Source organism: Variovorax saccharolyticus (assembly GCF_030316765.1).
GTDB lineage: Bacteria > Pseudomonadota > Gammaproteobacteria > Burkholderiales > Burkholderiaceae_C > Variovorax > Variovorax saccharolyticus.
Genome location: NZ_JASZYT010000017.1, coordinates 1 through 57457, shown reverse-complemented (window position 1 = coordinate 57457; position 57457 = coordinate 1). Strand labels below are relative to the sequence as shown.

Annotated in this window: 48 protein-coding genes and 2 pseudogenes; 24 read left to right on the top strand and 26 right to left on the bottom strand. The window is 67.0% G+C overall.

Annotated elements, in window-relative coordinates; genetic code table 11:
- Positions 1 to 423: 423 nt before the first annotated feature.
- Positions 424 to 1053: a hypothetical protein gene (locus tag QTI45_RS33205; RefSeq protein WP_286372403.1), complete on the bottom strand. Its 630-nt coding sequence runs from the start codon at positions 1051 to 1053 to the stop codon at positions 424 to 426.
- 1000 nt (positions 1054 to 2053) lie between these two features.
- Between QTI45_RS33205 and QTI45_RS33200 the strand changes: the two genes are divergently transcribed.
- From QTI45_RS33200 to QTI45_RS33175, 6 genes and pseudogenes are all read left to right on the top strand, one after another.
- Positions 2054 to 2908: an arylamine N-acetyltransferase family protein gene (locus QTI45_RS33200; protein ID WP_286372402.1), complete on the top strand. Its 855-nt coding sequence runs from the start codon at positions 2054 to 2056 to the stop codon at positions 2906 to 2908.
- A gap of 117 nt (positions 2909 to 3025) precedes the next feature.
- Positions 3026 to 3190, top strand: a pseudogene (locus QTI45_RS33195) (integrase); the annotation flags it as partial.
- Between the two features lie 695 nt (positions 3191 to 3885).
- Positions 3886 to 5043, top strand: a complete 1158-nt coding sequence (locus tag QTI45_RS33190) for an HD-GYP domain-containing protein (RefSeq protein ID WP_444813197.1) — start codon at positions 3886 to 3888, stop codon at positions 5041 to 5043.
- 10 nt (positions 5044 to 5053) lie between these two features.
- Positions 5054 to 7753: a PAS domain-containing hybrid sensor histidine kinase/response regulator gene (locus QTI45_RS33185; protein WP_286372400.1), complete on the top strand. Its 2700-nt coding sequence runs from the start codon at positions 5054 to 5056 to the stop codon at positions 7751 to 7753.
- A gap of 403 nt (positions 7754 to 8156) precedes the next feature.
- Positions 8157 to 8468, top strand: a complete 312-nt coding sequence (locus QTI45_RS33180; protein WP_286372399.1) for a hypothetical protein — start codon at positions 8157 to 8159, stop codon at positions 8466 to 8468.
- 282 nt (positions 8469 to 8750) lie between these two features.
- Complete coding sequence (locus tag QTI45_RS33175; protein ID WP_286372398.1) at positions 8751 to 9053, top strand: HupE/UreJ family protein; 303 nt, start codon at positions 8751 to 8753, stop codon at positions 9051 to 9053.
- 32 nt (positions 9054 to 9085) lie between these two features.
- Here QTI45_RS33175 and QTI45_RS33170 read toward each other — a convergent pair whose 3' ends face one another.
- From QTI45_RS33170 to phaP, 8 genes are all read right to left on the bottom strand, one after another.
- Positions 9086 to 9358, bottom strand: coding sequence for a hypothetical protein (locus QTI45_RS33170; protein ID WP_286372397.1), 273 nt, complete (start codon positions 9356 to 9358; stop codon positions 9086 to 9088).
- 108 nt (positions 9359 to 9466) lie between these two features.
- The gene (locus QTI45_RS33165; RefSeq protein ID WP_286372396.1) at positions 9467 to 9709 is read right to left on the bottom strand and encodes a hypothetical protein; all 243 of its coding nucleotides are present in this window, start codon (positions 9707 to 9709) and stop codon (positions 9467 to 9469) included.
- A gap of 252 nt (positions 9710 to 9961) precedes the next feature.
- Positions 9962 to 10342 carry a RidA family protein gene (locus QTI45_RS33160; RefSeq protein WP_286372395.1) on the bottom strand — a complete coding sequence of 127 codons (381 nt, stop codon included), beginning with the start codon at positions 10340 to 10342 and terminating at the stop codon, positions 9962 to 9964.
- Between the two features lie 1073 nt (positions 10343 to 11415).
- A complete protein-coding gene (locus tag QTI45_RS33155) occupies positions 11416 to 11676 on the bottom strand; it encodes an NAD(P)H-dependent oxidoreductase (RefSeq protein WP_286372394.1) in 261 nt (86 codons plus the stop codon).
- A 353-nt stretch (positions 11677 to 12029) separates the two neighbouring features.
- Positions 12030 to 13988 carry an acyl CoA:acetate/3-ketoacid CoA transferase gene (locus QTI45_RS33150; RefSeq protein WP_286372393.1) on the bottom strand — a complete coding sequence of 653 codons (1959 nt, stop codon included), beginning with the start codon at positions 13986 to 13988 and terminating at the stop codon, positions 12030 to 12032.
- A gap of 8 nt (positions 13989 to 13996) precedes the next feature.
- Positions 13997 to 15124, bottom strand: a complete 1128-nt coding sequence (locus tag QTI45_RS33145; protein WP_286657381.1) for a zinc-dependent alcohol dehydrogenase family protein — start codon at positions 15122 to 15124, stop codon at positions 13997 to 13999.
- Positions 15121 to 16806 (bottom strand): acetolactate synthase large subunit, encoded by a 1686-nt coding sequence (locus QTI45_RS33140; RefSeq protein ID WP_286372391.1) that lies wholly within the window; start codon positions 16804 to 16806, stop codon positions 15121 to 15123. Before QTI45_RS33140 ends, QTI45_RS33145 begins: the two co-directional genes overlap by 4 nt.
- Positions 16807 to 16870: 64 nt before the next feature.
- Complete coding sequence (gene phaP, locus QTI45_RS33135) at positions 16871 to 17407, bottom strand: TIGR01841 family phasin (protein ID WP_286372390.1); 537 nt, start codon at positions 17405 to 17407, stop codon at positions 16871 to 16873.
- A gap of 504 nt (positions 17408 to 17911) precedes the next feature.
- On the opposite strand from phaP, the gene QTI45_RS33130 reads away from it, so the two are divergent.
- Positions 17912 to 18082: a hypothetical protein gene (locus QTI45_RS33130; RefSeq protein WP_286657380.1), complete on the top strand. Its 171-nt coding sequence runs from the start codon at positions 17912 to 17914 to the stop codon at positions 18080 to 18082.
- Complete coding sequence (locus tag QTI45_RS33125) at positions 18079 to 18663, top strand: hypothetical protein (RefSeq protein ID WP_286657379.1); 585 nt, start codon at positions 18079 to 18081, stop codon at positions 18661 to 18663. Before QTI45_RS33130 ends, QTI45_RS33125 begins: the two co-directional genes overlap by 4 nt.
- A 774-nt stretch (positions 18664 to 19437) precedes the next feature.
- Here QTI45_RS33125 and QTI45_RS35570 read toward each other — a convergent pair.
- The 11 genes and pseudogenes from QTI45_RS35570 to QTI45_RS33070 all read right to left on the bottom strand — a co-directional run bounded on the left by QTI45_RS35570 (position 19438) and on the right by QTI45_RS33070 (position 32695).
- Positions 19438 to 20138 (bottom strand): annotated as a pseudogene (locus QTI45_RS35570) (nitroreductase).
- A 2-nt stretch (positions 20139 to 20140) separates the two neighbouring features.
- A complete protein-coding gene (locus QTI45_RS33115) occupies positions 20141 to 21694 on the bottom strand; it encodes a class I adenylate-forming enzyme family protein (RefSeq protein ID WP_286372387.1) in 1554 nt (517 codons plus the stop codon).
- Positions 21695 to 21735: 41 nt separating this feature from the next.
- Positions 21736 to 22512: an SDR family NAD(P)-dependent oxidoreductase gene (locus QTI45_RS33110; protein ID WP_286657378.1), complete on the bottom strand. Its 777-nt coding sequence runs from the start codon at positions 22510 to 22512 to the stop codon at positions 21736 to 21738.
- A 22-nt stretch (positions 22513 to 22534) separates the two neighbouring features.
- Entirely contained in the window at positions 22535 to 23692 is a 1158-nt protein-coding gene (locus QTI45_RS33105; RefSeq protein WP_286372385.1) for an acyl-CoA dehydrogenase family protein, read from the bottom strand.
- Positions 23693 to 23710: 18 nt separating this feature from the next.
- Complete coding sequence (locus QTI45_RS33100) at positions 23711 to 24952, bottom strand: thiolase family protein (RefSeq protein ID WP_286657377.1); 1242 nt, start codon at positions 24950 to 24952, stop codon at positions 23711 to 23713.
- A 33-nt stretch (positions 24953 to 24985) separates the two neighbouring features.
- Positions 24986 to 25771 (bottom strand): enoyl-CoA hydratase/isomerase family protein, encoded by a 786-nt coding sequence (locus QTI45_RS33095; RefSeq protein WP_286657376.1) that lies wholly within the window; start codon positions 25769 to 25771, stop codon positions 24986 to 24988.
- Positions 25772 to 25880: 109 nt separating this feature from the next.
- Complete coding sequence (locus QTI45_RS33090; protein ID WP_286657375.1) at positions 25881 to 26351, bottom strand: MFS transporter; 471 nt, start codon at positions 26349 to 26351, stop codon at positions 25881 to 25883.
- Positions 26351 to 27151, bottom strand: a complete 801-nt coding sequence (locus tag QTI45_RS33085) for an MFS transporter (protein WP_286657374.1) — start codon at positions 27149 to 27151, stop codon at positions 26351 to 26353. The genes QTI45_RS33090 and QTI45_RS33085 overlap by 1 nt, the downstream gene beginning before the upstream one ends.
- 5 nt (positions 27152 to 27156) lie before the next feature.
- Positions 27157 to 28656, bottom strand: a complete 1500-nt coding sequence (locus tag QTI45_RS33080) for a coniferyl aldehyde dehydrogenase (RefSeq protein ID WP_286657373.1) — start codon at positions 28654 to 28656, stop codon at positions 27157 to 27159.
- A complete protein-coding gene (locus QTI45_RS33075) occupies positions 28653 to 30392 on the bottom strand; it encodes a GMC family oxidoreductase (RefSeq protein WP_286372380.1) in 1740 nt (579 codons plus the stop codon). Before QTI45_RS33075 ends, QTI45_RS33080 begins: the two co-directional genes overlap by 4 nt.
- A complete protein-coding gene (locus tag QTI45_RS33070) occupies positions 30389 to 32695 on the bottom strand; it encodes an arylsulfatase (RefSeq protein WP_286657372.1) in 2307 nt (768 codons plus the stop codon). The genes QTI45_RS33075 and QTI45_RS33070 overlap by 4 nt, the downstream gene beginning before the upstream one ends.
- A 150-nt stretch (positions 32696 to 32845) precedes the next feature.
- Here QTI45_RS33070 and QTI45_RS33065 point away from each other — a divergent pair, with 150 nt between their 5' ends.
- The gene (locus tag QTI45_RS33065; protein WP_286657371.1) at positions 32846 to 33889 is read left to right on the top strand and encodes an AraC family transcriptional regulator; all 1044 of its coding nucleotides are present in this window, start codon (positions 32846 to 32848) and stop codon (positions 33887 to 33889) included.
- Here the strand turns inward: QTI45_RS33065 and QTI45_RS33060 are convergent.
- From QTI45_RS33060 to QTI45_RS33045, 4 genes are read right to left on the bottom strand one after another with little or no spacing between them, the layout of a single operon-like run.
- The gene (locus QTI45_RS33060; protein WP_286372377.1) at positions 33825 to 36311 is read right to left on the bottom strand and encodes an efflux RND transporter permease subunit; all 2487 of its coding nucleotides are present in this window, start codon (positions 36309 to 36311) and stop codon (positions 33825 to 33827) included. The genes QTI45_RS33065 and QTI45_RS33060 overlap by 65 nt on opposite strands.
- Positions 36311 to 37375: a WD40/YVTN/BNR-like repeat-containing protein gene (locus QTI45_RS33055; RefSeq protein WP_286657370.1), complete on the bottom strand. Its 1065-nt coding sequence runs from the start codon at positions 37373 to 37375 to the stop codon at positions 36311 to 36313. Before QTI45_RS33055 ends, QTI45_RS33060 begins: the two co-directional genes overlap by 1 nt.
- 12 nt (positions 37376 to 37387) lie before the next feature.
- Complete coding sequence (locus QTI45_RS33050; RefSeq protein WP_286372375.1) at positions 37388 to 38749, bottom strand: DUF1329 domain-containing protein; 1362 nt, start codon at positions 38747 to 38749, stop codon at positions 37388 to 37390.
- A 41-nt stretch (positions 38750 to 38790) separates the two neighbouring features.
- On the bottom strand, positions 38791 to 40626 hold the full coding sequence (locus QTI45_RS33045; protein ID WP_353621371.1) for a DUF1302 domain-containing protein: 1836 nt from the start codon (positions 40624 to 40626) through the stop codon (positions 38791 to 38793).
- 861 nt (positions 40627 to 41487) lie between these two features.
- On the opposite strand from QTI45_RS33045, the gene QTI45_RS33040 reads away from it, so the two are divergent.
- A complete protein-coding gene (locus tag QTI45_RS33040) occupies positions 41488 to 41820 on the top strand; it encodes a hypothetical protein (RefSeq protein ID WP_286372373.1) in 333 nt (110 codons plus the stop codon).
- Here the strand turns inward: QTI45_RS33040 and QTI45_RS33035 are convergent.
- The gene (locus QTI45_RS33035; RefSeq protein ID WP_286372372.1) at positions 41795 to 42931 is read right to left on the bottom strand and encodes an AraC family transcriptional regulator; all 1137 of its coding nucleotides are present in this window, start codon (positions 42929 to 42931) and stop codon (positions 41795 to 41797) included. The two genes, QTI45_RS33040 and QTI45_RS33035, sit on opposite strands and share 26 nt — an antisense overlap.
- Positions 42932 to 42983: 52 nt before the next feature.
- On the opposite strand from QTI45_RS33035, the gene QTI45_RS33030 reads away from it, so the two are divergent.
- The 3 genes from QTI45_RS33030 to QTI45_RS33020 all read left to right on the top strand — a co-directional run bounded on the left by QTI45_RS33030 (position 42984) and on the right by QTI45_RS33020 (position 46142).
- The gene (locus QTI45_RS33030) at positions 42984 to 44951 is read left to right on the top strand and encodes a sensor histidine kinase (RefSeq protein ID WP_286372371.1); all 1968 of its coding nucleotides are present in this window, start codon (positions 42984 to 42986) and stop codon (positions 44949 to 44951) included.
- Positions 44942 to 45598 (top strand): response regulator transcription factor, encoded by a 657-nt coding sequence (locus QTI45_RS33025; RefSeq protein WP_286657369.1) that lies wholly within the window; start codon positions 44942 to 44944, stop codon positions 45596 to 45598. Before QTI45_RS33030 ends, QTI45_RS33025 begins: the two co-directional genes overlap by 10 nt.
- A gap of 205 nt (positions 45599 to 45803) precedes the next feature.
- Positions 45804 to 46142 (top strand): DUF2092 domain-containing protein, encoded by a 339-nt coding sequence (locus QTI45_RS33020; protein WP_286657368.1) that lies wholly within the window; start codon positions 45804 to 45806, stop codon positions 46140 to 46142.
- On the opposite strand, the gene QTI45_RS33015 is transcribed toward QTI45_RS33020, so the two are convergent.
- Positions 46139 to 47602: a patatin-like phospholipase family protein gene (locus tag QTI45_RS33015; RefSeq protein ID WP_286372368.1), complete on the bottom strand. Its 1464-nt coding sequence runs from the start codon at positions 47600 to 47602 to the stop codon at positions 46139 to 46141. The genes QTI45_RS33020 and QTI45_RS33015 overlap by 4 nt on opposite strands.
- Before the next feature lie 204 nt (positions 47603 to 47806).
- On the opposite strand from QTI45_RS33015, the gene QTI45_RS33010 reads away from it, so the two are divergent.
- The 11 genes from QTI45_RS33010 to QTI45_RS32960 all read left to right on the top strand — a co-directional run.
- Positions 47807 to 48652, top strand: coding sequence for a DUF2092 domain-containing protein (locus tag QTI45_RS33010; protein ID WP_286657367.1), 846 nt, complete (start codon positions 47807 to 47809; stop codon positions 48650 to 48652).
- Positions 48653 to 48664: 12 nt separating this feature from the next.
- The gene (locus tag QTI45_RS33005; RefSeq protein WP_286657366.1) at positions 48665 to 49261 is read left to right on the top strand and encodes a hypothetical protein; all 597 of its coding nucleotides are present in this window, start codon (positions 48665 to 48667) and stop codon (positions 49259 to 49261) included.
- A gap of 32 nt (positions 49262 to 49293) precedes the next feature.
- Positions 49294 to 50094, top strand: coding sequence for a DUF3313 domain-containing protein (locus tag QTI45_RS33000; RefSeq protein WP_286372365.1), 801 nt, complete (start codon positions 49294 to 49296; stop codon positions 50092 to 50094).
- A complete protein-coding gene (locus tag QTI45_RS32995) occupies positions 50091 to 50852 on the top strand; it encodes a YfaZ family protein (protein WP_286657365.1) in 762 nt (253 codons plus the stop codon). The genes QTI45_RS33000 and QTI45_RS32995 overlap by 4 nt, the downstream gene beginning before the upstream one ends.
- A gap of 8 nt (positions 50853 to 50860) precedes the next feature.
- The gene (locus QTI45_RS32990; RefSeq protein WP_286657364.1) at positions 50861 to 51844 is read left to right on the top strand and encodes a formylglycine-generating enzyme family protein; all 984 of its coding nucleotides are present in this window, start codon (positions 50861 to 50863) and stop codon (positions 51842 to 51844) included.
- A complete protein-coding gene (locus tag QTI45_RS32985) occupies positions 51841 to 52230 on the top strand; it encodes a hypothetical protein (protein ID WP_286372362.1) in 390 nt (129 codons plus the stop codon). The genes QTI45_RS32990 and QTI45_RS32985 overlap by 4 nt, the downstream gene beginning before the upstream one ends.
- Positions 52231 to 52357: 127 nt before the next feature.
- Positions 52358 to 53416, top strand: a complete 1059-nt coding sequence (locus tag QTI45_RS32980) for an HAD family hydrolase (protein WP_286657363.1) — start codon at positions 52358 to 52360, stop codon at positions 53414 to 53416.
- A 38-nt stretch (positions 53417 to 53454) separates the two neighbouring features.
- A complete protein-coding gene (locus QTI45_RS32975) occupies positions 53455 to 53841 on the top strand; it encodes a response regulator transcription factor (RefSeq protein WP_286657362.1) in 387 nt (128 codons plus the stop codon).
- A 69-nt stretch (positions 53842 to 53910) separates the two neighbouring features.
- Positions 53911 to 56382, top strand: coding sequence for an arylsulfatase (locus QTI45_RS32970; RefSeq protein WP_286657361.1), 2472 nt, complete (start codon positions 53911 to 53913; stop codon positions 56380 to 56382).
- Complete coding sequence (locus QTI45_RS32965) at positions 56382 to 56819, top strand: hypothetical protein (protein ID WP_286372358.1); 438 nt, start codon at positions 56382 to 56384, stop codon at positions 56817 to 56819. The genes QTI45_RS32970 and QTI45_RS32965 overlap by 1 nt, the downstream gene beginning before the upstream one ends.
- Positions 56820 to 56863: 44 nt before the next feature.
- Positions 56864 to 57457, top strand: a 594-nt coding sequence (locus tag QTI45_RS32960; protein WP_286657360.1) for a DUF2092 domain-containing protein, incomplete at its 3' end; no start/stop codon positions are given.

Genomic DNA, 57457 nt, shown 5'->3' with positions numbered 1-57457 from the left:
CGGCGGGACGTCCGGACCTCATGCATCACGCGATGGCGGCCTACCCTGCAAAATGCCCGCCGCGGGGCCGTCAAGCATGCGCTGGAAGAGCTGCGTTCGCACCCCTGCGGCCTGGGCCTGCGTTTCCACGGCGGCCAGCCACTCCCCGGCTGACGGCCGACGGGTGTCCTTCCCACCTTGCGAGGTCAATGAAATCGGTCCGACGGTTCATGGATGATTTCAGTTTTTTTCACTGCCGTTTGGCGTCGGTCTTTGTCAACGACCGGGCCGGAAACGAACCAACAACGCTGCGCTGGCACGCCGCTCGCGCAACTGCAGAGCACGTTGAGGCTCTGGCGTTGGCCCCGGCGTCCTGCTCGACCTCTGCGCGCGGGTTCAGCCGGGCCGCCGCGCTTGGGGGCTCCGCATCGATACGCACCGGATTCACCACCAGGGGTTCGATGGACCCGCTGCGGTCCGCGCAACGGCTTCGGCCACCCGGCCCATGCAGGTGCGAAACAGGTCCGGATCCAGATACTGAAAGCCTTCCATCCCTGCCGTGGAGACAAAGACATGGCTCGGAAGAGTGGTCAACGCAGCGAGGCTGGTCGGGCCCCAGGCGGCAAGGCCGAGCGGCGAATCGCCGATGGCCCCGCGGATCATGCCGAGCTTTCGGTACGGCACCGGCCCCTTTTCAGCGCCGGTCGTCGGGATCATCCCGAGATCCTGCGCGCGCACCGCAGCCACGCCGGGCCGCGGATCCTCCAGATGGTCAGGCAGCCCGATCGATGCAAACACGCGGTGGTCGCGATGGCCGCGGAGGATCTTCGATGCTTCCACCGCATCGGACGATGCCGCCTCACTGGTGATATCCCTGCGAGCGGTCCAGGTGGCATCGAGGTGGTCACGCAGGCTGCGCTGCAAGGCCGCGGCCGGTCCCAGCGTCGCATACCCGGCCCCCAGCAACCTGTCGCCCCAGCAGGCTCGCAGTTCTTTCGTGACCGCCTGGAGCACGCCGTCGTCGTCATCCGAGTTCATGAAGAAAATGCCGTCCGCACCCAAGGCGAAGGCCATCTCGGCACTCCTGACGGCTTGAGCCCGGTCCAGCACGTCGATGATGGGGAAAACGCAGGGGCGGCGGCGTGTCATAGATGTGCTGTGTGATTAGCGAAGGATACCCAGCATGGCCGGAACCCTGACGAGTCTCTGTCAGCGAGGAGCGCGTGTTCGGGCACCGCATGCCGCGATGGCTTCGGCCGCCCCTGCGGGCGGCAGCCGCCGGCGCGGCCTGTACACCCAACGGCCACTTACGGGTTCCATCACCGTCCGCGAAAGCGCAGTGCGGGCCCATGGGAGTCGATGAGCGTCGCGCCGCCAAGGCGCCGCGGCCTAGCGCTTGCAGTCATCCCGGTATAGTCGCCAGCTCTTGGGCGCAAAGCCGAAGGCAAAGAGCCGGATCTGACCGAGGAGCGGGTCCGGAAATTCCTTTGTGCACTTGTGGCCCCATGCTCCTTCGCAAGTGCGTTCGAAAGTGGGAGCAAACGTCCCTTTCGTTCACGCGGCCGGGAGGCAAGGCTTTGGCAAGGGTGCAATCGTCGGCGGAGGTCGGCACAGCGAGCCCGATGCGGGTGGTGGGGCTCTACGTGCGCTCGCAATAGGCCGAGATCCGTGCGGTCGGGTCTTGACTCCACATGTTCCGGTCAAGCTCGCCAGGGATCAGCTTTACAGCGCTTGAGGTCCCCCCCTGCCGCCAGACCAACTTGCGCTGTGATCCCGAGTGCGGTCATTCAGGTGCCGCGAAATCCCAGGACATTCGGCCGGTCCCAAGGCATTGCGGACATCGCCTGAAGTGCATCCCCTCGCCGACTGCCCCAACCCGATTTCGAAGCCAGATCGAGCCACCGCAATTCACGTCGCTTGAGTGGTGGTCAAGGCCCAAAGCAGACCTTCCGGAGGACTTTTCCAGGCGTCGGAAGCTGCCGTTCGGGCTTCAACGGCCGTCGCAGTTGACTCCAGAAGCCGTGCGCTGCAGCATTGCGAACCGCCCAAACGAAGGATGCCACAGGAAAGTGCGATGACAGGGAATGGTTTCGATCGCGATGCATGGTTGATGCGCATCTTGTACGCTGGCCCGCTAGCGCCTACGCTCGAAACGCTTCGCGGCCTCGTCTTCTCGCAGGCGCACGCCATTGCCTACGAAAGCTTGGACATCACGCTAGGCCGCGTGCCGAAACTCGGCGTGCCTGAACTTCAACGCAAGATGGTCGACCACCAGCGCGGGGGCTACTGCTTCGAACTGAACATGCTCTTTCGCGCTGGCTTGCGTAGCCTGGGCTATCGGGTGACGAGCCTGCAGGGACGTGTCGTTCGCGGCATGGCCATCGACGCACCCCGCCCGGCCATCCACATGCTGCTCCAGGTCGAATTGCCGCAGGGCCCCTACCTCGCGGACGTTGGCTTCGGCAACTTGGCGCCTACGGCTCCGCTGGTGCTTGCGCCTCATGTCGAACAGCCCACGCCGCATGGTCTCATGCGATTCATCGAAGTCAACGGAGAGTTGACGCTCCAGCAGTTGCTGGGGCAGCGATGGGAGCACATCTATCGAGTGATTCCGTACCCGCGGTACGACGCTGAATATGAGGTCGCGAACTGGTACACCGCCACACATCCGGACGCGCCCTATCCGAACAACATGATCGCTGCGCGTCCTTTGCCTGATGGCAGCCGATTGACCATGTTCAATGATCGGGTCACCCTGCGCGCCTCGAGTGGCGAAAGCCATCGGCGCAACCTTGAAACGCCGGAAGCGTTCGCCGCCGTGTTGCGCGAGGAATTCGCTCTGGCGGTGCCGGATCGCGATCTGTATCGGATGCTCCAGGTCGTGGAGCAGCGGGGAACCCGAGGAGCACCCCACCCGTTCTTTGCATGACTCTATTCGAGCGAGCATGCAGTTCTGGACCAGGGCTTCTTTAATGCCTTCTGCCCGACGATCGTTCCCCGTGTTCCACGGCTCGCGATGAGGGACACTGAGATTGGATGCCATGATGTCCAAATGGAAAGCCGAGTGCGTGAGCTTGCCCTGTTCAATCTCGGAATCGATAGGAAGTTGCGGGGCTGTGACCTCGTCAGTCCTAAGGTTCGGGACGTCTGCGACGGCGACCAGGTAGCAACTCGCGCCGTAGTGATGCAACACAAGACCCAGCGTCCGGTTGGGTGGCGAAAGCGCCTTGGCGGCCCCCGCGAGATGGCGGGACTTGTATCACTCGAAGGCAGCGAAAAAGCGGCTCCTTACCGCCAAAGGCGTGTGCGCGCTTCGTACCGGAGGGCGATTGCCCGTTTGAACTCTGCGAGGTGGCGGTCCGCTTTGCACTTGCGGGCCGGGCGGTCCAACTCAGAATGGTGAGAACGAGCGATAGCGCCCCCAGGCCAAGACGTCTGGCGCAGGCCGTAGTTCAGGAGCACGGGGATCGGCGATCCCGAAGCAGCGACGCCCCAGGCCCAGCCCGATGAAGATGGCGCCGCCGGCCAATCCCTTCCGTGCGGGGGGTACGAGCGGCAGCACTGTGGAGGCGACCAATACCACAGTCACGTCCCCGGAAATGTCCGACAGAAGGCGCCGGAAGAGGAACCAGCCCACCCCACTCGAGCAGCGCAGGCAGGAAAGGCCCCGAGGTGAAGGAACTTGCGTTTTCCATTCCAAGCCAGACCGCACCAGGCGGGCTAGCCAGGCCGCCACTCGCGGGAGCCATCAAGGCGCTCGGCGAATGCCGGCCGGCGTGTCGCTGATCGCTGGCATGCGAACGTGACCAATTGGAACGGCCGCCACTACGGCGCCGACGACTGTCCGATTGGTCAGGTCAGCGTCCTCGGCGTATAAGCAGGGCCTGCACTCCAGAAGGGTGAGCTATGAACCTGGATCACGACCCGGCTCGGCGACCGTCCATGCTGATCGTGGACGACACGCCCGACAACCTCGTACTCATGAGCGATCTGCTCAAGGACGCGTACCTTATCAAGGTTGCCAACAGTGGCGAGAAGGCCTTGAAGATCGTGCGGCGCGGCGCCCCACCTGACCTCATCCTGCTCGACGTCATGATGCCCGGCCTGTCGGGCCACGAGGTCGCGCGCGAACTCAAGGACGATGCGCAGACGCGCGACATTCCGATCATCTTCCTGACGTCTTTGTCCTCGGAGCAGGACGAGGCACTCGGGCTCGGACTCGGCGCGGCGGATTACATCACCAAGCCGATCCGGCCACCGGTGCTGCTGGCGCGGGTGGAGATGCAGCTCAAAGTCAAGGCCGCGGCCGACATCTTGCGCGACCACAACGCCCGTCTCGAACAGGAGGTGGCACGCCGCACGCAGGAGTTGATGGCGGTCCAGGACGCCACGATCAGTGCCATGACCTGGCTGTGCGAGATGCGCGATAACGAGACAGGCAACCACATCCGCCGCACGCAGCGTTACATCGAGGTGCTTGCCAATCACCTGCGCCACCATCCGCGCTTCGCTCATTTCCTCGACGATGCGACGATCATGCTCTTGTTCAAATCGGCGCCGCTGCATGACATCGGAAAGATCGGCATTCCCGATCGCATCCTCCTCAAGCCGGGCCGGTTGACCCCCGAAGAATTCGAGATCATGAAGACCCACACCACGCTGGGACGCGACGCGATCGCACAGGCCGAGAAGCACCTCGGCATCGACGTGCCGTTTCTGCGCCTGGCTAGGGAGATCGCCCACGGCCATCAGGAAAAGTGGGACGGCAGCGGTTATCCCGAAGGCCGGTCCGGCGACGACATTCCGATCTCGGCGCGCCTGATGGCCGTGGCCGATGTGTACGACGCACTGATATCCCGCCGCGTCTACAAGCCAGGCATGCCGCACGCGCAGGCGGTGAAAACCATCCAGGAAGGCCGCGGCTCCCACTTCGACCCGGACATCGTCGATGCGTTCCTTGCGCGCGCGGACGGCTTCCGCGAGATCGCCGAGCGCTTTGCCGACACCGAGGCGGACATGGCCAGGCAGATCGATGCGCTCGCCTTCATCGCCGATCCGCCCTGAGGGATGCGCGATGGGCACGCCGGTGGAAGCCACGCAGCCCTCGCTTGAGGCGACACGGGCTTGGTACCAGGGCATCGTCGAGGCGGCGCCCGATGGCCTCCTCGTCGTCGATGCCGAGGGCCGCATTCTGCTCACCAACCAGAGGCTCAACGAGTTTTTCGGCTATTTGCCAGGTGAGCTGGTCGGTCAAGCGCTGGAAACACTGGTTCCGCTCGACAGCCGATCACGCCATCCCGACCTGCGCGCCCGCTTCATGGCGCAAGGGCTGACGCGCCAAATGGGCGGCACACAGGCCGACTTGCAAGGCCTGCGCAAGGATGGCAGCCGGTTTTCGGTCGAGATCGGCCTGTCACAGTTGCCGGCGATCGACGGACGCGGCGCATGCATCTGCGCCTCCGTGCGCGACATCACGCAGCGCCGCACCGCCGAGGCCGAAGTGATGCGCGCCCGCGAGATCGCCGAGGAGGCATCCCGCGCGAAGAGCGATTTCCTGGCGAACATGAGCCACGAGATTCGCACGCCGATGAACGCGATCATCGGAATGAGCCACCTGGCGCTCAAGACGGCGCTCGACAAGCGACAGCGCAACTACGTCGAGAAGGTGCACCGCTCTGCCGAGAACCTGCTGGGCATCATCAACGACATCCTCGATTTCTCGAAGATCGAGGCCGGAAAGATGGGCCTCGAACGGGTGCCATTCCGGCTCGAAGACGTCCTGGCCGATTTTGCGAGCATGGTGGCCCTGAAGGTCGAGGACAAGGGCCTCGAGTTGTTATTCACCTCGCCGGCCGACCTGCCGACGGCCCTGGTCGGCGACCCTTTGCGCCTGGGGCAGGTGCTGGTGAACTTGGGCAACAACGCCGTCAAATTCACCGACGCGGGCGAGGTCATCGTCGCAGTCCAGGCGAACGAGCGGCACGGTGACGAAGTGGAGCTGCATTTCCGGGTCAGCGATAGCGGCATCGGCATGACGCCCGAGCAGATCGAACGCATGTTCCAGGCCTTCAGCCAGGCCGACACCTCTGTCACGCGTCGCTACGGCGGTACCGGTCTGGGCCTGACCATCTCGAAGAATCTGGTCGATATGATGGGCGGCCGCATCTGGGTCGACAGCCAGGCTGGGAAGGGATCTACCTTTCATTTCACGGCGCGCCTGGGCCTGCAGGCGCAACCGCAACCGCGCCGCATGTTCAAGGCCGAAGAACTCCTGGGCCTGCGCGCGCTGGTGGTCGATGACAACGCAAGCGCGCGCGAGATCCTTTCGACGATGGCCAAGGGTTTCGGGCTCGAGGTGGATGTGGCCCGTAGCGGGCAGGAAGCGCTGGCTTGCGTGGCTGCATCCGGGCGCATCGGCCGGCCGCACGATCTGGTGCTGCTGGACTGGAAGATGCCGGGCATGGACGGCGTCGAGGTGGCGCGGCAGATCCATGTGCAGGCGCCCGCGCGGCCCCCTGCGGTCATCATGGTCACTGCCTTCAGCCGGGACGAAGCGCTGGAGGCGGCCGAGCGGCAGGGCATCGGCCTGCCCGTGGTGTTGACCAAGCCGGTGACCCCCTCCACTTTGCTCGAAGCGATTGGTCGGGTGCTCGGCATGGGACAACTGGTTGAGCAGCGGGCGCCGGAGCTTGGCGGTCGCGCCGATGCCGCCGTGGTGCAGATCGCCGGCGCACGGGTCCTCCTGGTCGACGACAACGACATGAACCTGGAGCTTGCGCGGGAACTGCTGGAGAGCGCCGGGGTCACGGTGGCGGTCGCGTCCGATGGCGCGCAGGCGATCGCGCTGCTTGAGCGGGATGGCGCGTTCGACGGGGTGTTGATGGATTGCCAGATGCCGGTGCTGGACGGCTATTCGGCCACCCGCGGGCTGCGCGCCCAGGAGCGCTTTCGCGAACTGCCGATCATCGCGATGACGGCCAATGCCTTGGCTGGTGATCGAGAGAAGGCGCTGGCCTGCGGCATGAACGACCACATCGCCAAGCCGCTGGTCGAGGCCACGATGTTCGCGACAATGGCGAAGTGGATCCATGCACGGCCGGCGACGGCTCGACCGCATGCGGTCGGCCGGCGCGAAGTTGCGTTGGAGCCGGACGACTTGCGTCTTCCTTCCCTGCCGGGCATCGATCAAGTCGCGGGTCTGGCGACGTGCCAGGGGCGTGCCGACCTGTATCGGCGAATGCTGATCAGGTTTCGCGACTCCCAGGCCGACTTCGAGAGCGCCTACGCGATGGCCGTTGACAGCGGCGACGCTTCGGCGCCGGTGCGCATGGCCCACACGCTGCGCGGCACGGCGGGCCACATCGGAGCCGTATCGCTCGCGCAGGCCGCCGCAGCGCTCGAAGCGGCATGTCAAGCGGGGTTGCAGCAACCTGCCTTGACCGAGCCGCTGAGCGCGGTGTGCCGCGATCTGGCTGTCGTGCTGGGTGGCTTGCAAGGACTCGAAGCGGCCGGCAGTGAGGAGGCGGCGGCGCTGCCGGTCGCCCGAGCGCCGGACCGGTTCGGAGCTGTCGTCAGGGACCTGAAACAGCGACTCCTGGACAGCGACCCGGCGGCGCTGGAGCTTGCCGCCGAACTGGAGCAGTTCGTGGCCGAACGCCCCGCGAGCGAAAACGCGATCCGGGGAATCTCCCGGAGGATCAACGCCTTTGAGTTCGAGGATGCACTGGCTCTGGTGCAAACGCTGGAAGCCGAACACCTCCAGCGCAAGGGCTGAAAGGCGCGTCAACCTTCTCGGGCGCCATGCTGCTATGGCAGTCGATTCATCGCTTTCACTTTATCCAGCTCGCAAGCGGCCCGCGAAAGTCGCTGTTTGTCGAGGATCACGGCTGCTCCAGCCCGAGTGCGGCCGTCAAGCCCGGCGACGACCGGTTTCACCTGAGGCGGACATACTTGGAGGGAGCGACGACCGCGTTTCTGATCGGGCCAGCTTGTCAAGCGCAGAGTTCTGGCGATCGCGGCCCTTGCCGCTTTGCAGCACTCGTTGCATGGATCGCACAGCACATGTAAGTGTCAGCACCCCTGTAGGGGGCGTAGATGCATCTTGTTAATAATCACTTGAACGGTAGCCAAATTGAGCTCCGCCCGCCGGCTGGGGCAGCAAAATGCTGCATTGCAACATGAATGCGCGCACTGAAAACCTGATGCTCGGCCTCGACGATCTCGTGGCAGAAGTGGCCCATGCCAGGCGGCACGAAACACTCGGGCGTCTTGCGCTTCTCTGTTACTGCGAATTGAAGCCGTGGGCACGCCATGCGGAGGAAGAACGCTTGGCGCAGCTCGCGTGGGCGTTGAGCACGCGTGGCGTCCCCGAAAGCCGCAAACTGTTCCTACAACGCATCGACGTTGTCATCCAGGAACTTGAGGAAGTTTGTCGCCGTTCGGCACGCACAGAGGCGGCTGATTTGCTGCTCGCTGCACGAAGCCACTGAACAGTTGATTTCCATCCAGAAGTGACCCACCGGGGATGCGGACGAAGACTGGAACTACCAGGAGTAGTTCGTGCATTCGTACGACGACAGAATCCGAGCCGTTGAGCTTTACATCAAGCTTGGCAAAAGGGTTAGGCCCACCCCAAGACAGATGGTTTACCCAACCAAGAATGCTTTGAAGGGCTGGTACACGCGAGTAGCAGCAGCGCCTCGACCTGCCGGTGCGCTATGCAGGCCAGGGACCGAAGTTCTCGCAGGCGGGTGATCGCCTGAAGCTTCGGATTGCTTCACGGCTTCGGATTCGCCGCGCTCTGCGAAATCGGCTTGCCGCGCGGGGCCATTCCGCTGGCGCTGTTGGCTTTCAATGTCGGCGTCGAGTTCGGCCAGCTCGCCTTCATCGGCGCAGTCCTGGGGACGTTGTGGAGTGCCGGTCGGTTGGGGATGTCGGCACCCGTCGGGCGGCGCGTCGCTCAATGCGTGCCCTACGGCATCGGCGCCCTCTCCGGGTTTTGGTTCGTCGGGCGTGTCGCCGCATTCTGGGTTGAGATGCCAACGCGGGGGCGTTGCGCATACTTGGCACCGTAAAGTTCGGTGCGTGAGTCCGCTTTCGCGGATGCTCACCGAGAGGAGGCGGCCCTTGACGCCTTGAGGCGCTCGAGCGTAGCGTCCGGGTGGCCAGCCATCATGCTCAGGCGGGTGAGGTCCATCAGGCGAGACAGGATTTCCTGGATAGCCTCCCGCCCGCTGCCGCCGGGCTGGTTGGTCAGCCGACGCAACTCGACAACAAGTTTCGTTGCGTCAGCAGCGGCACCCGCCGAAATGCTCAGACGCTCGGCCAAGTCCTGCGGCGACGCTTCGACGCGAGCCCGGGTGTCCTCGTTCTTGGTCATGTGCAAGCTCCCCTGTTGAAGGTAGGTCGAGCGTCCGGTCCTGGCGGCAGACGACTGTGAATTGCGCGACGCCCGAGGAAAGATGTGGTCACGACCGACGTTTCGCAGTCATCCCCAGCGCCATTTCGGTGGCTCGCCTTTCAGCCAGCAAATCCCGACCAGGCCGAGGCTCAGAATCCCGGTGGACGCGAGAAACGCAACTGGAGTCCGGTCTGGGCGGAAAACGAGGATGGCGAGACCGAGCAGGAGCAAGTAGGCGATGAGAACCGCCCAGCCTTGCCAGCGCGTCGGGAGACCCCAACCCCAGCCATAGCGTTTCGCCGGAAACCAGTAGCCGCGCTCTTCACCCATGTCGTTGCCTCAACCGTTGACCCCTGCATTTTGACCGGACGACCGATTGTTCCAGTGCGTCCAATTTGCTTGCCCCGTACGAATCGACTCGGCGGGGGCAGAGCCGAGCGACTGCTCCTAGCCTACCGTAGCCTGTCAGGCACCAGGCGCTTCGGGGCGGCCCGAAGCGGACCTCGTGCTCTCCCCAAAACCTGACCTCGACCCATGCGTTTGCGGACTGAAGCGTTCGCTTCCCGCGGCTGCCTGGCAGGGCTAAGCCTCAGCAATCGCTGCAATGGACACTTTGAGTCCCGGAATGCGAGCGGGCAGCTTTGCACCCTGGCGAGCAGGCGGGTCGGAGGGAAACCACTTCAGCCATTCCTCATTCATGCCAGCGAAATCGTCTTCATCGGCGAGCACCACTGTCATGCTCGCCACCTTGTCCATCGAGCTGCCGGCTTCTTCGAGGATGGCGCGTATGTTCGCCAGGCATTGGGCAGTCTGCTCCTGAATGGTGCTGCCTCTGATTGCGCCGGTGGTGGCATCGATCGGCGCCGTTCCGGAGACGAACACGAGCCCGGCCGCCTTGACGGCTTGGCTGTAGAGCGCCGGCGGCTTTGCAGCCTTGGTGGTGAAGACAATCTGACGCGCCATTTCATGCTCCTCTTGGAAGGCGAAAAGTCCCAGGAGGTTGACTCGTTGAACTCATTCGCGCAAGGCTCCCTGTCGTCCGGCTGAAGAGCGCCTAGGCTTCTTCGCCTGACCTGGATGTGCCGACGCGGCGGCACAGGCCAAGGGTGAGCTTGGCGACGGCCCACCATGTGACGGCCCACACGGCGACGACTGCTGCCCATCCAAGAAACGACGGAGCGGCCCAGCCTCCGGATTCGGCAGAGCCAAAGACAGGGATGCCCATTTTCTGCAGCGGCATGAGCGGCAAGTACACCGAAGCTGCGATGAGAGGCGCCAACGGACCTGGTGCGAACAGCAGGCCTGCCGCGTGGAGAAGTACGAGCGCTGCGAAGAGGTGCCAGCTGCGATTGGAGGTCGACATCGAAGGTCCGGAGTTAACCGCCTGTTGAAGTTGCTGATCTTCGGCACTTGGAGGGCCTTGCTTGGCCTGCCGACTGCGGTAGAGCGCCGCGTTTTCGCGCGCGCGCAGTCTTGTTGACGAGGTTCGGCTCCACGGAGAGAGCGAGCGGATAGGTGCGGGGATCGGAGCCCTACGCGTGGTCTCGACGATCGCCCACAGGCTGCGGAACGGAGTTCCGTCGTCGGCGAATGCCTTGCTGGAGTTTACGCGAACCACGCGCAGTCGGCGCCACTGATGCCCGCTCAACGTCGAGCGAGGAGGACACCCGCCCCGTCGCGCTGGTGGCGCGAGCGTTGTTGGAGCTGAGCGCCATGCGACAACAGACATGGAGCCGCAAGCCCGGGGCCATGAATTTGCGGCGCTGGTAGGCGCCGTGACGGACAACGAAAGCCAATCAACGAGTGACGCCGAGGCGACCCTTCGCGCTCGGCGGCAGGGGCTGCGACCGTGCGAGTGGTCCAACGCTTGATTGCATGCGGCCCCAACGCCCGGCGGCAAAGTGATCCTGGAGGGCCAAGCTTGCCTGCGCCCTCGCCCCTGTAACCGCTGCCGGGCCGGAGGCGACACCCTCCACGCAGAAGAACTTCACATCGCGAAGGCCGATCATGTTCAAGATGGGTTTTCAGGTAAGGCGTCAAGAAGTCCAGTTGCCGTGAACCTTCGCCGGAGAATCAGCCGCCCGAGGCCACTGCAACGATGACTGGGCGGTCGCGCAACAACCCGACTTTCCCGTTCGGACCGACATCGAATGTGTGTCGCACGCGAGCGACTGGTCGATCCAGAGTTTCAACGCAGCAGGGACGGTGTCGTTGTGCATGGGCGTTGCGATGACAAGGCAGTCGGCTTGCTCGAGTTCCCTGATCAGGACTTCGGACCTTGCCGCCGTCCCCGCCATCGACGCGTCCGCAGACGACGGCCGCGACAGCGCGTAGTCTCGTCGATGCGCAACAAGGCGTCTTCACAGAGCAGACGCTCCACCACTGTGGCGGAAGGCATGTTCATCCGGGCTATCTCTCGAATGGACGGTTGCTCACGCAATGCCTAACGTCTGATGACACCCAGTGTCGCCACGTCAATCACTCCTGTGCTCCTGCTACCAAAGCAGCAGGTTAGGGTTCTTACGTGGGTCAGGTTTGGATGGAAATCGTCGGTGCAGCTCACGCTTGTCTACGCAGTCGGACCCGATCCGAAGGTCGGCGCTGCACGCATTGCTCAGACGGAGCGGAGATCCGCCCGAACCGGCGCCAATCAAGGCATCCCGGCAGCCAGAACGTGAGGCCGGCGCAACAGGAACTCGATCGCTTCGGACTGCGTCTCGAACAGATGGGCGGCGCCCCGACGCGAGGACAGCGACGCGCCGAGTTTCAGGCGCATGAAGGCGCTCGTCGTGTATCGCGCCGCAGTGCTGTAGTACTGCGCATGCAGCTCCTCAACCATTGCGAAGTACGAATCGCTCAGGGATTCATCAATCTGGAAGCCGTCATAGTTGGCGACCAGTGCCATCTTGCAGCCCGCTTTCCGGTGCAGCGCAGCGAGCACCCGGCGCACGCAGTCGACATCGTCCATGTCCTGGATCGAATACCCCTGGAAGTTGACGAACAGGATGTTCCGCTCGCTGTCATAGCTGATCCGCTCGGTCAACTGGCGGTCAAGCAGTGCGGCCGACAATCCCATCGGCCCGGCCCCGTAAAGACGGCCATCCATGCGTTCGACCTGCTCGATCAAAGGCTGGAATCCCATGTGCGCCAAGATGTCCCGGTCGATGTCGATGCCGGGCGCCACCTCGGTCAACTCCAGTCCGCCCGGCTGCAGCCTGAACACGCAGCGTTCGGTCACGTAGTGCACCGACTGATGCTTGCTGACGGCCTGGGGGCCGCTGAACGTGATCTGCTCGACCGCTGCGACGAACTTCGAAGCGGCGCCTTCGTTCACGATGCGCAGCCTTCCGTCTTCGATGGCGACTTCGAGGCCGCCCGCCGTGAAAGTGCCGGCGAAGACCACGCGGCGCGCGTTCTGGCTGATGTTGATGAAGCCGCCGGCGCCGGCAAGCCGGCTGCCGAAGCGGCTGACGTTGACGCTCCCGGTGCGATCGACCTGTGCCATGCCGAGGCAGGCCAGGTCGAGGCCGCCGCCATCGTAGAAGTCGAACTGCTGATTCTGGTGAAGCAGCGCCTGCGTGTTGATGGCGGCGCCGAAATCGAGTCCGCCGCTCGGCATCCCGCCGATGACGCCGGGTTCTGCCGTCAGGGTCAGGTGATCGAGCACGCGCTCCTCGGCGGCCACGGCGCCGAGCACCTCCGGCACCCCGATGCCGAGGTTGATGACGCCTCCCAGCGGCAGTTCGAAGGCACAGCGCCGCGCAATGAGTTTGCGCTCGTCCAGCACCGCCACGGCGATCCTGTTGGCCGGCACCCGCATCTCGCCGGAGAAGGCGGCGTTGTAGGCGGTGCCGTAGGTCTGCTGATGCAGCGCCGGCGACGCCACCACCACGCAGTCGACCAGGACCCCCGGAACGACCACGCTTCGCGGGTCGAGCGTGCCGGCGGCAGCGATGCGCTCGACCTGCGCAATGACCAGGCCGTTGGCGTTGCGCGCCGCCATGGCGGCCGCTTGCGCATCGAGCAACAACGCTTCGTGCTCCATTGTGATGTTACCCAGCGGGTCGGCGGTGGTACCCCGGATCAGCGCCACATTGATCGGAAAGGCCTTGTAGAAGAGCCATTCCTCGCCGTCGATCTCCATGACCCGCACCAGTTCCTCCCGGGTGCGCTGATTGATGCGTCCGCCGCCTTGCCGCGGGTCGACGAAGGTACCGAGTCCCACCTTGCTCAGGGTGCCGGCGCGGTGCGCAGCGGCGTCGCGGTACAGGTGCGAGATGGTGCCCAGCGGCAGGTTGTAGGCCTCGATCAGGTTGTCGGTGGCCAGTTTGGCGAGCTTCGGCACCAGCGCCCAATGGCCGCCGACGGCGCGCCCGACCAGGCCCTCATGGGCCAGCCTGTTGACACCGCGTGTCTTGCCGTCCCCCGGCGCGGCCGCGAAGACCAGCGTCAGCTCACACGGGCCCTGCGTCGCCAGAAAGCGCCTTTCCAGGGCGACGATCAGTTCCTCCGGCGTTCCGATCCCCACAAAGCCGGAGCAACTCACACTGTCACCATCTCGGATCAGCGCGATGGCCTCGTCGGCGCTGACGATCTTGTTCCGGTTCATGACGTCCTTCAGTCGAACACGATGACCTGCCGGATGGCCTTCCCTTCGCGCAGAAGATCGAAGCCGTGGTTGATGTCCTCGAGCGCGATACGGCCGGTGAGCAGCTTGTCGACCGGCAGCCGCCCCTGGCGGTACAGTGCCATGTAGCGAGGGACATCGCGCGAAGGGACACAGGTTCCGATGTAGCTGCCTTTGAGCGTGCGCTCTTCCGCCACGAGATTGACGGCCGCCAGGGGCAGGGTCGCCGTCGACGGCGGCAGACCCGCCGTGACGGTGGTGCCGCCGCGCCGGGTGATCCGGTAAGCCAGGTCGAGCGCCGGGATGGACCCGGCGAACTCGAAGGCGTATTCGACGCCACCCGCGCTGAGCTCTCGAACCTGCGCAAGCGCATCGCCCTGCCCCGCGTTGACCGTGTGCGTGGCGCCCAGTGCGCGAGCCTGCGCCAGTTTGTCGTCCGAGAGGTCTACGGCGATGATCTGCCGCGCGCCGGCGCACTGCGCGCCGATCAGCGCGGCGAGGCCGACCCCGCCCAGGCCGACGACCGCCACCGATGCGCCCAGGGGAACCTGCGCCGTGTTGACAACCGCGCCGACGCCGGTGAGGACCGCGCAGCCGAAGAGCGCCGCTTCGTCGAGCGCCACCGCGCTATCGATCTTGACGAGCGAATGACGAGAGACGGTCGCGTACTCGGCAAACACGGAGCAGCCGAGATGATGGTGGAGGACCTGTCCAACATGGGAAATGCGCCGTGCGCCGGACAGGAGCGTGCCGGCGCCGTTGGCGGCTGCACCTGGCTCGCACAAGGCCGGCCGGCCCTCTGCGCAAGGCGGGCAATGGCCGCAGCTCGGCACGAACACCACGACCACATGGTCGCCGGCCTTCAGATCGGTGACCCCGTCGCCGAGGCTTTGGACCACGCCGGCAGCCTCGTGGCCCAATGCCATCGGCATCGGCCGCGGACGATCGCCATTGATGACAGAGAGGTCCGAATGGCACAGGCCCGCGGCACTCACCTTGATCAGCACCTCGCCCGGCCCCGGGGGCGCCAGGTCGACCGTTTCGATGACGAGCGGCCTGGACGATGCGTAGGGCGGCACAGCGGCCATCTGCGGAAGTACGGCGGCCTTGATCTTCACGTGAGTGTCCCCGGTTGGGCGGCGATTGCTGCGACACGATTGCGCAATTCGTCGACCAGCACCCGGCTGTTCTCCGAATAGTCGATCGGCACGGCGACGATCTGCACTCCGCCTTCGGAGAAGGCCGCTTCGAGCGCGGGCGCCAGTCCTTCTGCGGTCTCGACGCGGCGCCCCTTGGCACCGTAGGCGTCGGCGTACTTCACGAAATCGGGATTGCCGAAGGTCATGCCCCAGTCGGTGAACTGGTCGACCGACTGCTTCCAGCGGATCATTCCGTACGCGTTGTCCTCGATGATCAGCACCACGAGGTCGAGCTTGAGTCGGATGGCAGTCTCGAGCTCCTGCGAATTCATCATGAAGCCGCCGTCACCGCACACCGCCAGGACCCGGCGCCTCGGATGAAGCAGCGCGGCCATCATGGCCGATGGCAGGCCGGCGCCCATGGTCGCCAACGCATTGTCGAGCAGCAGTGCATTCGCGGTGCGCGTGGGATAGCAGCGTGCGAACCAGATCTTGTACATGCCGTTGTCGAGCGCGACGATGCCGTCGTCGGGCATGACTTGGCGCACGTCATGGACGATGCGCTGCGGCGTCAGCGGATAGCGCGATTCGGTGGCGCGGCTCATCGTGCGCGCGAGGATTCCCTCGCGCTGCGGCAGCAAGGCTCCGGCGTTCGGCAGGCGGCCTTCGACGCGATCGGCCAGCTGCGCGAGGCTCGGGCCGACGTCGCCCACCACCTCGGCATGCGGGAAGTACACCTGCTCGACGGCGGCCGGCATGAAACCGACATGAATCACCAGCGGGCCGTCGGGCCCCATGATGAACGGCGGCTTCTCGATCGTGTCGTGGCCGATGGCGAGGATCAGGTCCGCCCGGTCGATCGCTTCGTGCACATAGTCGCGCTCCGTGAGCGCGGCGGTACCCATCCAGAAGCCGGCCCTGCCTTCGGCGATGCCGCCGCCAGCGACCGTGCCCTTGCCCATCTGCGTATTGAAGAAGGGAATGCCGACGCGGCGCACGAAGTCGGCCAGCTGGCCTTGCAGCCGCGGGCGATTGCTTGCCGCGCCGAACATGACGAGCGGGCGCTTCGCCCGCATCAGCATGGCGGCAGCCCGTTCAATGGCCGCTTCATGCGCCACCGGCAGATCGATCGGGTGAACGGAGACGACGTTCACGTCGTGCGCCACCTGCTCGGCGGCCACGTCTTCCGGCAGCTCGAGATGCACCGGCCCGGGCCGCTCCTCGGCAGCGACCCTGAACGCATCGCGGACCACCGTGGGAATGCTTGCGGCATTGACGATCTGGCGCGATGCCTTCGTCAACGGCTTCATCGTGGCGACGATGTCGACGATCTGGAATCGCGCCTGGCGTGCCGTCATGATCGCCTTCTGGCCGGTGATCAAGACCATCGGCATCGCGCCCAGGTGCGCATAGGCCGCGCCCGTGACCAGATTGAGCGCGCCGGGACCGAGCGTGGCCATGCACACACCAGGCTGCCCGGTCAGGCGCCCATGGGTTGCCGCCATGAAGGCGGCAGATTGCTCATGCCGTGTGAGCACGAGCTCGATGCTGGATCGTCGCAAGGATTCGACGAGGTCGAGGTTTTCTTCACCGGGCACGGCGAAGATCCGTTCGACGCCCTCGTTCTCCAGCGCCTTGACGAAGAGGTCGGATGCTTTCATGGCGATCTCCCGACGCAGCGGAATGTCTTCTGCGCGCAAATGAACGGTAGCGCCGATTTCCAGATCAGGTCTCAATCTTCGCCAATGCGCTGGACGAGGCCTGTGCGGCGGTTTCGCTGGCTTTCGTGACATTGGCAGCCACCGTCTCGGACAGCTGTTTGGTCGCGTCGTTCATGCGCTTGTAGGCCTTGTTCGACGTGTCCAGGGCAGACTGCGTCAGCGAAACAATCTTGTCGGAACTGGGAGTGTTCCCGAAGAAGCTGCTCATGGCGGCGAGCAGTTTCGCCTGTGCGCTGGCAACGCTGTCCTCGTATGCGGCCCGTCGCGCCGTGTCGAACGTGGCGAAGACCTCCTGCACTTGGCGCCCATACGCCAATGCCTTGATCGGCGCGGCTTGCAACATGGCCGCCTGCAGCCTCATCAGTTCCAGCGGGCTGCCCGTGGAACCGGCGAGTCGGCTGCCCTCCTCGCTTTCAGACATCAGCGTCTTGAGCGTCTGCAGGTTGAGCGAGGAGAGCGTCTCCGCTCCTTTGAAAGCCTCGCCAGCGAGGCTGAAGATCGTGTGCATGGAAGCGGTGGTATCGACAGCAAGTGAAGTCATGGGGGCTTTCTGGAGGTAAAGGAACGAGGGCGACAGATTGCTGCAGTGCAGCATGACCAAGTGTGAGGCGCATGGAGTGGCGACACAAGCGAAATAGCGGGCGTTACACGGCATTAGAGGAACGCACTCAAAGCAGGCAACGAACGTCGGGTGTCGAGCGCTGTCTATCGGCTTCCTGATGCCGCCTGCGAAGCTCAGACAGATCGTTGCATTGACTGTTAATGCCCGCCCCCCGCCTTGACACCGACAAGCGATCACGGGCGTACCCCACCCCGCTAGAGAGCGGAGGGAGCCGATCACCTTGCCATTGCGTCGGAAGCGCGTAGCATCACGACCCCTTCTCCCACTGGAGGTTTTTGCCACCTCCACCTCCGCGCCAGGTCGGCTTCCATCAAGGAACCTTCGAAAGTCGCACTACTGTCAGCGAGCTTGAGCGACGTCAGGCGGCCGCGTCGGTTCAAGGCAGATCGCATCGGCCGCTCATGGAAACCCGAAGGAGATGACATGATCACCTACGTTGGTTCGATGAGCTTCCCCGAAGAGGCAGTGCAAACGGTCAAGGTAACGACCAAGCGCTCCGCCGCGGCCAAGGCAGAGAGCAGGTTTCAACCTTCGCGAGCTGCGGCGCGCAGGAGTGCATGGCGGCATACCGACCGAGCACAGGTGACATCATGACCGCCGAACTCGTTCGAAATGAGAGCGCTTGCCGCAGCGCCGTCCTGGCTGGTGTCCTCGTTTTCAGCGGCGGAAGCATCGCGTTCGCCCAAGGTACGCTCAACACCTGCCTTTCGGGCTACGAGGTCTCGCGCGGCACCGACGTGGCCGGCGGTCTGCTGACCAAGGGCGTGACCTTCGCCGGCGTCGACAACCTTTCCAGTGACGGTGGTGTCCCCAACCCTGCCACCTGTGCCTGGACCACGAACGGCAACGGCGGTAGCTGGACTGCAAAGATCGATCGCATCGGCGTGGCCGGAATCGGCGGCAGCGGCGTCACAGTCGTCGGCGGACGTTGGTACTGGCTCGATCGCGACAACAACGTGCGCTTCGGCCGGGTCGAGGGGGGCTTCGTACGGTGGCCGGGCACCGCCGATCAGGACATCGGCTGCGGCGCAGGCGTGGCGCAGTTCGCACTGTCGGTGCGAAACCAATTTTCTCCCGGCACCATCGCTGGCTGCCTCGATGACACCCACCTCGACCCCACGAAACAACCGTTCGTCTTTCCGCCGCGCATTTCGGGTGCACTCCGCCTGAACTGAGCGCCGGCGCATGGCGACGGCGATCGCGAAGCGGTGGCCATGGCCGCCCTTGGGTCGGCGGTGCAAGTCAGCCCTGCGCAGTCATTCGCCAACCTCGGTCTCCTGGAAGGTCGCCGTCGTGCGGCGCAACAGTTCGAGCGACGGCACCAGTCGAATCCGGGAGCTGATCGCGCCACTGCGGCTGGCCGGGTGCCGACGAGCGACCACCTGCCGGTCGCGAAGCAAACCCAGTCCTCAGCGCTCATGAGTTTCCGACCTTCGCCCGAGAACGCCTCCGATCCCTGACATATGGCACCAACGGCTGCTGCGCAGCGGTCGCGGCCGCTCACGCCGGACGCCCGTACTCACAGTGTCAATTGCTCTGCGTTCATCGAGGTCCCACGGTCTCCGGTCGCAATGACCGCTCCCCACAGATTGGGCGACCTTCATCCGAGCTGAGGCGACGGGGCTCCTCCGAACGCCCAATCTCACCCGCCGACGCAGGCATCGGCAGGACGGATCCAAATCGTCTGCGGGAAGCGACGCATCTCGGCCAGCACACGTTCGAGCGGTGCGGAGGAAGCGCTGACAGCCCACTGTATGGCACATCAGCGGCAAACTGGTTGATCAAGTCCTGCGCCGCCGCTATCGCAGCGCCAGACAGCACACACAGTTTCGTCGCTCGTCGACCCATCGCCGCAGCTGCTGCTGACAATCAGCATCGACCCGTGGATCACCAGACTGCAGCGGCAGCGGAATGGACCCTTCGGCGTTCTCAACCGGCGTCCAGCTCCTTCAGTAGACGCCGCAGGCTTCTTGCCGAGGAGCAAACCCCCGGTACTGCGCAAACGACTCCACCGGCTCACGCTCGGGCAGCCACCCATTCTCGGGAGCCTCGCGGTCGGCGTGGCCCAGCGCCATGCCGCACACCACCATCTGATGCGGCGGGATATCGAGCAGCTCGGTCAAGAGCTTCGGCAGCATCGCCCAGGCCATCTGCGGACAGGTGTCGAGGCCGCGCTCGCGCGCTGCCAGCATCAGGTTCTGGAGGAACATGCCGTAGTCGACCCAACTGCTCTGGGTCAGGCGCCGGTCGATGGTGAAGATCAGCCCCACGGGCGCATCGAAGAAGGCGAAGTTGCGCGCATGCTGGCGCTGCATCGCGGCCTTGTCGCCGCGCTCGATGCCGAGCGACGCATAGAGCGCCAGGCCATTGCGGCGCCGGCGCCCCAGGTAGGGCTCGACCCATTCGGGCGGGTAGAGGGGTACTCGCTCGCGTGCTGCCCCGCTTCGTGGTGAAAGGCCTGCTGCGCGCGATCGCACAGGCGCTGCCGCTCCCCGCCCGCCAACGCGATCACCTGCCAGGGCTGGATGTTGGTCCCGCTCGGCGCGCAGGCCGCCAGCGCGAGGATCTCGGCCACCGTGGCCTGCGGCACCGGGGTCGCCAGGAAGGCGCGCACCGAGCGCCGGCCGCGCATCGCGGCGGCCACGTCCATGCTCAGACCGAGCGCCACTGCTCGCCCCAGAACTTCGCGCGCACGTCCTTCTTGAGCAGCTTGCCCACCGCGCTACGCGGCAGCGTGTCCCAGAACTCGACCGACTTCGGCGCCTTGGTGCTGCCCAACTGCGCCTTGCAGATCGCGATCAGCTCGGCTTCCTCGAGCTTCTGGCCAGGCTTGAGCTGGACCACGGCCTTGACCGCCTCGCCCCACTTGTCGTCGGGCACGCCGACCACGATGCAGTCGAGCACCGCGGGATGGTCCTGGATCGTCTTCTCGATCTCCACCGGGTAGATGTTGAATCCGCCCGAAACGATCATGTCCTTGAGCCGATCGACGATGGTCACGAAGCCGCGCTCGTCCGCTACGCCGACGTCGCTGGTGTGGTGCCAGCCAAAGGTCGAGGCCTCGGCCGTCTCCTCGGGCTTCTTGTAGTAGCCCTGCATCGACATCGAGGAGCGCACAACGACCTCGCCGCGCTCGCCGGCCGGCAGCAGGTTGCCCTGGCCGTCCATGATGCCAACCCGCACCACGCCGACCGGCTTGCCGGCCGCGCGCACCGCGGCTTCGTCGAAGCTGCCGTCGGCCAGCAGGTAGTCGGACGGGCGCTTGACCAGGATCGGGATCAAGGTCTCGGTCTGGCCGAAGCCCTCGTACATGATCGGGCCAAACACGCGCACCGCTTCCTTGAACTTCTCGGGCGCGATCGGCGCGGCGCCGACGATGAAGCAGCGCAGCGAGGAGAAATCGGTCGTCTTGGCGCGCGGGTGGGCGAGCAGCGCATAGACCGCGGTCGGCGGCAGGAACAGATGCGAGACCTTCTCCTTCTCGATGGCGTTGAAAATCGTGTCGGCATCGAAGCCCGGCAGGATGATGGTGGCGCAGCCGCGGGCCGCGAAGCCCAGCACGATCAGGCCGGCGGCATGCGTGAGCGGCGCGATCACCAGATGGCGCGACTCGGGCCCGACCGGGAACTCGCTTGACAGCGCAAGACCCATCATCTCGAGCGTGCGGTGGGTATGGACCGCGCCTTTCGACGGACCCGTGGTGCCGCCGGTGGGCTGCAAGAAGGCGACGGTGTCGGGCGTCTCGCAGGCGTTGCGGAACGGCGTCCAACAGCCTTCCAGCCAGTCCTGCATCGAGATGCCGTGCTCGGAGGCGGCGTCGATGCAGACGTAGAGCTTGGCCTTCGACAATCTGGCCTTGAGCACCGGGACACAGCTTGCGAACTGGCTGTGGAAGAAGACGATGTCGGCATCGAAGTAGTCGAGCACCTCGGCGTTGGTCTCGATGGTGTTCTTGATGTGCACGGAGAGCCAAGCCATGTCGGCGAGGTTGATGCCCAGGTGCAGCAGCGTCACGCGGTGATCGTTGGGCGCGTAGATCGCCACGTGCGTGCCCGCACCGGCGGTCTTCTCGCGCACCAGTGCATGGGCGATCGCGTGCGCGGTGCGCTGCGCCTCGGCAAAGTCGATGCGCGTGGCGCCGTCGACAAAAGCCAGGTTGCTCGGGTATTGCGCCGCGGCGCCATCGAAATAGTCGGCGATTCTCATGATTTGTCTCTCGTTCTCTGGTTGTGGAAGGAAGGAGCCGCTCAGCGGGCGCGCAGGCGGGCCGCGCCGTCGAGGCGGATGGTCTCGGCGTTCACATAGGCGTTCTCGACGATGAATGCGCAGCAATGGGCGAATTCGCGCATGTCGCCGAGGCGGCGCGGCGCTTCCATCTGCTCCTTGAGCGAGTCGAGCACCCTGGCGTCAAGGCCCGCGACCATGGCGGTCAGGAACAGGCCCGGCGCGATCGCGTTGACCCGTACACCGATGGCGCCGAGTTCGCGCGCCGCCGGCATGTTCATGCCGATGATGGCGGCCTTGGACGCCGCATAAGCGGTCTGGCCGACCTGGCCCTCGTAGGCGGCGCCCGACGAGACGTTGATCACGACACCGCGTTCCTCTCCGACCTCGGCCTCGTTCCTGGCCATCTGCTCGGCGCACTTCGACATCACGTTGAAGACGCCATTGATGTTGACCGCGGTGGCCTGCGCGAAGCGCGCCAGCGGCGCTGCCCTGCCCTCTTTGCCGAGCAGCTTGAAGCCGCTGGCGATGGCGGCGCCGTTGATGCAGATGTGGATGGCGCCGAAGCGCTGCATCACCGCATCGACCGCGGCCTGCACCGATTCCTCGCTGGCGACGTCGGTCTGCACGAACAGCGCATGCTCGGCACCGAGCTCGGCCACGGCCTGCTGGCCAGCTTCGAGGTTGAGGTCGAGGATGGCGACGCGCGCGCCCTTCTCCTTGACCATGTAGGCGGCGGTCGCCAGGCCCAGGCCCGAGGCGCCGCCCGTGATCACGATGGTCTTGTCCTTGATACGCATGATGGGTCTCCGTGGAGGGTTCTTAGAACGCGTTGATGCCGGTCAGGGCGCGGGCGATGAGCAGCTGCTGGATCTGCGTCGTGCCCTCGGGGATCGGCGCCACGATGGCTTCGCGGGCCAGCTTCTCGACCAGGAATTCGCGTGTGACACCGTTGCCGCCGTGGATCTGCACCGCCTGGCGCGCCACCGTCACCGCAGCTTCGCAAGCGAAGTACTTGGCCATCGCCGCTTCCATCTCGGCCGGCACGCCGGCCTGGATCATCTCGGCGGCGCGGTAGACCAGCAGACGCGAGGCATCGACCTGGGTTGCCATCTCGGCCAGCATGGCGGCGATCAGCTGGTGGCCCGCGATCACCTTGCCGTGCTGCTTGCGCTCGGTGGCATAGCGCACCGCTTCTTCCAATGCGCGCCGGCCGAGGCCCAGGCCCTGCGCCGCCACGAAGACGCGCGAACGCTCGAACATGGACAACGTGTTCTTGAGCGCCTCGCCCTCGTTGCCGATCATGTGGGTGGCCGGCACGCGCACGTCATTGAGGAAGATCTGCGCGGTCGACTGGCTGTTCCAGGCGATCTTGTGAATGTCGCGGACCTCGTAAGGGTGTTCCTTGCGGTCGAGCAGGAAGTGCGTCAGGCCACGGCGCGGGTCGTCGCCGGTGCGGCAGGTGCAGATCAGGAAGTCGGAGTAGGAGCCGTTGCTGATCCAGGTCTTCTCGCCGTTGAGCACATAGTGGTCGCCGTCGCGGCGGGCGCGGGTCTTGATCTCGAGCACGTTGGAGCCGACGTCGGGCTCCGAGATGCCGATGCTGCAGAACAGTTCGCCGCTCACCAGGCCCGGCAGATAGCGTTCGCGCAGGTGCTGCGGCGCCAGCTGCTGCAGCATGTAAGCGCCGAAGGAGTTGATGAGCACCGGCACCGAGAGGTCGGCCGAGGTGGTCGCGACCTCCTCGAACAGCATGATCATCGTGAGCCAGTCCAGGCCCATGCCGCCATGCGCCTCATCGACCGTGCCCGAGATCAAGCCGAAGCGCGAGAGCTCGCGCATGAGCTTGCCCATCAGCGGCTTTGGCACCAGCGTGTCGCGGTACTCCTTGCTGAAGATCGGTTCGACCTCGGCGGTGAGAAAGCGCTGCAGCCCGTCAACGGCGGCCTGCTGCTCTTCGGTTCTGATGACGTGTCCCATGATGTCTCCGTGTGTGGGTTACTGCTTGGCCAGGATCGTGATCGCGACCACGGCTTCCTCGATGCCGTAGAGGCCGCCGCCGTTCTCCTGGATCGCGATGCGCGCGCCCTCGACCTGGCGCGTGCCGGCCTCGCCGCGCAGCTGCGTGACCAGCTCGTGCAGCTGGCCCAGGCCCGTGGCGCCGATCGGATGGCCCTTGGATTCGAGGCCGCCCGAGGGGTTGATCGGGATCCGCCCGCCAATCGTGAAGTCGCCGCGCTCGGCCGCCGGGCCGGCTTCGCCGAAGGGCACCAGCATCAGCGACTCGGCATTGAGGATCTCGCCCATCGCGGTGGCGTCGTGCACCTCGGCAACATCGACGTCGGCGGGCGAGACGCCGGCCTGCTCATAGGCCTTTTTCGCGCCCAGATGGGCCACGATCTTGTGCGGCTCGTCAATGCCGCGCGTGCTGCCGGTCTGCACCACGCTGGCCAGCACGCGCACCGCGCGATGGGCTTCGGCCGTCATGCGCTTGAGGCCCTCGGCATTGCAGAGCACGACCGCGGCGGCGCCGTCGCTGATCGGCGCGCACATCGGCAGGGTCAGCGGATAGGCGATCGGCGGCGCGGCCAGCACCTGCTCGATGCTGCAGGGCTCGCGGTACTGCGACAGCGGGTTGTGCACCGAATGCTGGTGGTTCTTGGCCGCCACCGCGGCGATCTGCCGCTGGGTCGTGCCGTAGGCCTGCATGTGCTGACGGCAGAAGGCGGCGTAGACGTCCATGAAGACGCTGTAGGGCTTCTCGGACATGGTGCCGGGCGGCGGCACGATCGCCTGTCCCATCGCCATCAGCGCGGCACGGTTCTGCTCTACCGTGGCGACGTCCCAGCCACCGTCGAAGGCGCCGAACATCCTGGCCTTGTCGGGGATGTTCATCTTCTCGGCTCCGACCGCGAGCGCGATGTCGCAGCTGCCCGCGCGCAGGGCCATGGTTGCGAGGTTGAAGGCCGAGGAGCCCGAAGCGCAGGCGTTCTCGACGCTGAAGACCGGAATGCCCTCGATGCCGAGGCGGCGCATCGCGATCGGCCCGGGAATCGCGGTCTGGCCCTGAAACTGGCCGTTGGTCAGGGTGGAGTAGAACGCCGAGCCGATGTCGCCGAGGGTGCAACCGGCGTCGGTCACGGCCAGCAGCACCGCCTCCTCAACCATGTCGTAGACCGTGCGCTCGAGCAGACGGCCGAAGGGCGTCATGCCGACGCCCACCACGTAGATGTTGTTCACTTTCTGGGTCTCCTTGTGGGGTGATCGGGCGCCTCAGCGGCCCGTGAACTTCGGTGCCCGCTTCTCGGCGAACGCCGTCAGGCCCTCGTGGAAGTCGGCCGTGCGCATGTGCTGACGCAGCATCACCTGCTCGTGCAGCAGCGCATCGGCGCCGGTCTTGTCGGCCGAGGCGCGCGCCACCTCCTTCATGCGTCGCAGCGCGATCGGGCTCTTCTTGGCGATGTGGCGCGCCAGTTCGAGCGTGGCCTCGGCCAGGGCGTCGTCGGCATGCACTTCGCAGACGAGGCCACAGGCCTTCATCTCGGCGGCCGTGAGCGACTTGCCCGTGAACAGCAGGTACCTCGCCATGTTGAGCGGCACCAGCCGCGGCAGGAGGGCGGCACCGCCCGCGCCCGGGTAGACGCCGAAGTTGGCATGCGCGTCGGCGATCGTGGCGCTCTCGGCCGCGACCACGATGTCGGCGCACATTGCGAGCTCGAGGCCACCGGCCATGGTCACGCCGTTGAGGGCCGCGATGACCGGCTTTGGGAAGCCGCGCAGCTGGCCGAACACCAGGTTGGCGCGGTCCAGGAAGTCCGCCTCGCCGGGCGCGAGATCGGCGCCGGCCAGCACCTCCTTCAGGTCCGCGCCGGCGCAGAAGGCCGGGCCGTTGCCGGTCAGCACCAGCACGCGGATCTCGTCGTTGGCCGCGAACTCGGCTAGTCGGCGCTCGAGCTGCGCCAGCGTCGCGAGGTTCATCGCGTTCATGGCGCGCGGGCGGTTCAGCGTCAGGCGCGCAACGGCGCCGAAGGCTTCGCAGATCAGGATGTCGTCGTTCATGTCTTGTCTCTTTTCAGGGCGTCCGATGGGTTCGGAAGTGCGTGGTGGGATGCTAGAAGTGGCTTCCTCTCGCCACAGGTCATTGCAGCGGATTCGCCGGTCCCGCGCTTCAGGCGGGCGCGAAGCGCGCCGCATCGCGCTCGTAGCTGCGCGCGGCCAACAGAAACAGCGCGGCAGCCCCGAACGAGAGCAGCGGCGCGAGCGTGAGCGCGGTCTTCAGGTCGACCAGGTCCGACAGCAGGCCGACCAGGAAGGGCCCGGGCGCCAGGCCCAGCAGGCTGGCGCCGAGCACCGCGGTGGCGGTGACCGTGGCCCGCACCGCCGGGTGGGTGACATCCATCACGATCGCCACCGCGCAGCCGCCATGGGCCACCGCGAACACCGCGCCAGCCAGCACCAGGCCCAGTGCGAGGCCACTGGGCGGCAGGCCAAAGCCGAGCATCAAGAGCGCACCGCAGATCGCCGCATAGGCGCCCGGAACCACCGCGCGCAGCCGCGGCCGGCCTCGGCTCAGCCGGTCCGAGATGCCACCGCCGAACAGTACGCCGAGGCCCGCAGCCAGGACCGCCAGCGCCGCCATCAGGGCCGCACGACGCGGCTCGAAGTGTAAAAGCGATGCAGGAAGGTCGGCATCCAGGCGATCAGGATCGAGGGGATCGCCATCTGCAGCCCGAAGGCCAGGAAGCTCAGGTTGCCCGAGCGGGCGACGAACACCTGCCGCACCAGTTGCGCCAGCGGAGCCTTGGCACTGCCGTTCGCACCCAGCGGCGGCGCCACGTAGTCGCGCACCACGAAGGGATAAGCGAGCGCCAGCAGAAGGCCCGGCGCGCCGACCACGAAGAAGGCGGTGCGCCAGCCAAACTGGCTCGCGACCGCGCCGCCGATGACCACGCCGAGCACCGAGCCGAACAGGCCCGCCGACTGGAAGGCGCCCTGGATCGCCGCCCGCCGGCCCACCGGGAACACCTGGGCCAGCAAGGCGGCGCCGGCGGCGGCATAGGCCGCCTCGCCGACGCCGACGACCGCGCGCGCCAGCAGCAGCTGCGTGTAGTTGGAAGCCAGGCCGCACGCGATGGTCGCCAGGCACCAGACGAAGGCCATCACCGTGATGCTCCGCACGCGGCCCCAGCGATCGGCCAGCAGCGACAGCGGCAGCGTGAGCACGCCCACCACCACCGAGACGATGCTGACCAGCGCGCCGAGCTGCGCATCGGACACGCCCCAGTCGGACTGCAGGAAGGGGAACACGGCGCCGATCACCTGGCGCGACAGGTAGTCCGACAGCATCAGGCCGAAGGTCAGCGCGAACACGGCCCAGGCGTAGCCGCCGGCCGCCGGCGTCGAAGTGGACGAGGATGGCGCGCCACGCGCGTCGGGCACGGACCTCATCGCGCCGGCCCTTGCTTTTGCACCGGCGGCGGTTCCGATGGGGCTCCGGCGGTCAGCTCAGCATGTCCGGCGGCGCCGTGGCCGAGGAACTGCTTCATGATCAGCTGCTGGATGTGCGAGCCATAGGGCGGCCGGAACAGATGGATCGGAAACCAGCGCCGCACCGTGAACACCGACTTGGCATGCGACAGCGCGCGAAAGCCCTCGGGTCCACGCCAGCTGCCCATGCCCGAGTTCCCGCTGCCGCCGAAGGGCAGGTCGCACTGGAACACGTGCCAGGCCCAGTCGTTGATCGTCATGCCGCCGGCCGGCACGTCACGCGTGAGGCGCCGAGCCTCGCCGCTGTCGTTGCCGTAATAGTAGAGCGCGAGCGGGCGCGGGCGCGCCGTCACGAAGGCCACCGCCTCGTCGATCGAGTCGCAGGCCAGCACCGGCAGGATCGGGTTGAACAGCTCCTCCTGCATGATCCGCATCTGCGGCGAGACGCCGGTCACGATCTGCAGCGGGATGATCCGGCCGCCGTCGCCGGCACCGCACGAGGTCACGCTGGCACCCTTCGCCACCGCGTCGACCAGCAGTTCGCGCACGCGGTCGGCATGGCGCTCGGAGGCCATGCTCGTGTAGTGCGGGTCCTGCACCGGGTCGGGCACCATGCGATGGAACTCGCGCACCGTCGCGGCGACGAATTCGGCGATGCGCTCGGGCGGTACCAGCGCATAGTCGGGCGCGACGCAGGCCTGTCCGCTGTTGAAGAGCTTGCCGTGGGCGATCGAGCGCGCCACGGTCCCCATCGCGGCCGAGCGCCCGACGATCGCCGGCGACTTGCCGCCGAGCTCGAGCGTGACCGGCGTCAGGTTGACCGAGGCGGCGCGCATGATCTCGCGCCCGACCGCGGGCGACCCGGTGAACACGACGTGGTCGAGCGGCAGGCCCGCGAAGGCCCGGCCGATCTCGACGCCGCCGTCGAACACCGCCACCTGGTCCGCGGCGAAGACCTCGGCCAGCATACGGCGCAGCACCTCGGTGCAGCGCGGCGAGAACTCCGACATCTTGATCATCACGCGATTGCCGGCCGCGATCGCGGTCACCAGCGGGCCGACCGATTCCACCACCGGGAAGTTCCAGGCCGCGATCACGCCGACCACCCCCTTGGGCTGGTAGACCACGCGGGCCCGGTTGCCGAGGAACATCCAGTCGACGCCGCGCCGCTCGCTGCGCATCCATCGCCGCAGATGGGCCAGCGCATGGTCGATCTGCAGCGCCGGCCCGAGCACGTCGAGCATCTTGCATTCGGATTCCGAGCGACGGCCGAAGTCCTCGCTCATGGCCCGCGCAAGTGGATCCTGCCAGCGCTGCAGCGCGAGGCGCAGCGCCTTCAGGTCACGTCGGCGATCGGCCAACGAGGGAAAGGGCGCCGCCTGGAAGGCCTGGCCTTGCAGCGCCAGCGTACGGTGCAGGGCGTCGATGGCGGCGTTGGAGAGGAGAGCCGTCGTCATGCGGCCACCACCGAAAGTCGCGCTTGCGGGTCCACTGCGGACGGCGCTTCGCCATCAGGAGTGGCCAGGGCATCGCCGCGCGCGGCGAGCTCGGCCGCGGCCTTGATCATGTCTGCCGCCTTCTCGGCAATCATCACGGTCGGCGCGTTGGTGTTGCCCGAGACGATGTCGGGCATCACCGACGCATCGACTACGCGCAGCCCCGTGACGCCCTTCACGCGCAGCTGGGCATCGACCACGTCGTCCGCGCCGTTGCCCATGCGGCAGGTGCCGACCGGATGGTAGGCGCAATCAGCATTGGCACGCACCAGCTGTTCGATCTCGGCATCGGTCCGGGCCCAGGCCGAGCTCTTCGATTCGCGGCCGCCGAAGCGCGCCAGCGCGGGCTGCCGCATGATCTGGCGCACGCTTTTGAAGCCGCGCACCAGGCAATCGACGTCGCTCTGCTCGGACAGGAAGTTGGTGTCGATCAGCGGCGGCGCCATCGGATCGGCACTCGCGATCGAAACACTGCCACGCGATCGCGGGCGCAGCATACCGGCATGCACCGAGTAGCCGTTGCCAAACAGGATCTTGCGGCCATGGTCCATGATCTTCGCGACCACGAACACCACCTGCAGGTCGGGCACGGTCTCTTCGGGCCGCGTGCGCAGGAAGCCGTTGCCTTCCGCGAAGTTGGTGGTCAGCAGGCCGCGGCGATGCCGGACCCACTGCACCAGGCCCTTGAGCAGCCCCCAAGCGCTCGTGAGCGACAGCCCGATCAGGCCGCGCGAGGCGCCGCCCTCGTAGGTATGAACCAGGTCGATGTGGTCCTGCAAGTTCTGCCCCACGCCCGGGGCGTCGAGCACCAAGGGGATGCCGTGCTTGCGCAGGGTGTCGGCCGGGCCGACCCCCGAGAGCATGAGGATCTGCGGCGACTGCAGCGCGCCGGCCGACAACAGCACCTCGCGCCGCGCCGTCACACGCCGCGCGACGCCCTGGGCATCGACATAGTCGACCGCCACGGCGCGCCGTCCCTCCATCACGATGCGCGTGGTGCGGGCGCGGGTGAGCACCCGCAGGTTGGGGCGGGAGAGGTTCGGCGTCAGGTAGCCCTTGGCGGTGCTGCAGCGTTCGCCGTTCTTCTGCGTCACCTGCGTGAGGCCCACGCCTTCGAGGAAGGCGCCGTTGAAGTCGGGGTTGGGCCGGTGGCCGGCCTGCACTGCCGCCTCAACAAAGGCGCGCGCGTAGACGCTGGGCTCCATCACGTCGGCGACGTTGAGCGGGCCGCCGGCACCGTGGTACTCGGAGTTGCCCCAGAACTCGTTGTTCTCGGCCTTCCTGAAATACGGCAGCACCTCGGCATAGCTCCAGCCCGCATTGCCGGCGGCGGCCCAGCGGTCGTAGTCGCTGCGGTCGCCGCGGATGTACATCATGCCGTTGATCGAGCTCGAGCCGCCCAGCGCCTTGCCGCGCGGCTGGTAGCCGATGCGGCCGTTCAGGCCCTTGTTGGGCAGCGTCTTGAAGGCCCAGTTGAAGATCGGATACGGCATCACGACCGGCAGCCCGGCCGGGCAATGGATCAGCGCGCTGTGGTCGGGGGCGCCGGCCTCGAGCAGGCAAACCTGCACCGCGGGGTCTTCGCTGAGCCGCGCCGCGAGCACGCAGCCGGCCGATCCGCCGCCGATCACGATGTAGTCTGCCGGGCGCGAATCGATCTGGACCGGCGATGACGAGGTGGATGCAAGACTTGTCATGGCGTGCAGACGACGTGCACGTCCGCGATGCGGCCGTTGAAGCGGAATGGCGCGCGCTCGGCGTAGGCCAGCGAGACCGGCGACCCGAGGTCGATGCCGACGTCGAAGGTCTCGCTGGCGGTGAAGCACAGCGGCGCCGTGAACGGCGTGCTGCCGCGCGCCACTTGGACCCCGTCGACCCGCATCACGAAGCTCGCGGGCGCGCCCGGCGCCGGGCCGGCCATCACGGTCTGTAGCTCAATGCGGCGCGCGCCAGGCCCAATCGGCTCGGCGCTGCAGAGCCGCGTGCGCATCACCGTGAGGCAGTTGTATTCGAAATACAGGTGGCCCGCATCCATGTACAGCGTAAGGCCGCCGGCCATGCCGCCGAGCGCGTACAGCACGCCCTCGCCCGCGGCCGGCACGGTCAGCTCGACGGTCACCGTGTTGCCGCGTGCGCGCAGGTTCGGTGCGCAGAATTCGGGCAGCCGCGTCACGTCAGCGGTGAAGTGCCATTCGGTCTGCGCGGTGCCGATGCGCGCCGCGGGGTTCAGCAGCGGACCCAGGCCGGCGCCGATCGGATAGACGTTATTGGCGCGAGCCTCGGCGTCGAACAGCGCCTGCAATTCGGCCAGCTTCTCGGGATGCTGCGCCGCCAGGTCGCTGGCTTGCGAATAGTCGCTGCCCAGCCGATAGAGCGACCAGGTGTCCTCGTCGGGATTCCAGTTCGCATAGGCTGCCGCGGTGGCCGACAGCCAGGGCAGGCGCGGGCCGAACACCGAGGCCATCCAGCCGTCCGCGTAAATGCCGCGGCTGCCGAAGATCTCGAAATACTGTTGCGCCTTGCGCGTCGGCGCCGCGGCATCGGCAAAGCTGTAGGCCAGGCTCAGGCCGTCGATCGGATCCTGGGCGACGCCGTGGACCGACGTCGGCGGCACGATGCCGATCAGCTCGTAGATGGTGGGCGCGATGTCGTTCACGTGATGGAACTGGCCACGCACCGCCGGATCGGCCGTGATGCCCTTGGGCCACGACACCGCCATCGGCACCCGCGTGCCCCCGAAGTAGCCGGCCACCAACTTGGTGCCCTGGAACGGGCTCTCGCCAGCCCAGGCCCAGCCCGCGTGGTACATGTTGGCAATCAGCGGCCCCCCCAAGGCATCGAGGCCGCCGTACTGCTCGTCGAGGATCTTCATCTGCTGGGCGAACGGGACCGGCACGCCGCTGATCGAGAGGATCTCGTTGATGGTGCCGCCCGCGCCCTCGGCCGAGGCCCCGTTGTCCGACAGGACATAAAAGATCAGCGTGTTGTCGCGCAGCCCGAGCCGCTCGAGCTCGTCGACGACCTTGCCGGCCTGCACGTCGGCATGCTCGAGGAAGCCCGCGTAGACCTCCATGAGCCGGGCCTGGTAGCGGCGCTCTTCCGGCGGCAGGCTTTCCCAGGCGGCCAGCGTGTCGGGCCGGGGCGTGAGCTGGCTGTCGGCGGGAATCCAGCCCATCGCCTTCTGCCGCTCGAAGGCCTGCTCGCGGTAGACGTCCCAGCCGCCATCGAAGCGGCCCTTGTACTTGTCCGACCATTCGGCGAAGACCTGGTGCGGCCCGTGCACCGCGCCGGGGGCCCAATACATGAAGAAAGGCTTCTCGGGCGCCAGCGCATGTTGCTCGCGCAGCCATCCGGTGGCCTGCGCGGCCAGGTCCTCGCTCAGGTGGTAGGTCGAGTCCTTGGGCGGCTCGATCGGCGTCGTGTTGCGATACAGGCTCGGCTGGTACTGCGAGGTCTCGGCCGCGATGAAGCCATAGAAATGGTCGAAGCCGCAGCCGGTGGGCCAGCGGTCGAAGGGGCCGGCGGCCGAGGTCTGCAGCGCCGGCGTGTTGTGCCACTTGCCGAAGGCGGCCGTGCGGTAGCCGTGGTGCTTGAGAACTTCGGGAATGGTGGCGGCGCTCCTCGGGATTTCCCCCGTGTAGCCGTCGAAGTCGCTCGCGAACTCGGTGATGGTGCCCGATTCGACCCGGTGGTGATTGCGCCCGGTCAACAGCGAGGCGCGCGTGGCCGAGCAGATGGCGGTGGTGTGAAAGGCGTTGTAGCGCAGGCCGGTGTCGGCGATGCGGCTCAAGGTCGGCGTGTGGATCTGCCCGCCCACCGTGTCGGCATGGGCGAAGCCGACGTCGTCGAGCATGATCACGAGCACATTGGGCGCGTCAGCGCGCAGCGCCGTGCCGCGACTGCGCCACTCATGGGTCGATTCGGCCAGGGTCCGGCCGGCCACGCTGGCGCTCGGCGTGCGGGCGAAGGGAAGTTCGCCGTCGCGGGAATTCGAGGTCATCCGTCTTGTCTCCGGGTGTCTTGCTTCTGGGGAGACCCAGTCTAGGAACGCGACCCCTGCAGCACCGGTCTTTGCGGCCAATTCGATGGTCCCGCCAGACCGGGCAAAACCAGATTGTCAAAACCCACGCTTGCCGCCACCATCGCGGCAATGAACCTTCCCCTGCCCTCCGCCGGCGCCCCGGCCCGGGAGCCGACCACGATCGGCGGTTACGTGCTCGCGATCTCCAAGGCGCTGCAGGCCAGCGGCGTCGACAGCACCCGCGTGCTGAAGGCCGCCGGGGTGCCGCTCAACATGACCAATGACCCGATGAGCCGCCTGCCCGTCAGCACGCTCACAAGGCTCTTCCGCGCCTGCGCCGATGTCACGGGCAGCCCATACTTCGGCCTCACAGTGGCGCGCTTTATCCATATCTCGAACCTTCACGCACTGGGTTATGCCCTGGCCGCGAGCGCCGACCTGCACGAGTTCTGCCACCGGTTGGAGCGCTACTTCCGGCTCGCCTCGCAGACCAGCGAGATCACGGTGGTCGAGTCCAAGGAAGAGCTCGCGTTGAAGATCCGAACTCTGGTCGACCTCTCGCCCGAGACCGAGGACGCCTTCCTCGGCTTCCTGGTGCTGGCCATGCGCCAGCTCTACAAGCCCGACTTCAACCCGCTGCGGGTGTCGCTGTCTCATGCCTTGCCACGCGAAGGCGCTGGCCCCTACGAGGCGCTGTTCCGCGCCCCCGTGAGCTTCGACCAGCCCGGGCCGATGCTGGTGCTGCCGCGCGCCGACCTGCACAACCCGCTGATCGGTGCCTGCGCCGAACTGGCCCAGCTCAACGACAATCTCTCGAACACCTACCTGGCGCGGCTCGAGAAGGACGACGTCGTGACCCGCGTGCGGCAGAAGATCATCGAGTTCCTGCCGAACGGCATCTGCACCCGCGACAAGATTGCCGATGCGCTCGCGATGAGCCCGACCACCTTGCAGTTCAAGCTGGCCGAGCGCCAGACCAGCTTCCAGGACCTGCTCGACGCCACGCGCAAGGAGCTCTCGACCGGCTATGTGCGGCAGTCCTCGCTGTCGATCACCGAGATCACCTTCCTGCTCGGATTCAGCGACACCAGCAACTTCACGCGCGCCTTCAAGCGCTGGCAGGGCGTTTCACCCACCGCCTTCCGAGAGGGCGCGCGGCCGACGCCGCCCTGAAGTGCCGGTCGCCGAGCAGGAAGTACGACAGCGCCGGGATCAGCACCAGCGCGCCGACCATGTTCCAGACAAACATGAAGGTCAGCAGGATGCCCATGTCGGCCTGGAATTTGATCGGCGAGAACACCCAGGTCACCACACCCGCGGCCAAGGTCACTCCGACCAGCGCAACCACCCGGCCCGTGAACATCAGCGCCTCGGCATAGGCCTCCGCCAGCGACAGGCCGCGCCGCTGCGCCGCCAGCTGCACGCTGAGCAGGTAGAGCGCGTAGTCCACGCCGATGCCCACGCCCAGCGCGATCACCGGCAGGGTCGCGACCTTGACCCCGATGCCCAGCAGCACCATCAGCGCCTCGCACAGGATCGAGGTCAGCGCCAGCGGAATCACGGCGACCAGCACCGCCCGCCATGAGCGGAAGGTCAGGAAGCACAGCGCGATCACCGCACCATAGACGTAGACCAGCATCGTCCGGTTGGCTTCGCGCACCACGATGTTGGTCGCCGCCTCGATGCCGGCCGAGCCGGCGGCCGGCAGCAGTTGCAGCAGCGCCGGGTCAACGGGGTTCTGCGCGTTGAAGCGCTCGACCGCGGCCAGCACGCGGTCGAGCGTGTCGGCCTTGTGGTCACTCAGGTAGGCCACCAGCGGCATCACCGAGCATTCGGTGTTGAAGAGCTCCGGGTTGTTCACGCTGGCCTGCTGGGCGCCGTAGTTCAGCACGTCCTGGTTGCGGCTGATCGTGAGCCACTTGGGGTTGCCCTCGAAGGAGCCGGCCGTGATCTGGCGCACCACGTCCTGCAGGCCCACCGTGGCGCGCACCTGCGGCAGCTGCTGCAGCTCCCAGGCCAGCCGGTCGACCTGCAACAGGGTCTCGTACTTGAGGCAGCCCTCCTTGGGCGTCTTGACGATGACGGCGAACACGTCGCTCGACAGCGCGTAGTTCTTCGTCACGAAGGCCTCGTCGCGGTTGTAGCGCGAGTCGGGGCGCAGCTCGGGCGCGCCGGGGTCGAGGTCGCCGACCTGAAGCCCGAGGCCCAGCGCGAAGCCGCCGGCCGCCAGCAGCGCCGAGGCCAACAGCGCGGACAGCGCCCAGCTGCGCCGGGAAGCGAAGCGCACCAGCAGCAGCCAGACCCGGCCGCCCTCGCCCAGGGCCTGCGCGTGCTCGAGTCGCATGCTGCGCGCGGCCGCGGCCGGGCTTACGCCCACGTACGAGAGCAGCACCGGCAGCAGCAGCAGGTTGGTGAAGATCAGCACCGCGACCCCGATGCTCGCGGTCAGCGCCAGCTCACGGATGACGGGAATGGGGATCAGCATCAGCACGCCGAAGCCCACCGCATCGGCCAAGAGCGCCGTGACGCCGGCCAGGAACAGGCGCCGGAAGGTGTAGCGCGCAGCCACCAGCCGGTGCGTGCCGCGGCCGATGTCCTGCATGATGCCGTTCATCTTCTGCGCGCCGTGGCTGACGCCGATCGCGAACACCAGGAACGGCACCAGCATCGAGTACGGATCGAGCTCGAGCCCGACGAGCGTCACCAGTCCGACCTGCCAGACGACCGCCACCAGCGAGCAGGCCAGCACCAGCGCCGTGCTGCGCAGGCAGCGCGTGTAACCGTAGAGCAGCAGCCCCGCGATCAGCGTCGCCATGGCGAAGTAGCTCATGACCTGCACCAGCCCGTCGAGCAGGTCGCCGACAATCTTGGCGAAGCCGATCACGTGCACCTTGACGCCCCAGGGCTTGCCGTCGGGCGCGAGGCCGCGCTCGTACTTGTCGCGGATCTTCTGTTCGAGCTCCTGCGACAGCTGCCGGTAGTCGAGCCGCTGCGTCTTGCCGCCGCCGTCGAGCAGCGGCACCACGATCGCGCTCGACCTGAAGTCGTTGGCGACGACGCTGCCGACCAGCCCGGCGCGCGCCACGTTGAGGCGCAGCCGCTCCACGCCGGCGCTCGCGCCGTCGAAGTTGTCGGGCATCACGGGGCCGCCCTGGAAGCCCTCCTCCGTGACCTCGGTCCAGCGCGTGGACGGGGTCCACAGCGACTTGACCCAGGCCCGGTCGACGCCCTTCATGAGGAACAGGTCGTCGCTGATGTGCTTCAGCGCATCGAGGTAGCGGGCGTCGAAGATGTCGCCGGCCTGGTTCTCGACCACCACGCGCAAGGTGTTGCCCATCCCGCGCAGCTCGCTGCGGTTGTCCAGGTAGTTCTGGATGTAGGGATGACCGACCGGGATCATTTTCTCGAAGCTCGCGTTGAGCGCGATGCGCGAGGCGAAGAAGCCCAGCACCAGCGTCGCCGCGACGCAGGCCAGGCCGACCCAGAGGCGGTGGTTGAAGACCGAGCGTTCGAGCCAGCTGCCCGAATCGCGCGGGAAGTCGGCCAGGTCGCGCACGACCGGCATGCGGTCGAGACCGGATGAATGTGACGACATCAGCTGTCCTTGGTCGTGAAGGCGAGGCTGCGCAGGCCGCGCGGCCCGCAGAGCACGAGCGTTCTGGGGTCGGCGAAAGCCACGGCCGCAAGGGGCATCGCGGGCTTCAGGCCCGACGCCGTGAAGTGCAGGCCGCCGTCGGCGCTACGCACCAGGTTGCCGGCCTGGTCGGCCAGCACCACGGTGCCGTCGGCCGCCACCGCGCCGCTGACGATGCTGGCGGGCAGGCCGGTCGCGACCGGCTGCCAGCTGCGGCCTTCGTCGGCGCTCAGGAAGGCGTGGCCGCGCATGCCGAAGGCCAGCACGCCGGCACCGGTGGCAACGATGCCGAAGAAGCTGCCCGGGTAGGGTGAGGCCAATGCATGGAAGCGGGCACCGTCCGGCTCGCGCTTGAGCAGCAAACCGCCCTCGCCCGCCGCATACAGCGCACCTCGACTGGCGCAAATGGCGTGGAGGTTCAGCAGGCCGGGGTTGTCAACGCGGTCGAACCACGGCGTCCAGCGCTGGCCCCCGTCACGCGTCTGCATCACGAGGCCGTAGGCGCCGACGACGAAGCCGTTGACGGCATCGGTGAAGACGAGGTCGAGGAAGGGCTTGTCTGGCCCGGCCTCGGCGTTGCGGCGGGCCTCCTCGAGCAGCTTGAGATCCTGCTCGCTGGCATCGGACGCCGCCACCCGGGCTCGCATGTGAGCCAGCACCAGCGCGTTGGCCTGGCGGCCGTCGAGCAGCAGTTGCCAGCGCTGGCCGCCGTCGCGGGTGCCGAGCACCGTGCCGTCATGACCGGTGGCCCAGCCCGTGTCGGCATCGACGAAGGCCACGGCCGTCAGGTCCACACTCACCGGCACCAGCGCCTGCGCCCAGGTGCGGCCGCCATCGCCGGAGCGCAGCACGTGGCCGCGCTGCCCCACTGCGACCAGGCGGTCGCCGCCGCGGGCGATGCCCGTGACCAGACGCTGGGCGGCGAGCGCGCTGGGCTGGGCGGGGCGCGGCGTCACCTCGGCCCCCGGCACGGCCGCGCTCGCGAGCGACCCCAAGGTGGCGAGCAGCAAGCCTCGGCGGTGCATCGCGGGCTCCGCTCAGCGCACGCCGGAGCCGGCCAGCGCGTCGGGGCTCCAGGCCGTGGCCGACAGCGGGTCGGTGTACTTGAGACCGACGTTGTAGGCACCCATCAGGCCCGTGATGTTGTAGCCGTTGGTCGTGAAGTCGTGGAAGGACTGGCCCATGCTGGCCGGTGCCGGCACCTCGTACGAGGGGTTGGTGTAGACGAAGCCGGCGCGATAGAGCTGGCCGCGGGCGTCGTATTCGTCGGAGGCCACGGCGATCCAGCTGTCCTCGTCGACGTAGAAGGTGCGCTTGGCGTAGATGTGGCGCTTGTCGGCCTTCAGCGTGGCTTCGACCACCCACACGCGGTGCGCCTCCCAGCGCACGAAGTCGGGATTCAGGTGGTTCGGCGTGGTCACCGCGTACGGGTCCTTGGCATAGACCAGCTTGAAGGTGTTGTACGGGACCAGCATCTCCTTCTTGCCCACCAGCTTGAAGTCGTAGCGGTCCATCGCGCCGTTGAAGACCCAGGCGTCGTCGTAGGTCGATGCGCCGGCCGCGCCCGGGTTGGGCGTGTCGTAGGCGATGTCGGGTGCCAGTTTCACGCGGCGCTGGCCCGGCAGGTACTGCCAGGCGCGCCGTCCGTTCTTCATCGGATTGATGTAGTCCTGGGCGAGCAGCGCCTCTCCCGCGCGCCGCGCCGGTGCCGTGTAGGCGATCTTGGTGCGGAAGTAGATGTCGTTGTCGGCCGAGACGCCCGTGCGCTTGGGGTCGTAGTAGGGGTAGTCCATGTGGATCTGCCCCGTGGTCGCGAGCACGGCCTTGCCGGAGGAATCGACATTGATCGAGTCGTACTGCGTGTAGTAGCTCTGGCCGGTGTAGCGCAGCAGGTGGTTCCACATCACCTCGTGGCCGGTCTTGGGGATCGGGAACGGAATGCCGGCGTACGTGCCTTCGAGGCCCAGGCCGTCGTCGGTGGTCTTGACCGCGGTGGCATTTTTCACCGTGTTGTCGATCACGTACTTGGGGAAGGCCATCGAGCGGTGCGAGGGATAGACGTCCACCCGCATCGTCGGGTACTTCTTCAGCAGCTCCTTGGTGCCCTCCGTGAGCTTGCTCTCGTACTGCGCGAGGTTCTGCGCCGTGATCGCGAAGAGCGGTTTGTCTGCAGCGAAGGGGTCGGGGCGCAGGCCCGAGCCTTTTTCGTAGCCGGCCGGCGGCGTGGTGAGGCCACCGGTGTACTCGGGGATCGACTTGTCGGCGCTGCCAGCGCGCTCGGCGCCGGTGGCGGTCAGGGTGGTGCCGAGCTTCTTGGCTTCATCGGCGCCGACCGCTGCGACGGCGGCCTGGGCGGCCAGCGCGAGCAGCGCGCCGGCCCAGAGAGGACGTGTGTTCATGGCTTTGTCTCCGTGGATGTTCGTTCGAGGAAAGGGACGACTCAGAAGGTCGCCTTGAAGGTCAGCAGCACGTGCCCGCGGTCCGACAGGCTCGCGTAAGTGCCGTTGGGCACGTTCATCGCGCCGTTGGCCAGCGTGCTGTAGTCGCCGTAGAAGCCGACATAGCGCAGCGCGATGTTGTATTTGGAGCGCACGTCGGCCGCGATGCCGATGCCGTAGGAGCCGGCGTTCTTGTTACCGCCAGTCAGCACCGCCGAGTTGCCCGAGAGACCGCCCGACCAGCTCAGCGGCATCGAGAGGTCGACCCCCGCGAAGACCTGGTACCAGGTCGGCGTGAAGTTCAGGCCCAAGCCCACGTAGTCCTTGCTGACCGCATCGACATTCGCCGGATTCGCGCGGTAGGCGGCGCTGCCCTTGAAGGCGCCCGGGTTCTGCGAGACGCTGAGCCAGCGGTTCCAGATCAGCTCGGCATTCCAGTTCGCGCTGTCGAAGAGCGCGGTCTTGGACACGGTGCCGAGCAGATTGAAGACGCCGTGTATGGTGTCGCCGCGCGCGCCGGGCGTATCGCCGCCAAGCTGCGCAAACTGCGCCAGGGAGATCGCGCCGGTGGCCGGATTGGCGAGCGCGGTCGGCAGCACCTGCACCGGCACGCTCTGCAGGGGCATGTTGCGGCGGTAGCTGAGCTCGGCGCCCAGGCTCAGGCCGGCGACGCTCTTGGCCAGGCTCAGGCCGTAGATGTCGATGTCGCGGCCGTAGAAGGCCTGGTACTGGCCCACGTAGCCGGCCTGGATCTGCGGCAGCGTGGCGGCAGACGGGTTGATGTAGCAATTGGTCGGCCCGATCGGCCGCAAACCGGCCCGGGCGCAGGCGGCCGCCGGCACGCCGGCCGCAACCGCCGGCAGGAGTGCCAGTTGCGGCTGGATGTCAGCTGTACGGCGGCCATAGAGGCCGGCTGTGCCGTCGAGCCAAGCCGGGCTCCAACGCGCCGACAGGCCGAAGTCGCCGGTCTTGTTCGGCTCGGCACCCGCGGCCTGCAGCAGCCGCTGGCCGGGGCCGGCGATGAGCGATTCGCCCCCGTGCAGCAGCGCGTCGTTGACCGTCAGGTAGCTGCCCGACTCGGGGTAGCGTGCGCTCTCCCAGTCGAAGAAGGTCTGGGCCGCGAACGACAGATCGGGCGCGGGCTGCACCTGCAAGGTCATCGAATTGCGCGGCCGGTAGAGCTCCTTGGCCTCGATGCCGGGCGTGGCGAGCGCCTTCCACAGGTCGAGGGAGTACTGGCCGTACGAGATGCCGTGTACCGCACCGCCGGCCAGCAGGCTCTCGCCCCAGTAGACCGTGTGCTTGCCGAGGCGCAGGCCGACGTTGGTGTCGCCGAAGTCGGTGTTGCCGAAGACGAAGGCATCGAGCAGTTCGCCCGATACGCCCTTGGCGTAGCGCGAGGTGTAAGGCGACAGCGCGCCCGCGGTCGGCACGCCGTAGACCAGCGTGTTGGCGGTGGCGTTGTTGCGGTTGTCGAGGTTGTTGTAGGCGGCGTCGCCCCAGGCCGCGCCGCTCACGCGAAAGCCGAATTTCTTGTCGACCACCAGATCCATCTCGCTCAGCAGGTCGAGCCGGTTGGCGATCAGCGAGTGATTGCTGAAGTTGCGGTCGCCATCGTCGAAGTTCGGATTGCCGAGGATCGCCTTGTCCTGGCCCTGCACTCGCTGGCCGAGGTTGTAGCGCAGCGTGTTGTCCCAGCGCAGCACGATGTCCGGGTTGCCGGTGTCGATCTCGATCGAGCGGGCGGGTCCCGCCAAGGCAAGGAGCGCCAGTGCTGCGGCGGAGACCGCAGAGCGGCGATGGCGCGGGACATGGCGGAGTGAGGCGGTTTGGACCACAGGTTTGTCTCTTGAAAGGTTCTTCGTGTCGCCGGGAGGGCCCGGCTTTGCTTTGTCGATCGGCAGCCGTGGCAGGCCCGGTCACCGACGGCCGATTCTGTTGAGCCGCCGGAGACGTCGCCGGTCTTTGCGGTCAATTCGGTGGTCTTTCACGCTGGTGCGGGTGGCCGGACTGGCGAGCAGTCCGCTCCTTCAGGCTTTGGTCCCACGTCCGCCGGCCAACAGTGCAACCGTCCCGTCGTGGCTTCCCTCTCGAGCAATCCCATTGCCCCTTGCACGGAGGTGCCGAAGCCGTACCGACGCCGAGGAATCCGAGCCGGTCGGAGCTTGAAGCGATCGCTGTGAGCGGTCTTCGCTGATCGAATCCAGCCCCCCTGATCGACCCGGCGCAACACGCGAACGACGAGAGCGCAAGAAGGTCCGTCGAACGGCGACTCGATGCAGCAACCCGACGGTCAAGGCTGCGAATTGGGTTGCCGCAGCGGTGATTTCAAGCTGTCCGCCATGTCCTGCTTGAGCATGGGGGCGAGCTTCGTCGGCGCGCCCAGAGTCAGCGGGCCAACACGATCACTGCGTTCGTCGGCCTGCGCCCCTTCCTGGTGCCGAATGCGGACGGCACCAATTTGGCGAGCAACTGGACGGACTCAAGGCTCAACGCCAATGGCTCACTCACCATCCCCGTTGCCGAAGGTTCTCGCAGGCGTGTGGCGCCTGCGCCTGCCAAGCTCGTTTCCTGATAGAACGGCGGCTTATCGGGCGCGGTCCGACCCCTGTGAGTGGCGACGATCACGGGCATTCCTGTGTCGCCATGCCTGTGCCTGCCTGATGCCCGCCCCTTCGACGAACAGCGAACGACTCAACATGCGCAACTTCCACAAGCTCTACGACAAGGACATGGTCCGTTCCGTTTTCGACAACATCCGAAATCTGATCGTGTGTGCACTGATCATCGCCGCGGGCCTGTACGAACACGGGAACTCTTCAGGCCTTGTCGGCTGGCTTGCCGTCACCAACGTGGCGGGCTGGTTGCTGGTTGCGATCGGCGTCGTCCTGACCATTGCGAACTTGGTGGTCGGCCTGGCGCAGTTGGCGACGCTCGCTTGGCCGAAGCTGTCAATGACAATGCTGCTGTGCCTCTATGTCCTTGCCTCGGTTCGGCTGGTCGTGGTCATGGCCGCATTTCGGGCGGGGTAGATTTGCACCGGGGGCCACAAGGCCGCTCTTGCGGCCGTTCTGACGTCCCAGAGCCAGCGACGGCCCGCTCCCGCCATGCGGCAGGCGTGGCATCTGTCCAGCGCCGAAAGGCACGGTTGAAGGCGCTCGCATCCGCGTAGTCCAGCGCCGCCGCCACCCGCGCCGTCGGCAAGTCGGTGTCGAGCAGCAACTGGCGCGCGTATTCGTAGCGCACGTCCTCGAGCAGCATGCGCACGGAGGTGCCCTGCGCCTGGAGCTTGCGATGCAGCGTGCGCCGGGGCATCGAGAGCAAGTCGCACAGCAGGCTCTCGTTCGCGCGCCCGCTCGCCACCATCCGACGCAGCGTGGCGGTGATGTGGTGCACCAATGCCTCGGGCGCCACGCTCTCCTGGGCGAGGATCTCGCGCTGCAGCTGTCGATGGCGCTCGGCATCCGAGGCCAGCGGCGGCTGCGCGAGCCAATGGCGATCGAAACGCAGCTCGGTGCGGTCGGCATCAAAGACCAGTCGGCATCCGAACTGGTGCCGATAGGGGCCCAGGTCCTCAGGCCGGCCATGGGCGAAGCTCACCTCGGTCGGCGACCAGCGCGGCCCGCAGAGCGCGCGCAGGATGTTGAATTCGAAAGCGGCGACCAGGTCGTAGGCCTGCGCCGTGCCCGGCATGTCGCGAAGATAGATCGCATAGCCGAAGGTGGCGTGCTGGCCTTCGACCGCGTGCGTCGGCACCCCACCGCGCGTCTGGAGATGCAGGTGCGCGATCAGACTGTGCAGGGCCGCATCGACGGTGCGCGACCGCTGAATCAGTTCACCCAGCATTCCGAGCGAACCCGGATCGGCGTACTGGCCAGCCAGCAACCCGAAATGGGGGCATCCCGTGCGCTCGGCGCAATGCAGCAGAAGTTGTCCGCCGTCGCGGTAGCTGAACCGGTTGTCAGGATGGTCGAAAGTGTCGGGCGCCAAACCCAGTTCGGCCAGCACTCGCGCGGGTTCGATGCCTTTGTCGCGCAGCACGACCGGCACGCCCGCGAGTGCGGCAATCCGAACGCTGCCGGGATCGGTCGCCGGAGACTCCTCAAGGCCCGGGCTCCGGGTCTTCGAAACGGAACGCGACATCGAAACGACACCTCCTGTGACATAGGCCGGACGCACGATGCAATGGCCCAAAATGTCAAGCACGACTGAGCCGTATTGTATTAATGTTCGCGCGCAACCACGAAAGCGCCATGCCGAAGCCGGAGAGTTCTTGAAGACGCCGATTGCCCACCGGGTCCGTTTCCCGCTCGTCGTGCTTTGCTTGCTGGCGCTGTCTGGCGGCGGCGCCATGGCGGTGGAGAGCCGCACGGTCCTGGTGCTGTATTCGAACGGCCGCCTGGTGCCCGGCAATGTCGCGGTGGAGGCCGGATTGCGCAGCGCCCTGGAGAGCAGCGCCGAGCGGCCCGTGACCGTTTTCACGGAGTTCCTCGACAACCCCGACTTCACCGGTGATCGCTATGAGCGCACGGTCACGACTTACCTGCGCGACAAATACGCGGACCATCCGCCGTCGGTCGTCGTCGCAGTCGCGCGCGAATCGCTGGACTTCGTCTTGCGACATCGCGAAGACCTCTTTCCCGACGTGCCGGTCGTCCATGCGGCGGTGTTCCCATCCTTTCCGGAGCCGATGGAGAAGTTGCCCGCAGACGTCGTCGGGGTGCCGGTTGGCTACGAGATCACGGGCACCATCGACCAGGCGCTTCGATGGCATCCAAACACGCAGCGATTGGTTTTCGTCACCGGCAGCACACCGCGTGACCTCGAGTGGGAAGGCCGGTTCAGAGACAAGGCCACAGGCCTTCCACCCCAAGTGAAGGCGGAATTCTTCGCGGGCCTGCCGATCGAGGTGCTGGGCAAGCGCCTCGCGGAACTCGACGCCCATTCCCTGGTCGTCACGGCGGGCTTCTATCAAAGCGGCGACGCGCAGCGCTTCACGCCGCGCGACGCTGCCGCGCTGGTCGCCGAGAAGTCGTCCGTCCCGGTGTACGGCACCTTCAGCACCTTCCTTGGGACGGGCGTCGTCGGCGGCGTGATGCCCCGCTTCGAGGCCATGGGCCGGCAGGCCGGGGACATCATCAATGCCCTGCTCGACGGTGCGGCACCGTCGTCGCTCGAACTGCCCGAGCGAACGCGCAACAACTTGAGCGTCGACCAGCGGCAGACCCGACGCTGGCGCATCGCCGACAGTGATGTGCCGCCAGACGCTTACGTGGAGTTCAAGCAGCCCACCTTCTGGGATGCCTATCGCACCGCGGCATTGATCGGGGGCGGCGTGATGCTGCTGCAAGCCGGGCTGATCGGGGCGCTGCTGCTCGAGCACCGCCGCCGCCTCAAGGCCGAGGGCACGCTGGTGCAGCGCGGCAGCGAACTCGCGCATGCCTCGCGCCTGGCAATCGCAGGCGAGCTGACGGCGTCGATCGCGCACGAGATCAACCAGCCGTTGGCCGCCATCCTCGCCAACACCGAGGCGGCGGAGCTCATGGTCAAGTCGGGAACGCAGAAACCCGATGACATCGGCAACATCCTGGCCGACATCCGACGCGACGACCTGCGCGCGAGTGACGTCATCGCGCGGCTGCGCTCGCTGCTCGCCAAGCACGTGGCGGCACGCCATCCGATCGAGCTCAACGAGGCGGTCGATCAGGGCTGCGCGATGGTCGAGGGCGAAGCGCGCCGGCGCGCGATCAATCTCGTGCAGCGACCCGGCCCGAGCCCGATGCAGATCCTCGGTGACCGCATCCAGATCCAACAGGTGCTGATCAACCTGCTGCTCAATGCGATGGATGCGTTGGGCGACCTGCCCGACAGCCGGCGCACGATCGTGGTGTCGACCGCGCGCCATCCCGAACACCTCACGCTCAGCGTGAGCGATCGCGGCCACGGCATCGAACCGGCCCACCTGCCCCGACTCTTCGATTCCTTCTTCAGCACCAAGAGCCGCGGCATGGGCCTGGGCCTGTCGATCTCCCGATCGATCGTGGATGCGCACGGCGGCCGCCTGCGGGTCGACAGCACGCCAGGCAAGGGCACCGTCTTTCATGTGGATCTGCCGTCGCCCGGCATCGACGGCGCGGCACCGAAAGAATACCGATGGACGTGAAACCCCTGATCCATGTGGTCGACGACGATGCTTCGCTGCGCGCGGCACTGCTGCGGCTGCTGGATGCAGCCGGCTTCGACAGCCGAGGCTATGCCGATACCGGCGAGTTCCTGCTGCATCCGGTACCCGACCGTCCGGGCTGCCTCCTGCTCGACGTCAACCTGCCCGGACCTTCGGGTCTGGAACTGCAGGACGTGCTGCAGCAACACGGCTGCCAGCTGCCGGTGGTGTTCCTGAGCGGCCGCTCCGACATCCCCTCGAGCGTGCGGGCGATGAAGGCCGGCGCGGTCGATTTCCTGCAGAAACCCGCGCAGAGCGAAGCACTGCTTGCAGCCATTGGTCGGGCGCTCGCGCGCGATGACGCGCGGCGCACCGCGCGTGCGGAACAGCAAGGTCTCAAAGCGCTGTTTGCGACACTGACACCACGTGAGCGGGAGGTCTTTGATCGCATCGTCGCAGGCAAGCTCAACAAGCAGATTGCGGAGGATCTCGACACGAGCGAGCGCACGGTGAAGACGCATCGCTCGCAGCTCATGCACAAGCTCGGCGCCGACTCCGCGGCCGAACTGGGGCGACTCGACGAACGGCTGCGGCAGGTGGCTTCCGACCAGGGTCCGGGCATCGCCAGAGTGCTGCCCGCATCTTGAGCAGACGCGCGAACTCGGGCGACGGGGGGATCGATGTCGGAGCGGCCATAGCGGCGGTTCCCCTTCGGGCAATCGAGTTGCCCTCGCACCCGACTCACGATTGTCTCGGTGTCACAAATGATGGCCGGCCGAGGGTGCTTTCAAGGCTTCCGGCTCTTCGTTGCTTCGTCCAAGGAGCGCTTCATGCTCCGGTCCCGATCCACTGTTGCCCTGTGCTCGCCGCGGCCACCTTCTGGCGACCGGCGTTGCCGCCCCGACCACGGCCCCTGCGAAACGCGCGCGCACGGCCAAGGCCCAGGCCAAGCCGCCGCAGCTCGAGGTCCCGGCCATGGACCTGCTGCACGCGATGAGCGCCAGCCTCACGGGCGCGAAGTCGCTGGCCTTCACCGCCGTCACCCCCTGCAAGCGTCCGAGCCGCGTCGGCCCGCCGCTGGCCTACGCCACCATCTCCGAGGTGCTGCTGCAGCGGCCCGACCGTCTGCGAGTCGTGACGCTGGGCAACGGCCCGGCCTTGGAGTTCCACCACGGAAGGACGGTCGACTAAGGGGGGTGCGGCACCAAAGCGCTGCCTGCATCCTTGAGCAGGCGCGCGAACTCCGGCGAATCGAGGATCAGCGTCGAAGCAGCGGCCCGCAACCGGTCGACGGCCTCGTCGGGCAGGTGAAAGCTGGTCGGCTGGCTGTTGAGGTAGGCGCGCTCGCCGCGATCCTTCAGCGCAGCGAAGGACACGTCGATGGCATAGATCTCTGCATCGGGCACGCGCATGAGCTGCGCGATCGCAGGGTCCTTGTTGGCCGCCATCGCGGCCGACTCGCGGATTCGCCTCATCGTCTGCCAGCGCGCCGCGGTGTCGCGCAGCAGCTCCACGGCTTCGTAGGAATTGTGATCGATCGGCACCCCGCTCGCCTTCAGCAGGATCTCGACGGTGCCGGGCGGCCTTGCCGATCGGTCCCAGTGCGTGGGCGGCGTCGACAGCGAGTTGACGATGAAGACCACCACCCGCCGCACATGGTCAAGCGGTGTCGGCAGGCCGGCCTCGTGCAGCGCCTCGAGCAGCTCCAACGCATCGAGCACGCCGCGCATGCCGACGTTGTCGGAGACACCGCCATCCACGAGGTGCACGAAGGGTCGCTCGGCGCCGTCTCCGAGCCCCGCCATCGAGTCGATCGAGCGGATCGCGCGCGCGGCCGGCCGCGGCGGGGCGACCTCGCCGTCGAAAGTCCTGGCCCAAGGAGGCAAGCGATAGCCGCAGGTGCCGCCGTAGTTGTTCAGCGTGACCGGCGACAGCACGACCGGCACCGCGGAAGAGGCCGCCGCGGCGCGCGACAGCGACACCGCGCTCAGGTCCGAGCACATCACGTCGAACACGCTCTGCTGGAAGACCAGGCGCGCGCCGGTCGAGATGTCGGTGGCCGAGGCCAGCACCAGCGGACCTTTGCCGCGGACCAGGTCGCCGAAGGTGGCACCCTTGAACAGGATTTCGTCGTAGAGCTGGGCCGCCAGTTCGGAGCGTCCCCAGCCGGTCGACCCGAGGTCGACCCAGTAGTCGGGCTTGAAGGCCCGCGCGATCAGGTCGCCCTGCACGTCGCGCTTGAGGAAACGCTGCACGTAGTCGTCGAACAGCCGGTCCCCGTAGAGGCCGTAGGCCAGGGCGGTGAAGCTGCCGCCGGACACCCCCGTGATGACGTCGACCTGATCGATCAGTCTGCCCTTGCGGCCCTGCGGGCCCACCACCTCGGTGCGTCGCAGAAACTCGAGTACGCCATAGGAGAAGGCCGCGGCGCGCGTGCCGCCCCCCGAAAAGGCCAGGATGACCAGATTTTCCTTGTCGCGTTCGGGCGCCGGGCGCGTCTCGTAGCGATAGCCGCGGCTCGGGTCGGCATGCACCATCGGCGGGTTGATCGGCCGTGACGCGCAGCCTGCGAGCAGCAGCACCACACCGGCAGCAAAGCAGGCGCGAAGGCCGGCGCGCGAGCGACGGCGGAGGTTCGTGGGCACTGTCATCAGGCCTGTCAAGAAAGCGCTTTCTCGAAGGACGTCCACTCTAACCGCGCCGCGCCGCCGCGTTGCTTCCCCTTCGGGCAACCGAGTTGCCCTCGCACCCGATTCACGAGCGCCGCCGTGCTGAGGATGATGATCGCCCAAGGGTCCACGCAGGGCCGCCGGCTTTTTGTCGCTTTTTTCATCGCCTTATTCCAGGAGCTATCCATGGTCCGGTCCCGAATCACCGCCGCGCTGATGTTGGCAGCGGCCACCTTGCTGGGAACCGGCGTCGCCGCCCAGACCACCGCCCCCGCCAAGCCCGCCCGCGCGGCCAAGGCCCAGCCCAAGGCGCCGCAGCTCGAGGCCCGCGCCATGGACCTGCTGCGCGCGATGAGCACCAGCCTCACCAGCGCCAAATCGCTTGCCTTCACGGCGGTCACCACCTATGAGAGCCCGAGCAGCGTCGGCCCGGCGCTGGCCTACGGCACCACCTCCGAGGTGCTGCTGCAACGACCCGACCGGCTGCGCGTGGTGACCCTCGGCGACGGCCCGGCCTCCGAGTTCTATTACGACGGCAAGACCATCACGGCCTTCGCGCCAGCCGAGAACCTCGTCGCCGTGGCACCGGCGCCGTCGACCATCGACGCCATGCTGAAGCAGGCCTTCGACAACGCCGCGATCTACTTCCCGTTCGCCGACATCGTGGGCGCCGACCCGTTCCAGGCCCTCACGGAGGGCCTCGGCAAGGCCTTCTACATCGGTCAATCCAAGGTCGTCGGCGGCACCACCACCGACATGGTCGCAATCGCGAGTGACCAGGTCTTCATCCAGATCTGGATCGGCGCCGACGACAAGCTGCCGCGCAAGATGCGCGCGGTGTTCCGCGGCGACCCGCTGCAGCTGCGCCACCAGGTCGAGCTGTCGAACTGGAAGCTCGACCCGGTGATCGCCGCCGAGGCCTTCGCGGCGATGAACGCCGCCAACGCGAGGAAGATCGCCTTTGCCGCGCCCAAGCCGGTGGCGCCCGCCCGGAAGTCCGGCAAGGCCGCTGGCGCCGCCAAGGCCCCCTGAACGGTGGACACCATGACCCCCACCTCCACAAGGAAGACCCTGCTGCCGCTGCTGGCCGGCCTGCTGCTGTACGCCGGACTCCATGGCCAGGCCAACGCCTGGGCCAGCGCCAACCGCTTCGGCGGCCATTCCTCGGGCGGCTGGGGCGGCGCCGAGCACACCAATGCCTGGGGCGGCAGCACCTCGCACAGCTGGGACGGCGCCACCACCCACACCAACGCCATGGGCGGCACCACCACCGGCGTGGCGGGCTACGGCGCGGTCCACACCACCGCGGGCGGCTACAGCGCCTATCGGCCGCCAGCCTATGGCGCTGCCGGCTATGCGCCCTATCACGCACCGGTGGCGGTTCCCTACTACCACGCGGGCTGCTACGACTGCGCGGGAGCCGTGGCCGCCGGCGCGGTGGTCGGCGTGGCGGCCGGCGCGGCCATCGCGAACGCCAACCGCGGCGCGGTGTATCCGATGGGCGTGAGCTACGCCACGGTGCCGGCCGGCGCGGTGATGGTCAACCGCTACGGCACCGACTACTACCAGGTCGGCGACAGCTGGTTTCGGCCTTTCTATGGCGCCAACGGCGTCTACTACACCGTCGTCGGCGCGCCATGAGCGGCCGCCGCATCCAACCACCAGGGAATTCGATGAAGTTCCGATTCCAACGCGCTGCGCTGCCGGCCTGCCTTGCGGCGGCTGCGATGGCGCTCCTCGCCACCGGCTGCGCCGCGCCAGGCTCGGGCAACGCCAACATCACGGCCTCCGAAAACAACATCGCAAAGGTGTCGAACGTCGGCTTCCTCTCGGACCCGGCCAAGCTCAAGGCCCAGCCTGCCAACGGCGGCTTCCTGTGCTGGCGCCAGCCGGGCGTCGACTGGCGGATCTACGACAAGGTCATGATCGAGCGCATCAAGGTGTATGTGACGCCCGCCAACGAGCAGAGCCCGATCGATCCGAGCGACTTGAAAGCGCTGATCGACTACTTCCACAGCGCGCTGGTGAAGAACCTCTCGCCCAGCGTCAAGATCGTCGATGCCGCCGGGCCCGGCGTGTTGCGCGTGCGCCTCGCCTTGACCTCGCTGGTGCCGACCAACCAGCTCGCCAGCCTGGCGGGCACCGCGGTGCCCTACGGCTTCGTGGCCGAGATGGGCTCGGGCGCCGCCACCGGCCGGCCGCCGGGCTCGACGCCCTACCTCGGCAAGACAGGGCTCGAGGCCCAGTTCCGCGATGGCGCCACCGGCAACGTGCTGGCCGAATGCGCCGACACCCAGATCGGATTGAAGTACGCGGCCGATCTCAAGGGCGATGCCACCACTGCTGCGGAGGCATGGATGAACGGCTACGTCAGCTCCTTCACGGCCTGGAGCTACGCCCAGGACGCCTTCAACAAATGGTCGGCCGCCTTTGCGCGCCGACTGGCCGAGCTCAAGACCCAGCCACCGCAATGAGCACACCAAAGCACTTCAAGAAGACGCTGGCCGCCTGCGCGGCCGTGCTGGCCTGCCTGCCCGCCGCGGCGCAGAGCGGCCCGGCCTCGGCCAATGACTGGCAACTCGAGTTCGTTCCCTACCTCTGGCTCGCGGGCATCAAGTCGGACTTGAAGCTCGGGCCCTTGCCGGGCAACACGCTGAGCGTGAGCTCCGAGAGCGTCCTCGAGGCGCTGGACTTCGGCGCCATGGGCACGCTCGAGGCGCGCAAGGGCGCCTGGGGCGGCCTGCTCGACGTGCAGTACGTCAAGCTGGGCGTGGGCAACCAGTATGCCGGTGGCCTGCTGGGCGGCTACAACGTCAAGTTCGAGCAAACCATCGCGACCCTCGCGGGCTTCTACCGCGTAGTCGAAGGCCCGGCGGCGGTCGACCTGCTGGCCGGCGTTCGCTATGTCGATGCGAAGACGAGCGTCGATATCTCGCCGAGGCCGCCCGGCCTCAACCGCCAACTCGAGGAGTCGGGCGGCTCGACCAACGGCATCGTCGGCGTGCGCGCCATCGTGCCGGTCGGCGACAAGTGGTCGCTGCTCGGCTACCTCGACATCGGCGAAGGCGGCTCGAGCTCGAGCTGGCAGGCCATCGCAGGCGCGAGCTACCAGTACTCGCCCACCACCTCGCTGAAGTTCGGCTACCGCTATCTCGACTACCGGCGCGACGACGCGCTGCTCGACAAGGTGGCGATGGGCGGGCTGTACTTCGGGGCCGGGTTCAAGTTCTGAGCGCGCGCATGACAACCGACACCGTCTCCAGACCGATCGAAGCACCTTCCGCGGCACCGCACCCCGGCATGCTGTGGATCCCCGGCGGCACCTTCCGCATGGGCTCCGACCACCACTACCCGGAAGAGAAGCCCGCGCACCGCGTGAAGGTCGACGGCTTCTGGATGGATGCGACACCGATCACCAACGCGCAGTTCAGGGCCTTCGTCGAGGCCACGGGCCACACCACCTTCTGCGAGATTCCGCCCAATCCCAAGGACTACCCCGGCGCATTGCCCGAGATGCTCAAGGCCGCGTCCTCGGTCTTCGTGCCGCCGCCAGGGCGCGTGAGCTTGCACGACCACTTCCGCTGGTGGGGCTTCGTCCCCAATGCCAACTGGCGCCAGCCGCAAGGCCCGGGCAGCAGCCTGGTGGGCAAGGACGACCACCCGGTGGTGCACGTGGCGTGGAGCGACGTCGAGGCCTATGCGCAATGGGCCGGCAAGCAGATCCCGACCGAGGCCGAGTGGGAGTTCGCCGCGCGCGGCGGGCTCGACGGCGCCGAATACGCCTGGGGCGACGAGCTCGCGCCGGGCGGCGTGCACCAGGCCAACACATGGCAGGGCGAGTTCCCGTGGCAGAACCTGGCCGCGGACGGCTTCGTCGGCACCTCGCCGGTCGCGAGCTACGCGTCCAACGGCTGGGGCCTCTACGACATGACCGGCAACGTGTGGGAATGGACCCAGACCTGGTACGCGCCGCGCCATCCCGACGAGAAGCAGAAGGCCTGCTGCATCCCCGTGAACCCGCGCGGCGCGCCGAAGGCACAGAGCTTCGACCCCGCCATGCCCGAGCTGCCGATCCCGCGCAAGGTCATGAAGGGCGGCTCGCACCTGTGCGCGCCGAACTACTGCCGCCGCTACCGGCCGGCCGCGCGCATGCCACAGCCGATCGACACCTCGACCTCGCACCTGGGCTTTCGCTGCGTCGTGCGACAGGAGCCCGGCGCATGACGCCGGCGCCGCGCGGGCGGCTCGCCACGATCCTCCGCCTGGCCTCGATCGTCGAGGGCGTCACCGGTCTCGCGTTGCTGCTGGTGCCGGCGCTCGTCATCCGCCTGCTGCTCGGCGCCGAATCCGAAGGCGTGGCGCTGGCGATCGCCAGGTTGTGCGGCATCGCGTTGGCGATGCTCGGCTGGGCCTGCTGGCCGGGCCGCCGCGCCTCGTTCATCGCGTCCAACGGGGCCCGCGCCATGCTGGCCTACAACGCCACGGCTGCCCTCTTCCTGGGCTGGCTCGGCACCGCCCATGGGCCAGTCGGGTGGCTCTTGTGGCCCGCGGTCGTGCTGCATGCGGTCATCGCGGCATTGCTGGTGCACAGCGCGCGCCACGAGAACTGAGACACGGCGCGAGGCGCTTCCCTTTCGGGCAACCGAACTGCCCTCCGACCCGATTTCATTGCAATCACGTGCGCGCAATGATCGGCCGAGATCGTCGACCGTCCATCGGAAAAAGGAAAGCTCAGCCATGAAAGCCTCCGGTCCATCTTCCATTGCAGCACGGTCGCTGCCGGCAACGGCGCGCCGCCGGGTGGTCGCCTGGATGCACGGCCTGGCGCTGGTCACGCTGTGGGTGCTGGCCCCGCTCGCGCGGGCGCAGACCGATCCGCTGCCTTCCTGGAACGACGGCGCCGCCAAACAGGCGATCATCGCCTTCGTCAAGGACACCACGGACAAGGCCAGCCCCAGATTCGTCGATCCCGACGCGCGCATCGCCACCTTCGACCAGGACGGCACGACCTGGGTCGAACAGCCCAACTACGCGGAGGCGATGTTCGCCTTCGATCGGCTCGCGGTCGAGCTCGCCAAGCGTCCGCGTCTGAAGCTCGTCGAGCCCTTCAAGACCATCATGTCGGGCAATCAGGCGGCGATCGCGAAGCTCACCAACGAGGATCTGCTCAAGGTCGCGGCGGCGCTCACCCACAGCGGCCTGACGGTGGACGAGTTCCGCACCATCGTGGCCGACTGGCTCGCCAGCGCGAAGCATCCTCGCTTCAAGCGGCCCTACACCGAACTCGTGTTCCAGCCGATGCTGGAGGTCATGCAGTACATGCGCGCCAACGGCTACAAGACCTACTTCGCCACCGGCGGCGGCCAGGACTTCGTGCGCGAGTACGCGCAGAAGGTGTACGGCATCCCGCCCGAGCAGGTGATCGGCTCGGCGGCCGAAACCTCGTTCGGCTACGCCAAGGACGGCAAGGCGGTGCTCACGAAGACGCACAAGATGCTCTATGTGGACGACAAGACCGGCAAGCCGATCGCGATCCACCAGATGATCGGTCGGCGACCCGTGGCCGCCTTTGGCAATTCGGTCGGCGACCAGCAGATGCTCGAGTATGTCCAGGCCGGCGATGGCCCACGGCTCATGGTGCTCGTGCACCACGACGACGCGGTCCGTGAATATGCCTACGGCCCCGCCTCCAAGGTCGGCACCTTCAGTGACGCGCTGGGCGCCGAGGCGAAGCGGCGCGGCTGGGTGGTGATCAGCATGAAGAACGACTGGAAGCGGATCTTCGGCTGGGAATGACCGCCAAAGCTCCCACGGCCGAAGCACGATCGCCCCCCATGCCCCTGTCCCTCACCGGTGTGATCCTCGTGGTTGAAGACGACGACAGCATGCGCCAGGCGATCCAGCGCCTGCTCAATGCGGCCGGTTTCAAGACCGAGGCCTATGCCTCCTCGGAGGCGCTGCTCGCCGATGGCCGAGCAGCCTTCGCCGCCTGCGTGGTGAGCGACTACAAGCTGCCGGGCATCTCCGGACTCGACCTGCTGACGGCGCTGCGCACGCGCGGGCACTGGCCGCCGGTCGTCCTGGTCACAGCCCACGACTCGATCGAGGTGCGCAACGAGGCGATGCGCCGCGGTGCATCGGGCTATCTGGCCAAGCCGTTTCGCAGCAGGGATCTGCTGGACGCGATCGAGCTCGCAGTCCAGGGCCGGTCCCCGCCGTGAGCCGGCCCGCGAATCGACAGACATCACCGTTTTTTCCCTGGTCCACTTCAACTATCGAATGGAGGTCGAATGCAAAGAGATCGCAAGTTCCTCATGGGCGGCGTGCAGGCGGCGGCTGCCGTGCTGTCCGCTGCCCTGGTCACGGTGCCCGTCGCCGCCCAGGTGATCACCGGCGACCTGGGCGCGCCGAGCGCCACCGTGACGATTCCGGGCAACCAGGTCCCGGCGCCCGAAATGCCTTTCGGCGGCACGATCAAGGAAACGCTCACGGGCTCCAAGGTCTGGTGGCCGCCGCGGGTCGTGCCCCCCAAGGGCGCCCCGAACGTGCTGCTGATCATGACGGACGACCAAGGCTATGGCGTCAGCGGCACCTTCGGCGGCGTGGTGCCCACGCCGGCCCTGGATCGCGTCGCCAAGTCCGGCCTGCGCTACACGCAGTTCAATTCCACGGCCCTGTGCTCGCCCACGCGCGCCGCGCTGCTGACGGGCCGCAACCACCACTCGGTGGGCTTCGGCGTCATCACCGAGCTGTCGACCGGCTTCCCGGGCTACGACTCGATCATCGGCCCCGACAACGCAACCATCGGCGCGCTGCTCAAGGGCAATGGCTATGCCACCTCGTGGTTCGGCAAGAACCACAACACGCCGGACTTCCAGTACAGCAAGGCCGGCCCCTTCGACCAGTGGCCGTCGGGCATGGGCTTCGATTATTTCTACGGCTTCCAGGGCGGCGAGACCGACCAGTGGACGCCCTACCTGTTCCAGAACAACCGGCAGATCTTTCCGTGGATCGGCAAGCAGGGCTACAACCTGATCACCGACATGGCGGACGAGGCCATCAACTACATGCAGGGCGTCAAGGCCTCGGCGCCCGAGTCGCCGTGGTTCGTGTACTACGCGCCGGGCGGCACGCACTCGCCGCACAACCCCAAGCCTGAATTCGTCGCTCCCTTCAAGGGCAAGTTCGACAAGGGCTGGAACGCGCTGCGCGAGGAAATCTTCGCCAACCAGAAGCGGCTGGGCGTGATTCCCCCGGAAGCCAAGCTGACCGACTGGCCCGACAGCCTGCCCAAGTGGGAGTCGCTGAGCGCCGACCAGAAGAAGCTGTTCGCGCGCCAGGCGGAGGTGTTCGCGGGCTACGCGGCCTACACCGACTTCGAGATCGGGCGCGTGATCCAGCAGGTCGAGGACATGGGCCAGCTCGACAACACGCTGATCATCTACATCGTCGGCGACAACGGCACCAGCCCCGAGGGCACCCTGAGCGGCACGCCCAACCAGTGGACCTCGTACAACGGCATCCTCGACTTCCCGGTCGCCGAGCAACTCAAGTTCTACGAGGCCTGGGGCTCGGCCGCGACCTATCCGCACATGGCGGTGGCGTGGTCCTGGGCCTTCGACACGCCGTTCAAGTGGACCAAGCAGATCGGCTCGCACTTCGGCGGCACGCGCCAGGGGCTGGCGATCTCGTGGCCCAACCGCATCAAGGATGCGGGCGGCATCCGCACACAGTTCCATCACGTGATCGACATCGTTCCGACCATCCTCGAAGCCACGGGCATCAAGGCGCCCGACATGGTCGACGGCATCAAGCAGAAGCCGATCGAAGGCACGAGCATGGCCTACACCTTCGACAAGGCGAATGCCAATGCGCCGTCGACACGCAAGACGCAGTATTTCGAGATGATCGCCAACCGCGGGATCTACCACGACGGCTGGTACGCGAACACGACGCCGCCGCACGGGCCGTGGATCCTGAATGCGCCGCTGCCCCCGATCGCCGACTACAAGTGGGAGCTGTACAACATCAAGGAAGACTATTCGCAGGCCAACGACCTCGCCGCGAAAATGCCCGAGAAGCTCAAGGAGATGCAGGCGCTGTTCGTGCAGGAGGCGGCCAAGTACCAGGTGCTGCCGCTGGACAACCGGTCGTTCGCCCGTGCGGTCGAGCCGCGCCCGAGCACGACCGCGGGCCGCTCGGTGTTCACCTACACCGGCGTCAACCCGGGCATCCCGGTCGCCAACGCCCCGAACATCCTGGGCAAGTCGTACAACATCAAGGCCGATGTCGAGATCCCGCAGGGCGGCGGCAAGGGCGTGCTCGCCACGCTGGGCGGACGCTGGGGCGGATGGGGCCTGTACATCGTCGATGGCAAGCCCATCTTCGACTACAACATGCTCATCCTCGCGCACTACCGCTGGGTCGGCCAGGAGGCGCTCGCGCCCGGCAAGCACAGCATCGAGTTCGACTACACCTACGACGGCCCCGGCATCGCCAAAGGCGGCAGCGGCGTGCTGAAGGTCGACGGCAAGGTGGTGGCCACCGGCAAGCAGCCCAACTCGATCGCGTTCCTGCAGGTGTCGGACGAGACCTTCGACGTGGGCACCGACCTCTACACCGAGCTCAACGCCAAGGACTACCAGCTGCCCTTCGCCTTCAACGGCAAGATCGACAAGCTGGTCATCACGCTCGGCAAGTCGCAGCTCACGGCGTCGGAACAACGCCAGGCCGAGCAGATGGTCGCCAAGGCGCGCGACTGATGCGGCAGCCCTGGAAGCCGACAGGCCTCGGGCTCGTGCTCGCCGCCCTCATGACGGCGGCGGCGCCCGCCTTCGCGCAGGGGCCGGCCCCCGGGGCCGGCCCGGCCAAGGCCGGCCTCGATGTGCTCGAAGGCGCATGGAAACGCAGCGACGGCAACTACATCATCCTGATCCGCGAAGTCGGCAAGACGGGCGAGCTCACCGCGTCCTACTTCAACCCGAACCCCTTGCCCTTCGCAAAGGCCCAGGCCACGCAGGGGGGCGGCACCGTGCGCGCCGCCTTCGAATTGCAGGCCGGCGGCTACGGCGGCTCGACCTACACGCTGCGCTACGACCCGGCCAGCGACCGACTGGTGGGCGAGTACTTCCAGGCGGTGGCCAAGCAGACCTTCGAGGTGGCCTTTTCGCGCCAGCGCACCGAGGGCAAGCTGCGCTGAGCGCGCGCCCTCATCCCATGGTTCCCCTTCGTGGAGCAACGCCAATGAAAGTTCCTCTCCCTCGATTCGGCCGCCGAGCCGGCGCGGCGCTGCTCGCAGCGATCGCGCTGCTGGCCGTCGACCGCGCGGCCTTCGCGCAGGATGCCTCCAAGCCCGCGGCCACCGCTGCTGCCGCGCCTGTCAAGGACGAACGCGCGCTGGCCTTGCTCAAGGCCATGGGCGACACGCTCGCCGGCGCCAGGACGCTGAGCTTCAAGGTGCGCGGCATCGTCCCGACCCCTTCGCCCACAGGGCAGTACGTGAGCCTGTTCGCAGCCTCGCGCGTGGTGATGCAGCGGCCCGACAAGCTCTTCGTGGAGGCACGCGGCGACCTGTTCCCGAGCGACAGCTACTACGACGGCAAGACGGTCACCGTGGTCGGGGCCGACCGCAAGTTCTATGCGCGACGCGAGGCTGCCGGCGGTGCCATCGAGGCCTTGATGCAGAGCGTGCAGCCGGGCTCCGATGCCACGGCGCCCTTCCTCGACCTGCTGGTCGCCGACCCCTATGCCTTCCTCACCAAGGATCTCGCGAGCGCCCTCTGGGTCGGGCAGTCGACCATCGGCGGCGTCAAGACCGAGCACCTGGCGTTCACCGCC

Excerpts from the sequence above, each read along its gene's own strand:
- QTI45_RS33055 (WP_286657370.1), bottom strand. The coding sequence starts at position 37,375 with ATGCACCGCCGAGGCTTGCTGCTCGCCACCTTGGGGTCGCTCGCGAGC.
- QTI45_RS33070 (WP_286657372.1), bottom strand. The coding sequence starts at position 32,695 with ATGACCTCGAATTCCCGCGACGGCGAACTTCCCTTCGCCCGCACGCCG.
- QTI45_RS33065 (WP_286657371.1), top strand. The coding sequence starts at position 32,846 with ATGAACCTTCCCCTGCCCTCCGCCGGCGCCCCGGCCCGGGAGCCGACC.
- QTI45_RS33140 (WP_286372391.1), bottom strand. The coding sequence starts at position 16,806 with ATGAAAGCATCCGACCTCTTCGTCAAGGCGCTGGAGAACGAGGGCGTC.
- QTI45_RS33165 (WP_286372396.1), bottom strand. The coding sequence starts at position 9,709 with ATGGGTGAAGAGCGCGGCTACTGGTTTCCGGCGAAACGCTATGGCTGG.
- QTI45_RS33095 (WP_286657376.1), bottom strand. The coding sequence starts at position 25,771 with ATGAACGACGACATCCTGATCTGCGAAGCCTTCGGCGCCGTTGCGCGC.
- QTI45_RS32990 (WP_286657364.1), top strand. The coding sequence starts at position 50,861 with ATGACAACCGACACCGTCTCCAGACCGATCGAAGCACCTTCCGCGGCA.
- QTI45_RS32970 (WP_286657361.1), top strand. The coding sequence starts at position 53,911 with ATGCAAAGAGATCGCAAGTTCCTCATGGGCGGCGTGCAGGCGGCGGCT.
- phaP (WP_286372390.1), bottom strand. The coding sequence starts at position 17,407 with ATGACTTCACTTGCTGTCGATACCACCGCTTCCATGCACACGATCTTC.
- QTI45_RS33050 (WP_286372375.1), bottom strand. The coding sequence starts at position 38,749 with ATGAACACACGTCCTCTCTGGGCCGGCGCGCTGCTCGCGCTGGCCGCC.
- QTI45_RS33040 (WP_286372373.1), top strand. The coding sequence starts at position 41,488 with ATGCGCAACTTCCACAAGCTCTACGACAAGGACATGGTCCGTTCCGTT.
- QTI45_RS32965 (WP_286372358.1), top strand. The coding sequence starts at position 56,382 with ATGCGGCAGCCCTGGAAGCCGACAGGCCTCGGGCTCGTGCTCGCCGCC.
- QTI45_RS33110 (WP_286657378.1), bottom strand. The coding sequence starts at position 22,512 with ATGCGTATCAAGGACAAGACCATCGTGATCACGGGCGGCGCCTCGGGC.
- QTI45_RS33035 (WP_286372372.1), bottom strand. The coding sequence starts at position 42,931 with ATGTCGCGTTCCGTTTCGAAGACCCGGAGCCCGGGCCTTGAGGAGTCT.
- QTI45_RS33090 (WP_286657375.1), bottom strand. The coding sequence starts at position 26,351 with ATGGCGGCGCTGGCGGTCCTGGCTGCGGGCCTCGGCGTACTGTTCGGC.
- QTI45_RS33005 (WP_286657366.1), top strand. The coding sequence starts at position 48,665 with ATGACCCCCACCTCCACAAGGAAGACCCTGCTGCCGCTGCTGGCCGGC.
- QTI45_RS33075 (WP_286372380.1), bottom strand. The coding sequence starts at position 30,392 with ATGACAAGTCTTGCATCCACCTCGTCATCGCCGGTCCAGATCGATTCG.
- QTI45_RS33205 (WP_286372403.1), bottom strand. The coding sequence starts at position 1,053 with ATGGCCTTCGCCTTGGGTGCGGACGGCATTTTCTTCATGAACTCGGAT.
- QTI45_RS32980 (WP_286657363.1), top strand. The coding sequence starts at position 52,358 with ATGAAAGCCTCCGGTCCATCTTCCATTGCAGCACGGTCGCTGCCGGCA.
- QTI45_RS33170 (WP_286372397.1), bottom strand. The coding sequence starts at position 9,358 with ATGACCAAGAACGAGGACACCCGGGCTCGCGTCGAAGCGTCGCCGCAG.
- QTI45_RS33030 (WP_286372371.1), top strand. The coding sequence starts at position 42,984 with ATGTCAAGCACGACTGAGCCGTATTGTATTAATGTTCGCGCGCAACCA.
- QTI45_RS32995 (WP_286657365.1), top strand. The coding sequence starts at position 50,091 with ATGAGCACACCAAAGCACTTCAAGAAGACGCTGGCCGCCTGCGCGGCC.
- QTI45_RS33185 (WP_286372400.1), top strand. The coding sequence starts at position 5,054 with ATGGGCACGCCGGTGGAAGCCACGCAGCCCTCGCTTGAGGCGACACGG.
- QTI45_RS32975 (WP_286657362.1), top strand. The coding sequence starts at position 53,455 with ATGCCCCTGTCCCTCACCGGTGTGATCCTCGTGGTTGAAGACGACGAC.
- QTI45_RS33025 (WP_286657369.1), top strand. The coding sequence starts at position 44,942 with ATGGACGTGAAACCCCTGATCCATGTGGTCGACGACGATGCTTCGCTG.
- QTI45_RS33000 (WP_286372365.1), top strand. The coding sequence starts at position 49,294 with ATGAAGTTCCGATTCCAACGCGCTGCGCTGCCGGCCTGCCTTGCGGCG.
- QTI45_RS33060 (WP_286372377.1), bottom strand. The coding sequence starts at position 36,311 with ATGTCGTCACATTCATCCGGTCTCGACCGCATGCCGGTCGTGCGCGAC.
- QTI45_RS33010 (WP_286657367.1), top strand. The coding sequence starts at position 47,807 with ATGGTCCGGTCCCGAATCACCGCCGCGCTGATGTTGGCAGCGGCCACC.
- QTI45_RS33130 (WP_286657380.1), top strand. The coding sequence starts at position 17,912 with ATGATCACCTACGTTGGTTCGATGAGCTTCCCCGAAGAGGCAGTGCAA.
- QTI45_RS32985 (WP_286372362.1), top strand. The coding sequence starts at position 51,841 with ATGACGCCGGCGCCGCGCGGGCGGCTCGCCACGATCCTCCGCCTGGCC.
- QTI45_RS33150 (WP_286372393.1), bottom strand. The coding sequence starts at position 13,988 with ATGAACCGGAACAAGATCGTCAGCGCCGACGAGGCCATCGCGCTGATC.
- QTI45_RS33160 (WP_286372395.1), bottom strand. The coding sequence starts at position 10,342 with ATGGCGCGTCAGATTGTCTTCACCACCAAGGCTGCAAAGCCGCCGGCG.
- QTI45_RS33015 (WP_286372368.1), bottom strand. The coding sequence starts at position 47,602 with ATGACAGTGCCCACGAACCTCCGCCGTCGCTCGCGCGCCGGCCTTCGC.
- QTI45_RS33190 (WP_444813197.1), top strand. The coding sequence starts at position 3,886 with ATGAACCTGGATCACGACCCGGCTCGGCGACCGTCCATGCTGATCGTG.
- QTI45_RS33125 (WP_286657379.1), top strand. The coding sequence starts at position 18,079 with ATGACCGCCGAACTCGTTCGAAATGAGAGCGCTTGCCGCAGCGCCGTC.
- QTI45_RS33080 (WP_286657373.1), bottom strand. The coding sequence starts at position 28,656 with ATGACGACGGCTCTCCTCTCCAACGCCGCCATCGACGCCCTGCACCGT.
- QTI45_RS33155 (WP_286372394.1), bottom strand. The coding sequence starts at position 11,676 with ATGGCGGGGACGGCGGCAAGGTCCGAAGTCCTGATCAGGGAACTCGAG.
- QTI45_RS33180 (WP_286372399.1), top strand. The coding sequence starts at position 8,157 with ATGAATGCGCGCACTGAAAACCTGATGCTCGGCCTCGACGATCTCGTG.
- QTI45_RS33105 (WP_286372385.1), bottom strand. The coding sequence starts at position 23,692 with ATGGGACACGTCATCAGAACCGAAGAGCAGCAGGCCGCCGTTGACGGG.
- QTI45_RS33200 (WP_286372402.1), top strand. The coding sequence starts at position 2,054 with ATGACAGGGAATGGTTTCGATCGCGATGCATGGTTGATGCGCATCTTG.
- QTI45_RS33115 (WP_286372387.1), bottom strand. The coding sequence starts at position 21,694 with ATGAGAATCGCCGACTATTTCGATGGCGCCGCGGCGCAATACCCGAGC.